This is a genomic window from Paenibacillus sabinae T27, from assembly GCF_000612505.1.
In the GTDB taxonomy this organism is placed as follows: Bacteria; Bacillota; Bacilli; order Paenibacillales; family Paenibacillaceae; genus Paenibacillus_AQ; species Paenibacillus_AQ sabinae.
The window spans coordinates 15001-72671 of sequence record NZ_CP004078.1 but is presented as its reverse complement, the minus strand read 5'-3'; the positions used below and the strand labels follow the sequence as shown (position 1 = coordinate 72671).

At 54.2% G+C, this 57671-nt stretch carries 55 protein-coding genes, 2 rRNA genes, 1 pseudogene and 1 riboswitch (2 of these 59 only partly in view); of the genes and pseudogenes, 3 read left to right on the top strand and 55 right to left on the bottom strand.

The features are described from left to right. From PSAB_RS00340 to pth, 29 genes and pseudogenes are all read right to left on the bottom strand, one after another. Positions 1-572 carry the 5' portion of an aminotransferase class IV gene (locus PSAB_RS00340; protein WP_025332617.1) on the bottom strand. It extends 310 nt beyond the left edge of the window, so the window shows 572 of its 882 coding nt (coding positions 1-572); its start codon is at positions 570-572; its stop codon lies off the left edge, out of view. After that, positions 569-1150 carry an aminodeoxychorismate/anthranilate synthase component II gene (gene pabA / locus PSAB_RS00335; protein WP_025332616.1) on the bottom strand — a complete coding sequence of 194 codons (582 nt, stop codon included), beginning with the start codon at positions 1148-1150 and terminating at the stop codon, positions 569-571. The genes PSAB_RS00340 and pabA overlap by 4 nt, the downstream gene beginning before the upstream one ends. Continuing rightward, on the bottom strand, positions 1147-2841 hold the full coding sequence (locus PSAB_RS00330; RefSeq protein WP_025332615.1) for an anthranilate synthase component I family protein: 1695 nt from the start codon (positions 2839-2841) through the stop codon (positions 1147-1149). Before PSAB_RS00330 ends, pabA begins: the two co-directional genes overlap by 4 nt. Before the next feature lie 294 nt (positions 2842-3135). Beyond that, positions 3136-4074, bottom strand: a complete 939-nt coding sequence (cysK, locus tag PSAB_RS00325; protein ID WP_025332614.1) for a cysteine synthase A — start codon at positions 4072-4074, stop codon at positions 3136-3138. A 241-nt stretch (positions 4075-4315) separates the two neighbouring features. After that, the gene (locus PSAB_RS00320; RefSeq protein ID WP_025332613.1) at positions 4316-5251 is read right to left on the bottom strand and encodes a peptidylprolyl isomerase; all 936 of its coding nucleotides are present in this window, start codon (positions 5249-5251) and stop codon (positions 4316-4318) included. Between the two features lie 12 nt (positions 5252-5263). Next, complete coding sequence (hslO, locus tag PSAB_RS00315; RefSeq protein ID WP_025332612.1) at positions 5264-6145, bottom strand: Hsp33 family molecular chaperone HslO; 882 nt, start codon at positions 6143-6145, stop codon at positions 5264-5266. 39 nt (positions 6146-6184) lie between these two features. Next, on the bottom strand, positions 6185-6952 hold the full coding sequence (locus PSAB_RS00310; RefSeq protein ID WP_025332611.1) for a type III pantothenate kinase: 768 nt from the start codon (positions 6950-6952) through the stop codon (positions 6185-6187). Beyond that, a complete protein-coding gene (gene nadC / locus PSAB_RS00305) occupies positions 6949-7824 on the bottom strand; it encodes a carboxylating nicotinate-nucleotide diphosphorylase (protein ID WP_025332610.1) in 876 nt (291 codons plus the stop codon). Before nadC ends, PSAB_RS00310 begins: the two co-directional genes overlap by 4 nt. Further along, positions 7814-9430 carry an L-aspartate oxidase gene (gene nadB / locus PSAB_RS00300; protein WP_025332609.1) on the bottom strand — a complete coding sequence of 539 codons (1617 nt, stop codon included), beginning with the start codon at positions 9428-9430 and terminating at the stop codon, positions 7814-7816. The genes nadC and nadB overlap by 11 nt, the downstream gene beginning before the upstream one ends. Positions 9431-9470: 40 nt before the next feature. Continuing rightward, a complete protein-coding gene (gene nadA, locus PSAB_RS00295; protein WP_025332608.1) occupies positions 9471-10409 on the bottom strand; it encodes a quinolinate synthase NadA in 939 nt (312 codons plus the stop codon). A 257-nt stretch (positions 10410-10666) separates the two neighbouring features. After that, positions 10667-12712, bottom strand: coding sequence for an ATP-dependent zinc metalloprotease FtsH (ftsH, locus tag PSAB_RS00290; protein ID WP_025332607.1), 2046 nt, complete (start codon positions 12710-12712; stop codon positions 10667-10669). A 110-nt stretch (positions 12713-12822) separates the two neighbouring features. After that, positions 12823-13362 (bottom strand): hypoxanthine phosphoribosyltransferase, encoded by a 540-nt coding sequence (gene hpt, locus PSAB_RS00285; RefSeq protein WP_025332606.1) that lies wholly within the window; start codon positions 13360-13362, stop codon positions 12823-12825. A gap of 58 nt (positions 13363-13420) precedes the next feature. Then, positions 13421-14845, bottom strand: coding sequence for a tRNA lysidine(34) synthetase TilS (tilS, locus tag PSAB_RS00280; RefSeq protein WP_025332605.1), 1425 nt, complete (start codon positions 14843-14845; stop codon positions 13421-13423). A 91-nt stretch (positions 14846-14936) separates the two neighbouring features. After that, positions 14937-15899, bottom strand: a complete 963-nt coding sequence (locus PSAB_RS00275) for a serine/threonine protein kinase (RefSeq protein ID WP_226991748.1) — start codon at positions 15897-15899, stop codon at positions 14937-14939. Further along, complete coding sequence (locus PSAB_RS00270) at positions 15862-16602, bottom strand: vWA domain-containing protein (RefSeq protein ID WP_025332603.1); 741 nt, start codon at positions 16600-16602, stop codon at positions 15862-15864. The genes PSAB_RS00275 and PSAB_RS00270 overlap by 38 nt, the downstream gene beginning before the upstream one ends. Before the next feature lie 115 nt (positions 16603-16717). Continuing rightward, entirely contained in the window at positions 16718-19225 is a 2508-nt protein-coding gene (gene spoIIE / locus PSAB_RS00265; protein WP_025332602.1) for a stage II sporulation protein E, read from the bottom strand. A 515-nt stretch (positions 19226-19740) separates the two neighbouring features. Further along, a complete protein-coding gene (locus PSAB_RS00260; protein WP_025332601.1) occupies positions 19741-20229 on the bottom strand; it encodes a S1 domain-containing RNA-binding protein in 489 nt (162 codons plus the stop codon). 131 nt (positions 20230-20360) lie between these two features. After that, positions 20361-20690 (bottom strand): FtsB family cell division protein, encoded by a 330-nt coding sequence (locus tag PSAB_RS00255; RefSeq protein ID WP_025332600.1) that lies wholly within the window; start codon positions 20688-20690, stop codon positions 20361-20363. Between the two features lie 21 nt (positions 20691-20711). Beyond that, positions 20712-21275, bottom strand: coding sequence for a spore cortex biosynthesis protein YabQ (gene yabQ, locus PSAB_RS00250; RefSeq protein ID WP_025332599.1), 564 nt, complete (start codon positions 21273-21275; stop codon positions 20712-20714). After that, on the bottom strand, positions 21272-21556 hold the full coding sequence (gene yabP / locus PSAB_RS00245) for a sporulation protein YabP (RefSeq protein WP_025332598.1): 285 nt from the start codon (positions 21554-21556) through the stop codon (positions 21272-21274). Before yabP ends, yabQ begins: the two co-directional genes overlap by 4 nt. Positions 21557-21748: 192 nt before the next feature. Next, complete coding sequence (locus tag PSAB_RS00240) at positions 21749-22027, bottom strand: RNA-binding S4 domain-containing protein (RefSeq protein WP_025332597.1); 279 nt, start codon at positions 22025-22027, stop codon at positions 21749-21751. Continuing rightward, positions 22027-22299, bottom strand: a complete 273-nt coding sequence (locus tag PSAB_RS00235; protein ID WP_025332596.1) for an HU family DNA-binding protein — start codon at positions 22297-22299, stop codon at positions 22027-22029. The genes PSAB_RS00240 and PSAB_RS00235 overlap by 1 nt, the downstream gene beginning before the upstream one ends. A 171-nt stretch (positions 22300-22470) precedes the next feature. Beyond that, positions 22471-23967: a bifunctional methyltransferase/pyrophosphohydrolase YabN gene (yabN, locus tag PSAB_RS00230; protein ID WP_025332595.1), complete on the bottom strand. Its 1497-nt coding sequence runs from the start codon at positions 23965-23967 to the stop codon at positions 22471-22473. A 123-nt stretch (positions 23968-24090) separates the two neighbouring features. After that, a pseudogene (locus PSAB_RS00225) lies at positions 24091-25771 on the bottom strand (oligosaccharide flippase family protein). A 134-nt stretch (positions 25772-25905) separates the two neighbouring features. Further along, a complete protein-coding gene (spoVT, locus tag PSAB_RS00220) occupies positions 25906-26448 on the bottom strand; it encodes a stage V sporulation protein T (protein WP_025332594.1) in 543 nt (180 codons plus the stop codon). Between the two features lie 260 nt (positions 26449-26708). Beyond that, positions 26709-27740: a peptidylprolyl isomerase gene (locus PSAB_RS00215; RefSeq protein WP_025332593.1), complete on the bottom strand. Its 1032-nt coding sequence runs from the start codon at positions 27738-27740 to the stop codon at positions 26709-26711. Next, positions 27727-31251, bottom strand: coding sequence for a transcription-repair coupling factor (gene mfd / locus PSAB_RS00210; RefSeq protein WP_025332592.1), 3525 nt, complete (start codon positions 31249-31251; stop codon positions 27727-27729). The genes PSAB_RS00215 and mfd overlap by 14 nt, the downstream gene beginning before the upstream one ends. Positions 31252-31406: 155 nt before the next feature. Then, entirely contained in the window at positions 31407-31637 is a 231-nt protein-coding gene (locus PSAB_RS00205) for an anti-sigma-F factor Fin (protein WP_025332591.1), read from the bottom strand. Between the two features lie 108 nt (positions 31638-31745). After that, complete coding sequence (gene pth, locus PSAB_RS00200) at positions 31746-32306, bottom strand: aminoacyl-tRNA hydrolase (RefSeq protein ID WP_025332590.1); 561 nt, start codon at positions 32304-32306, stop codon at positions 31746-31748. A gap of 85 nt (positions 32307-32391) precedes the next feature. On the opposite strand from pth, the gene PSAB_RS00195 reads away from it, so the two are divergent. Beyond that, positions 32392-32592: a hypothetical protein gene (locus PSAB_RS00195; RefSeq protein ID WP_025332589.1), complete on the top strand. Its 201-nt coding sequence runs from the start codon at positions 32392-32394 to the stop codon at positions 32590-32592. A 99-nt stretch (positions 32593-32691) separates the two neighbouring features. Here the strand turns inward: PSAB_RS00195 and PSAB_RS00190 are convergent, their stop codons facing one another. From PSAB_RS00190 to PSAB_RS00130, 13 genes are all read right to left on the bottom strand, one after another. Further along, positions 32692-33645, bottom strand: a complete 954-nt coding sequence (locus PSAB_RS00190) for a ribose-phosphate diphosphokinase (protein WP_025332588.1) — start codon at positions 33643-33645, stop codon at positions 32692-32694. A 90-nt stretch (positions 33646-33735) separates the two neighbouring features. Beyond that, positions 33736-35136 carry a bifunctional UDP-N-acetylglucosamine diphosphorylase/glucosamine-1-phosphate N-acetyltransferase GlmU gene (gene glmU, locus PSAB_RS00185; RefSeq protein WP_025332587.1) on the bottom strand — a complete coding sequence of 467 codons (1401 nt, stop codon included), beginning with the start codon at positions 35134-35136 and terminating at the stop codon, positions 33736-33738. A gap of 168 nt (positions 35137-35304) precedes the next feature. Beyond that, positions 35305-35589, bottom strand: a complete 285-nt coding sequence (gene spoVG / locus PSAB_RS00180; RefSeq protein ID WP_025332586.1) for a septation regulator SpoVG — start codon at positions 35587-35589, stop codon at positions 35305-35307. A gap of 187 nt (positions 35590-35776) precedes the next feature. Beyond that, entirely contained in the window at positions 35777-36604 is an 828-nt protein-coding gene (purR, locus tag PSAB_RS00175) for a pur operon repressor (RefSeq protein ID WP_025332585.1), read from the bottom strand. A 94-nt stretch (positions 36605-36698) separates the two neighbouring features. Beyond that, complete coding sequence (ispE, locus tag PSAB_RS00170; protein WP_025332584.1) at positions 36699-37553, bottom strand: 4-(cytidine 5'-diphospho)-2-C-methyl-D-erythritol kinase; 855 nt, start codon at positions 37551-37553, stop codon at positions 36699-36701. Positions 37554-37735: 182 nt separating this feature from the next. Then, positions 37736-37912, bottom strand: a complete 177-nt coding sequence (locus PSAB_RS00165) for a small, acid-soluble spore protein, alpha/beta type (RefSeq protein WP_025332583.1) — start codon at positions 37910-37912, stop codon at positions 37736-37738. Positions 37913-38085: 173 nt separating this feature from the next. Continuing rightward, positions 38086-38361 carry a biofilm formation stimulator Veg gene (veg, locus tag PSAB_RS00160; protein WP_025332582.1) on the bottom strand — a complete coding sequence of 92 codons (276 nt, stop codon included), beginning with the start codon at positions 38359-38361 and terminating at the stop codon, positions 38086-38088. Between the two features lie 156 nt (positions 38362-38517). Continuing rightward, on the bottom strand, positions 38518-39417 hold the full coding sequence (gene yabG / locus PSAB_RS00155) for a sporulation peptidase YabG (RefSeq protein ID WP_025332581.1): 900 nt from the start codon (positions 39415-39417) through the stop codon (positions 38518-38520). A gap of 93 nt (positions 39418-39510) precedes the next feature. Then, positions 39511-40395 (bottom strand): 16S rRNA (adenine(1518)-N(6)/adenine(1519)-N(6))-dimethyltransferase RsmA, encoded by an 885-nt coding sequence (gene rsmA / locus PSAB_RS00150; RefSeq protein ID WP_025332580.1) that lies wholly within the window; start codon positions 40393-40395, stop codon positions 39511-39513. Then, positions 40395-40943, bottom strand: a complete 549-nt coding sequence (rnmV, locus tag PSAB_RS00145) for a ribonuclease M5 (protein WP_025332579.1) — start codon at positions 40941-40943, stop codon at positions 40395-40397. Before rnmV ends, rsmA begins: the two co-directional genes overlap by 1 nt. Before the next feature lie 161 nt (positions 40944-41104). Next, on the bottom strand, positions 41105-42262 hold the full coding sequence (locus tag PSAB_RS00140) for a 3D domain-containing protein (protein ID WP_025332578.1): 1158 nt from the start codon (positions 42260-42262) through the stop codon (positions 41105-41107). Between the two features lie 279 nt (positions 42263-42541). After that, positions 42542-42777, bottom strand: a riboswitch (cyclic di-AMP (ydaO/yuaA leader). Positions 42778-42974: 197 nt separating this feature from the next. Beyond that, entirely contained in the window at positions 42975-43745 is a 771-nt protein-coding gene (locus PSAB_RS00135; protein WP_025332577.1) for a TatD family hydrolase, read from the bottom strand. A 27-nt stretch (positions 43746-43772) separates the two neighbouring features. Further along, positions 43773-45059 carry an HD domain-containing protein gene (locus PSAB_RS00130; protein WP_025332576.1) on the bottom strand — a complete coding sequence of 429 codons (1287 nt, stop codon included), beginning with the start codon at positions 45057-45059 and terminating at the stop codon, positions 43773-43775. A 302-nt stretch (positions 45060-45361) separates the two neighbouring features. On the opposite strand from PSAB_RS00130, the gene PSAB_RS00125 reads away from it, so the two are divergent. Then, a complete protein-coding gene (locus PSAB_RS00125; protein WP_025332575.1) occupies positions 45362-45616 on the top strand; it encodes an AbrB/MazE/SpoVT family DNA-binding domain-containing protein in 255 nt (84 codons plus the stop codon). A gap of 507 nt (positions 45617-46123) precedes the next feature. Here the strand turns inward: PSAB_RS00125 and rsmI are convergent. From rsmI to PSAB_RS00075, 10 genes are all read right to left on the bottom strand, one after another. Then, positions 46124-47023 (bottom strand): 16S rRNA (cytidine(1402)-2'-O)-methyltransferase, encoded by a 900-nt coding sequence (gene rsmI / locus PSAB_RS00120; protein WP_025332574.1) that lies wholly within the window; start codon positions 47021-47023, stop codon positions 46124-46126. Beyond that, a complete protein-coding gene (locus PSAB_RS00115) occupies positions 47020-47787 on the bottom strand; it encodes a tRNA1(Val) (adenine(37)-N6)-methyltransferase (RefSeq protein WP_038595425.1) in 768 nt (255 codons plus the stop codon). Before PSAB_RS00115 ends, rsmI begins: the two co-directional genes overlap by 4 nt. A 101-nt stretch (positions 47788-47888) precedes the next feature. Beyond that, a complete protein-coding gene (yabA, locus tag PSAB_RS00110; RefSeq protein ID WP_025332572.1) occupies positions 47889-48257 on the bottom strand; it encodes a DNA replication initiation control protein YabA in 369 nt (122 codons plus the stop codon). Between the two features lie 29 nt (positions 48258-48286). Further along, positions 48287-49087: a PSP1 domain-containing protein gene (locus PSAB_RS00105; RefSeq protein ID WP_025332571.1), complete on the bottom strand. Its 801-nt coding sequence runs from the start codon at positions 49085-49087 to the stop codon at positions 48287-48289. Between the two features lie 233 nt (positions 49088-49320). Continuing rightward, positions 49321-50295 (bottom strand): DNA polymerase III subunit delta', encoded by a 975-nt coding sequence (gene holB / locus PSAB_RS00100; RefSeq protein WP_025332570.1) that lies wholly within the window; start codon positions 50293-50295, stop codon positions 49321-49323. A gap of 18 nt (positions 50296-50313) precedes the next feature. After that, positions 50314-50757, bottom strand: coding sequence for a YaaR family protein (locus tag PSAB_RS00095; RefSeq protein ID WP_025332569.1), 444 nt, complete (start codon positions 50755-50757; stop codon positions 50314-50316). 103 nt (positions 50758-50860) lie between these two features. Continuing rightward, a complete protein-coding gene (locus PSAB_RS00090; protein ID WP_025332568.1) occupies positions 50861-51190 on the bottom strand; it encodes a cyclic-di-AMP receptor in 330 nt (109 codons plus the stop codon). Between the two features lie 153 nt (positions 51191-51343). Next, positions 51344-51985: a dTMP kinase gene (tmk, locus tag PSAB_RS00085; protein ID WP_025332567.1), complete on the bottom strand. Its 642-nt coding sequence runs from the start codon at positions 51983-51985 to the stop codon at positions 51344-51346. A gap of 113 nt (positions 51986-52098) precedes the next feature. Next, positions 52099-53652: an aminotransferase class I/II-fold pyridoxal phosphate-dependent enzyme gene (locus PSAB_RS00080; RefSeq protein ID WP_025332566.1), complete on the bottom strand. Its 1554-nt coding sequence runs from the start codon at positions 53650-53652 to the stop codon at positions 52099-52101. A gap of 207 nt (positions 53653-53859) precedes the next feature. After that, on the bottom strand, positions 53860-54051 hold the full coding sequence (locus tag PSAB_RS00075; protein WP_025332565.1) for a sigma factor G inhibitor Gin: 192 nt from the start codon (positions 54049-54051) through the stop codon (positions 53860-53862). A gap of 199 nt (positions 54052-54250) precedes the next feature. On the opposite strand from PSAB_RS00075, the gene PSAB_RS00070 reads away from it, so the two are divergent. Then, positions 54251-54772 carry a hypothetical protein gene (locus PSAB_RS00070; protein ID WP_025332564.1) on the top strand — a complete coding sequence of 174 codons (522 nt, stop codon included), beginning with the start codon at positions 54251-54253 and terminating at the stop codon, positions 54770-54772. 97 nt (positions 54773-54869) lie between these two features. On the opposite strand, the gene PSAB_RS00065 is transcribed toward PSAB_RS00070, so the two are convergent. From PSAB_RS00065 to PSAB_RS00055, 3 genes are all read right to left on the bottom strand, one after another. Further along, positions 54870-55283, bottom strand: coding sequence for a hypothetical protein (locus PSAB_RS00065; RefSeq protein WP_025332563.1), 414 nt, complete (start codon positions 55281-55283; stop codon positions 54870-54872). Between the two features lie 494 nt (positions 55284-55777). Then, positions 55778-55894: ribosomal RNA gene (gene rrf, locus PSAB_RS00060) — 5S ribosomal RNA — on the bottom strand. A 51-nt stretch (positions 55895-55945) separates the two neighbouring features. Continuing rightward, positions 55946-57671, bottom strand: a 23S ribosomal RNA gene (locus tag PSAB_RS00055); it runs 1204 nt beyond the window's last position.

Below are 57671 nucleotides of genomic sequence, written 5' to 3'. Positions count from 1 at the left end.
TTGCTGACGATGCCCTCCGCTACTTCTCCGCGCGCGGTTAACATCAGTCCTTCCGCGCCGCGGGCTGCGGACGGGTAGAGCGTCAGCTCTCTTTTGGCCAAAATATTGTTCATATAATGCAGCGACTTGAAGCGCACTTTGCCTTCAGGGGTGTTGCGGCGCAGCTTGAGCAGCTGCAGCTCTTTGCCGTTCGTATCCAGCTCGGCGGGACGGGGCGGCAGGGCCTTGGCGAACAGCACCTGATTCGGGTGCGTATAGTCTCCGGCCGGAAGACCCAGCACATCCTCGCCCGCTGTTATCGTATAGCGAATATAGGCTTCCTGCAGCCCGTTCCGCTCCATGAGCTTCAGGGTCCATTCCGTAAGACCGTCAATGTCCGGCTCAAAAGGAATGCCGAGCTGGCGGCATCCTTCCGCCATCCGTTCCAGGTGCCGCTCCAGCAAAAAAGGCTTTCCGCCGTATGTCCGGAACGTCTCGAACAGGCCGATGCCGTACAAAAAGCCGTGATCCCTGACGGAAACCACGGCATCTGCGGCGTCGACAACGCCGCCATTGACTCCTATATAATTCATACCGTCTTGCCGGCTTTTCGTTTCAGGAAATTGCGGAGCATCGTATGGCCGTGATCGGTAATGATCGACTCCGGATGGAACTGCACGCCCTCAATCGGATACTCCTTGTGGCGAAGCCCCATAATCTCGCCTTCCGCCGTTTCAGCGGTAATTTCCAGACAGTCCGGCAGGCTCTCGCGCTCCACAAGCAGGGAATGATACCGGGTCGCGGTAAACGGCGATTCCAATCCCTCGAAGACCGAGCCCCCTTTGTGATGGATGGGCGAGGTTTTGCCATGCATGAGACGCTCCGCGCGAATGACATTGCCGCCAAATGCCTGTCCAATCGCCTGATGGCCGAGGCAGACGCCGAAGATCGGGATAACTCCTTTAAAATGGTCGATCAGCTCAAGACTGATGCCCGCTTCATTCGGTGTACACGGTCCCGGAGAGATCAGAATATGGTCCGGCCCCATTTTTTCAATCTCTTCGATTGTGATTTCATCATTGCGACGCACCTCGACCTTCTCGCCCAGCTCTCCCAAATACTGCACGAGATTATACGTAAAAGAATCATAGTTGTCGATAACCAGTATCATGCTTCTGTCGCTCCCTCCGCGCCGCCGCCCCTCCGCTTATCCCATACAGCCTCGCTGCACAGGACCGCTTTGACGATGGCCTTGGCTTTATTATGGCATTCCCGGTATTCGCGGTACGGATCGGAGTCGATCACAATGCCCGCGCCCGTCTGAATATAACCTGTTCCGTCCTTTACGACAAGCGTTCGTATAATAATATTTAATTCCATATTGCCGCCGTAGTCAATCCAGCCGATTGAACCCGTATACGGGCCGCGCCGGACCGGCTCCAGCTCCTCGATGATTTCCATCGTCCTTACCTTCGGCGCACCGGTAATCGTTCCGCCCGGAAACATCGCCGCAATGGTATCGTAAGCATCCTTCCCCTCGGCGATCCGCCCGTTGACCTGGGAGACCAGATGCATGACATGCGAGTATCGCTCCACGGTCATCAGCTCAGGTACGTGAACCGTACCATACGCCGAGACGCGGCCGATATCGTTGCGTTCCAGATCGACGAGCATAATATGCTCGGCCGTCTCTTTGACGCTCCCGCGCAGCTCCGCCTCCATGGCGGCGTCCTCCGCGGGAGTCAGGCCCCTGCGCCGGGTGCCGGCGATCGGCCGCGCGCTCACCTCGTCCCCGTGCAGCTTGACGAGCAGCTCAGGCGAAGCGCTGGACAGCGCGAAGCCGGGCGAGCGCAGCAGCCCCATGTACGGGGACGGGTTGAGCCTGCGCAGCCACTCGTACACCTCCTCCGGCGAGGAGTTCAGCTTCGCTTCCTGGCGAAGCGACAGGTTCACCTGAAATACATCGCCCTGGCGGATGTATTCCTGGATATCCAGCACAGCCTGCTGGAACTTCTCCCGGGTGAAGGCCGAGGTCATCCCCGGCCACTCGCCGGATTCGGCCGACGCCGGAATATCCGGAACAGGCGGGTTGTCCGCACCGGCCTTTTCTTCCTCTGCCGCTTCCCATATATCCCGCCACTGCTTTAGCATTCCCTCCGCTTTCCCCAGCGACTCTTCATAGAGCGCCCTGAGCTCCCCGGCAGAATAGGCACCCGAGGAAGGGTGTACGGGAGAAGCATCCTCTGCAGCATTTAGCCCGTTCCCCGAGACTTGAATGTCACGCCGGTCTTTGGCAGGAAGTAACGTGTGGACCGCGCAGTACAGCTGCTCCTCCAGATGGTCGTATATCCATATCTCATCCAGCCGCATCCAGAGATAGTCCGCAAATCCCGGGTCATCCGCCGAAACGGCAGGCAGACGTTCCAGCGAGCGGACCACGTCATAGGATAAAAAGCCAACGCAGCCCCCCGTAAACGGCGGAAGGGCGGAATTGTCTGGACGGGGAGCGGCATACGGAGCCATCCACCGGCGCAGCACCTCAAGCGGCGCACCTTCAAGCTCCCCGGTTTCTTCTTCAGCCGGGCCGCCGGCTTCGGCGTCATCCCCGCTGGTGATCCGCAGCACCTCGGCGCGCTCCCCTTTGCCGGTCAACACGGATGAAGGGCGCAAGCCGAGGTACGTATAGCGGCCTCCCTTGCCGCTTTCCAGCACGACGGAATAAGGCGACGCGATTTCCCATGCTTTTTTCCAAGAGCGGGGCAGTCCGCCCGGGTTATGCTGCGATCGTATGACCAGAGGCAGGGTGTTCCAGCCTTCGGCGGCCCACTGCTCCCATTCCTTCCATCCCGCAACGATCTCCAAGTTCATCCTCCTAAACGCCTCAATAGCTATTTGCCTGTCAGTATACTGTATTTTCGCCAATTTTGAAAAGCCTAACCGAGAGGGGCGGCCTTTTTACCGGGAAAAGATGGTCGCAAACTTCATCATATCGAATAAGCCAGGACCGTTAGGTTCAATTCAGGCAGCTGTATCCGTTGAACCGAAAGGCCGGGAACTCTTATACTTTCCCAAATAAAAAAGCCTTCAACCACCGCCCAAAGGCGGAAGTCGAAGGCTCTTTACCGTACATTTTTACATGTTCTCAGAAAAAATCAATTAAGCTTCGTAGTTGTACAGCGGCGTGCTGAGGTAACGTTCGCCATTACTTGGAACGATGGCAACAACGCGTTTGCCGGCGCCCAGTTCTTTAGCGACTTTGATCGCTGCGAAGATGGCGGCTCCCGAAGAAATACCGGACAGAATGCCTTCTTCCTTCGCTACGCGGCGCGCTGTATCAAAAGCTTCGTCATTTTCAACATGAATGATTTCATCATAAACATTTTGGTTCAGAATGTCCGGAATGAAGTTGGCTCCGATACCTTGGATTTTGTGAGGTCCCGGTTTACCGCCCGCCAGAATTGGCGAAGCCGCAGGCTCTACAGCGTAAACCTTGATATCCGGATATTTCGCTTTCAGTACTTCGCCGGCGCCGGTGATCGTTCCGCCTGTACCGATACCCGCAATAAAAGCGTCCAGCGATCCGCCGATCGAATCGATTGCTTCTACGATTTCCGGTCCAGTCGTTTCGCGGTGAATCTTCACGTTGGCCGGATTCTTGAACTGCTCGGCAACAAAATAGTTAGGATTCTCGGCCAGGATGGCTTCGGCTTTCTTAACCGCGCCGTTCATGCCTTCCGATCCCGGTGTCAGCACGAGTTCCGCGCCGTAAGCGCGCAGCAGGTTGCGACGCTCCAAGCTCATCGTTTCAGGCATAACGATAATGGCTTTGTAACCTTTGGCTGCCGCTACCATGGCCAGACCGATACCGGTGTTGCCGCTGGTCGCTTCGAGAATCGTATCGCCCGGTTTGAGGCGGCCTTCCTTCTCGGCTTCCTCTACAATGCTGACGGCGATCCGGTCCTTAACGCTGGAACCCGGATTCTGGTATTCAAGCTTCACGTAAATTTCCGCCGCGCCCTCCGGTACGATACGGTTCAAGCGTACAAGCGGGGTTCCTCCGATAAGCTCCGTTACATTGTTGACCACTTTAGACATGAGCAAAGACCTCCTAAGAATGATAAATGAGATAAAAATAATGTGTTACTTGTGACCTAAGTCTTCAGCATTTGCCCCTTGGGTCATCAGCGGCCGCCCTCAGTTCAACATTGGTCATGCCGGGTCTGCCCCCGAAAGTATAGAAAACGCCGCGCGCCAAGCCCCGCGCTGTACGACGGTTGATGTAGGGCCGTCGTCCTAATCCGACTAAATCAGTAGGTTTTACGTTACTCTCATATTATCAATCTTGTAGTCCCTTGTCAACATCTATTGCTGCTCCATATTTGGTACGCAGATTATCCTCGACCTGCTGCAGCGGCGGAGCCTGCTCCAAGGCAAGCTCCTGACGGACCTGATCCCTGATTTCCTGGTCGTCCGGCATCGGCGGCGCGGTTACTCTGTCAGTTTGAATGACGGCATATCCGCCCTCAACCTGAAAAGGGCCGGCAACATCCCCGGGGCTAAGTCCCGCTGCAGCCTTCAGCAGTTCCTGCGGCCAAAACGGATCGTTGTCCTCCACCGTCCCGACCCGGCCGCCATGAATTCTGCTGTCCTCGTCAATGGAAATCTCTTGTGCAAGAGCGGCAAAGTCCTCTCCCGACTCGATCCGGTCTAGAGCCTGTTCCGCCTCCATATAGGTATGAACCTTGATAATCGACAGTCCGATCTCCTTGACGGGGCGGAAGCGGTCCGGATTTTGCCGGATATACTCATCGATTTCCTTGTCAGTAATAATAATTCCGGCCGTGGCCACCGCCTGAAGCGTAAGCCTGTATGCGGTTTCTTCCCGGACTTCCTCCTTGGTCAGGCCAAGCTCCGATTCCATCTGTGCATAATACTGCTCCTTCGAACCATATCCGGAAGCCGCCGTCTCCAGTTCCCGGTCGACTTCCTGATCCGAGATGGAGATCCCGAGCCTTTTGGCCTCGGCCCCCACCGCAATCCGGTTCAGCATCGCGAGCAGCACCTCGTCGCCATGCTTCTTTTGAAGCTCATCTTGCCACTGCCGCAGCGAAATGGATTGGCCGGCCACCTTCGCTATTGTTTTTTCACCTTCATCGTCCCGTTCCGTTCCCTGTTCTTTCCGCCATTCCCGCAACAGAACGACAGCAAGCAGCAGGATGAACCCGGCCAGAACGAGGACGGCCTTGCGCAGAGCGCGCTCCTGTCTCGTCATCCCCACACGATCCTATTTCGCTTGATTGAGAATTTCCAACAGCTCGTTCTTGTCAAAAGAATAAGCTTCATTACAGAAGTGGCATACCACTTCGGCCTTGCCGTCTTCCTCGATGATCTGTTCAAGCTCATGTCTCCCAAGGCTTACCAGCGTCTGCTCGACCCGTTCGCGGGAGCAATGGCACTTAAACGTGATCGCCATTTCGTCCAGCACTTCCGTGTCCGGCAAAATTTGGCGGAGCATTTCCTCCGGCTCCATCCCCTGATCCAGCAGGGCCGTAACGGAAGGGGTCGAGTTCAGGTTTTTTTCTATTTCCGTAATTTCTTCATCGCTCAGGCCCGGCAGCAGCTGAATGATAAAACCGCCCGCTACCTTGACGCTGTTATCCGTGTCAACCAGCACACCGAGTCCGACGGCGGAATTGGTCTGCTCCGACACAGCAAAGTAATATGTGAAATCTTCGCCAAGCTCTCCGGAAACAATCGGCACACTTCCGCGGTAAGGCTCCTTGAGGCCAAGATCCTTGATCACATGGATAAAGCCCTCGGTTCCGACCGCCCCCGCCACGTCCAGCTTGCCCAGACTGTTGCTCGGCAGATGGACATGCGGATTTTGGACGTAGCCCCGGACTTCTCCTTGCGCATTCGCCTCTGCGACAATTTGCCCGATGGGGCCGTTTCCCTTGACCTGGATATTGATCATTTCCCTGCCCTTGAGCATGGCGCCCATCATGGCTGCTGCAGTAACCGTTCGTCCAAGAGCAGCCGTAGCCGTCGGATACGTATCATGCCTGCGCTGCAGCTCGGTTGTAAGTTCTGTCGTACGAACCGCAAAGGCCCGTACTCTGCCGTCCAGTGCCGTCCCCCGAACCAACCGGTCTTTTTTATTTTGCATGGGTGCCTAGCCCTCCTGTCCTCGATTGAAAAATCAAGATTATTTATTTCGCGAGTAAATAATGCGCAGTCCTTCCAGCGTAAGCATCGGGTTAACCTCGTCAATGCAATCCGTCTCGCCGGCAATTAGCGGCGCCAGTCCGCCTGTGGCAATGACCTTCAGCTCCGGGGCGTTCATCTCGTCCTTGATCCGCCTTACAATCCCTTCAACCTGCCCGGCATAGCCGAAAATAATACCCGCCTGCATCGCATGCACGGTATTTCGGCCGATGACTTTCTTGGGCTTCTCGAGCTCGATTCTCGGCAGCTTGGACGCCCGCTGATATAGGGCCTCGGTAGAAATGCCGATGCCCGGAACAATGGCGCCTCCCAGATAATTGGCGCTGCCGTCGATACAGTCGAATGTCGTGGCGGTCCCGAAATCGACGACGACCAGCGGGCACTGATAGCGCTCAATAGCCGCTACCGCGTTAACAATCCGGTCCGCGCCGACTTCGCGCGGGTTCTCATAACGCAGATTGAGCCCGGTCTTGATACCGGGCCCCACGACCAGCGGCTCTTTGCCGATATATTTCAAGCACATCTCCACGATCACATGCACCAGCGGAGGGACGACGGAAGAAATGATGACTCCCTCCACATTTTTGACGGACAGACCCGACATGTTGAACAAATTGTAAATCATAATTCCGTATTCATCAGCAGTCGCTTGACGCGCTGTACTGAGACGAAAATGGTGCAAAAGCTCCCGCTGGCGGTAAACCCCAAGCACAATATTTGTATTGCCGATATCCACGGCCAGCATCATGACAAGCCGCCCTCCTTCTTCGCATTCAGATCCAGACTGATATCCAAGCTCGAAAAAGAATAGGTAAGCCTGCCGACAGAAATCACATCCACACCGGTGTTGGCGATGCCGCGCACCGTTTCGAGCGATACATTGCCCGAGGCCTCCGTCTTGACATGCGGCGCCTTCGTCTTAATTCTGCGCACCGCCTCCATCATTAATTCAAGGGACATGTTATCGAGCATAATAATATCCGCGCCTGCGGCCAACGCTTCCTCCACCTGTTCCAGGCTTTCCGCCTCAACCTCAATCGTCATCGTATGGGGAATGTTGGCCCGGGCTCTGCTGACTGCCTGCTTGATGCCGCCGGCCCCTTTGATATGATTATCTTTGATCATCACCGCATCGTATAAGCCGAACCGGTGATTGGCACCGCCGCCAATGCGCACGGCATATTTCTCCAGTATCCGGTGCCCCGGCGTGGTCTTGCGCGTGTCGACCAGCTTCGCCGGCAGCCCTTCAAGCGCCTGCACGAACGTTGCCGTCCGCGTGGCCACGCCCGAGAGCCGCTGCATTAAGTTCAGAGCGAGCCGCTCCCCGGTCAAAATGGCGTGAGTACTGCCCTCCACCTCCGCGAGCACGGTCCCTTTGGCCACCCGTTCTCCTTCCTTCACGAGTGCGGTGAAGGACAGGCTCGGGTCGACCACCTCGAACACCAGCTCCGCGACGGGAATGCCGCACACCACGCCTTCTTCTTTTGCATGAATGATCCCTTTGGACTGATGTCCGGGCGCAATCGTTGTCAGCGTCGTTACATCTCCGGAGCCGACATCTTCCTTTAGCCAATTCTTAATCGATTGCACCAGTTGTTCATTGTAACCGTTAAACATCATCGCTTGTCTCCTCTACTATCCCCAGTTCGCGAATCTGGAGCAAATGCTTGCGCCAATGCTCATCATCCCGCTGCGGAAAATCCTCGCGGTAATGAGCTCCCCTGCTTTCCTCGCGCGCCAGCGCCGATTCCGTCACAAGCAGGCTGCAGATCAGCATGTTGGCGAATTCATAATCTTCACGTTTGGTCAGCGCTCCCCCAAAAATCGGCAGCTGACGGTTCAGCTCTTCAAGTCCTTTGACCAGCATTTCTTCATTCCGCCGCAGTCCCACATAGCGGACCATGATCTTCTGCAGCTTCAGGCGCCGTTCCACCATGGCCTGCGTCGGATGCTCCTGGCGGCCTTGATCGCACCCCGCGGATATATCGGTCTTCTTCAGCTTCGGCAGGCTGCGGACCCGCTCAACAATGCGCCCGCCGAAGACGATGGCCTCCGACAGGGAGTTGCTGGCCAGCCGGTTAGCGCCGTGCACACCGGTGGATGATACCTCGCCGCAGGCAAAAAGCCTTGGAATGCTGCTCTCCCCGTTCAGATCGGTCTTGATGCCCCCCATCATATAATGCGCTGCCGGTGCGACCGGAATCCAGTCGCTTGTTATGTCCAGACCGTAGCCGATGCAGGTCTTGTATATTGTCGGAAACCGGTGCTTCACCATATCCGCGGATTCATGGGTAATATCCAGATAGACAAAGGTCGATTTCGTTTCTTCCATCTCACTGACAATTGCCCGGGCAACGACATCGCGGGGCGCAAGCTCAAGCAGCTCATGGTATTTCTCCATGAAGCGCTCACCTTTGATATTACGCAGCACCGCCCCTTCGCCGCGCACCGCCTCCGATATCAGAAACCGGGGCGCGCCGGGATAGCTGAGGGCCGTCGGGTGGAACTGAATAAATTCCATATCGCGGATATGGGCACCTGCCCGGTAAGCGATTGCCACTCCGTCGCCAGTCGCCACCTCGGGGTTCGTCGTATAGCGGTACAACTGCCCCGCTCCGCCGGAGCAGAGAATCGTCGCATCCCCTTTCAGGAACAGGCGCTCTCCGTGCGGTTTTTGCACAAGCGCTCCCACGCATTCACCGTCATCCGTAATCAGATCGATCACAAAATGGTCGTCCCACACCTCAATATTATGGTGTTCCAATACCTGCTTCGCCAGCGCGCGTACGATTTCATAGCCGGTTGCGTCTCCATTGGCATGCAGAATCCGGCGATGACTATGCGCCCCTTCCTGCGTCAGCGCAAGTACGCCGTCCTCCTGGTCAAACAACGTTCCCAGCCGTATCAATTCGCGCACGCCTTCCGGCCCTTCATTAACCAGCACATCAACGGAAGACGAGGAGCAGAGCCCGGCGCCGGCCATCAAAGTGTCCTGCCGATGGTATAGCGGCGAATCGTCCTCCGCGATTACAGCGGCGATCCCGCCTTGAGCGTAACGCGTGTTGCTATCCATCAAGGACTTCTTCGTAATCAAAATGACCCGCCGATCCTCACTGGCCTTGATCGCTGTGAACAGCCCGGCAATGCCGGAGCCGATGACGATGCAATCCGTTTCTACGGTTGGAAGCTCCCGCAGGTCGAAATCAACCAAATATTGTGGAATCATGACCGCTTATTCACCTGTTTCAATGAAAGAGTAGCGCATGCTACCGGACTTGTAGCATGCGCTCTAGGGATTTTCTGGCTTTGTCTGCGACTGTTGGCGGCACATAGATCTGCGGCTTCATCGTCTCCAGGCATTTTACCAATTTTTTGAGATTGTTGACTTTCATGTTGGGACAGACCAGGAATTTGGAAGCAAAATGGAAGCTTTTGTCGGGACTGTCCTTGCGCAGCTGATAGCCTGTGCCGTCCTCGGTTCCCACGATAAATTCCTGAACATCCGATTTCTTGCAGTAATCGATAATAGCCGTAGTGCTGCCGACAAAGTCGCCCATCGCGACAACTTCCGGCCGGCACTCGGGGTGAACAACGAACTCCGCATTCGGATACTTGGCCTTCATTTCCACGACATCCTTGACTGTAAGCATGTCATGGGTGTTGCAGTAGCCTTCCCAAATGATCAGCTTCTTGCCCGTTTTCTCCTGAACGTAGTGGCCCAGATTTTTATCCGGAACCCAGATGATTTCTTCCGCATCCAGCGACTCGATCACCCGAACGGCATTGGCGGAAGTACAGCATATATCCGTCTCCGCTTTGATTTCAGCAGAAGAGTTGATATAGGTGACCACTTTGGCGTTCGGATGCTTCGCCTTCAGCTTGCGAAGACCGTCCACATTGACCATATCGGCCATAGGACAGCCTGCACGTTCGTCGGGAATAAGGACCGTCTTGTCAGGTGCCAAAATTTTGGCGCTTTCGCCCATAAAGTGAACGCCGCAGAACACAATGACCTCCGCATCCGTTGCCGCGGCCTTTTGGGCCAGCAAAAAAGAGTCGCCCCGAAAATCAGCAACCTCCTGGATTTCATCGCGCTGATAATAGTGAGCCAAGATGATAGCATTCCGTTCTTTCTTAAGCTGTTCAAGACGTTCACGCAGTTCACGGTTTTGTTCTTGCTTGCGCTCCAGCGCCAGAGCTTCCACGGTACAATTTCCCCCTTATGTTGACGGCTCTTTCGCCGGCATATTCAATCTGCATACAACCTGAATGTTAAAAATAAATCGGCATTTTGTAAACGATACAAAGTTCGTAATATTTATCACTAATGTACACAACGTTCTACGCCCTGTCAATCCGGTGGATACACTCTACAATAGCGGCGAATTTAGGGAAAAAAAATCCGGAGAACGGCTTCGTTCTCCGGATCCGGTTGTGTCTTTGCCAGCAAACCTAATTTCGATTAGCTCAGGCTTGCTCCGCCGCCCTTGCCATCATCATTTCCGTCTTCTCCGTCTTGCTGCGGATTGTTCGGAATGTCCTTAGGCGAATCGCCCAGTGTAGCATGAGGCTCTTCGGATTTGCCCTGAATGCGCACTTTTACGTCGCCGATGGAATCGATAACGGGTTCTGCGCCTTCATTCGCCACGCTGTCCACCGGCTTGCCGTCTTCAGTCAGATAGCCCTGCTCGATCAGCTCTTTGATCTCTTCAAGCTCAAGCGTCTCCTTCTCCAGCAGCGTGGTGGCGATCAGATGCATTTCCTTCGCATGCTCTTTCAGCAGCGCTCTGCATCGTTCATAGCATTCGTTGATGAACCGCTGCATTTCCTGATCGATCTCGTAAGCGATCGAATCACTGTAATTCTGCTCGTGCCCGATATCCCGGCCCAGGAACACCTGTCCTTGGGAAGTGCCGAACTGCATCGGTCCGAGCTTCTCGCTCATGCCGTATTCCATAATCATGCTGCGCACGATGCGGGTCGCTTGCTGGAAGTCGCTGTAAGCGCCTGTGCCGATCTCGCCGATGAACATTTCCTCGGCTACCCGGCCGCCGAGCAATCCGGTTACCTTATCCAACAGCTCCTGCTTCGTAACGAGCATACGGTCTTCCTTCGGAAGCATGATGACATATCCGCCTGCGCGTCCGCGCGGGATGATCGTCACCTTGTGGACCATATCGGCGTGTTCCAGGAAGTATCCGGCGATCGTATGGCCGGCTTCGTGATAAGCGACGATCCGCTTCTCGCGGTCGCTGATTACGCGGCTGCGCTTCTCAGTGCCGACGATGACGCGGTCGATAGCCTCATCCACTTCCCGCATGGAGATATCCTTGCGGTTGCGGCGGGCGGCGAGCAGCGCCGCTTCGTTCAGCAGATTCTCCAGATCCGCGCCGGTGAAGCCGGTTGTGCGCTTGGCGATCACGTCAAGCTTCACGTCCTTGGTCAGCGGCTTGTTGCGGGAATGGACCTTCAGTACAGCCTCGCGGCCTTTCACGTCAGGGCGGTCGACCGTAATCTGACGGTCAAAGCGTCCCGGACGAAGCAGCGCAGGGTCGAGAATGTCGGCGCGGTTGGTAGCCGCGACGATGATAATGCCTTCATTTCCGCCGAATCCATCCATCTCAACGAGCAATTGGTTGAGCGTCTGTTCGCGCTCGTCATGCCCGCCGCCAAGTCCGGCGCCGCGCTGGCGGCCTACGGCGTCGATTTCATCGATGAATATGATACATGGCGCATTCTTCTTCGCGTTCTCGAACAGGTCGCGTACCCGCGAAGCGCCGACGCCGACGAACATTTCAACGAAGTCGGAACCGGAGATGCTGAAGAACGGAACGCCTGCTTCCCCGGCCACAGCGCGGGCAAGCAAGGTTTTACCGGTACCCGGAGGACCTACAAGCAGTACCCCTTTAGGAATACGCGCACCAACGGCGGCGAATTTGCGGGGGTCTTTCAGGAACTCCACGACTTCGACAAGCTCTTGCTTCTCTTCGTCAGCTCCGGCAACATCTTCAAATGTGACCCTCTTCTTCTCTTCATTGTAAAGACGGGCTTTGCTCTTGCCGAAATTCATCACCTTGCCGCCGCCGCCCTGTGCCTGATTGAACAGGAAGAAGAACAGGATGAACATAATGACGAGCGGTATAATCGAGGAAAGGAAGGTCAGCCAGATGCTGTCACCCTCCATTTTCTTCTGGGTGAATGGAATGTCGTTATTCTGACTGGCCTCAGCCAATTCATTAATGGCCGCATCCGTAGGAGGAATATATGTGGAGAAGCTTTCCGATTTAGCCCAGCCCGGCTTCTGTTTATAAGCGCCGGTTACCAAAAAGGCGTTGCCTTCGAACTGAACCGTCAAATCCTTCACATTGTTACTCTTAAGCTCCTGCCGTAGCTGGTCATATCTAGGGAAATCGGCGGCTTCATTTCCATTGCTGACGAATTGAACGATGCCCACCACGACTAGAAATAAAATCAAATAAAAACCAGAATTCCGGATGAACCGATTCATCCCCTACCTCCTCTCGCAACACTTAAGTTATTGTACCATAGCCTATCGGAGCGCCTCAAATAGAGACGGCTTTAGGTAAATGATCCGGGAGACCAAGGCGATCAATGGTTTTATTTAGAGTAAATCTCCGGCTTCAATACCCCGATATAAGGGAGATTCCGATACTTTTCGGCATAGTCCAGTCCGTATCCCACAATGAACTCGTCAGGGATGACGAAACCGGTGTAATCGGCCTCAAGGCTTACGGTACGTCCCGCCGGCTTATCAAACAGGGTCACGACGGAAACCGAAGCGGCATTGCGATTGCGGAGCAGCTCAATCAGATAGCTCAGCGTAAGCCCGCTGTCGATAATATCCTCGACAATCAGCACATCGCGGCCATCGACCGGAACGTCCAAATCCTTGATGATCTTCACCACACCTGAAGATTTGGTTGTCGCTCCGTAGCTGGATACGGCCATAAAGTCCATCTCGACCGGCACTGAAATGGCTTTGACCAAATCGGCCATAAAAATAAACGCGCCTTTCAGCACGCAAATGACCAAAGGAGTGCGTCCCTCATATACATCGCTCAGCTGGGCACCAAGCTCTTTGATTCTGTCTTGAATTTCATCTTCGCTGATCAAAATTTCCTGAATATCGTTCTGCAACCTGCGAACCTCCTAAGTTATACTATGAAAAACTGTCTGCGGCCATTACGGTTATCCTCTACAGGTCTTCAATCGACAGCAGCAGAACCGAATCCGTGTCATCCCCGACGGCGGCATGGACAGAGCGGCGAACACCCGGAATCCAGACGATATTGCCAAGTCCGTCACACACAAGGGGAATGCGTGATCGCTCGGTAGAAGGTATTTTGTCATCAATGTAAATATCTTTTACCTTTTTGCTTCCGTTTAATCCCATGACCTTCATGGTATCTCCAGGCAATCTGGAACGAATCATCAGCGGGAAGACCAGCTCTTTATAGTCGAACCGGGCGGACAGATTTCCGCCCTCTCCCCTCGGGACCGCCTCATTCTCTCTCTGTGCCAGCGTCATCGTAATTGCCTTGCCGATCTCCCCCAGTTCAATCCGGGGCTGCGGCGAAGACACGCGATACACGTAGCTTGCCTGATGATCCAAAGGAGCGGATAAGAAATAAATGGTGTTATACTGCCGTATACAGGTTAAGCCGCGGCCCAAATCGAGACTCCAGGCGGTGGGCAGATCCTGCAGTATTCCCCGCCTCACGGATTCAACCTTAGGAAAATCGATTTCCGGCGTATCCGCCGACAGATAATTTAATATTAGTTTAATCAAACGCCGTTGTAAAGCGGAGGGTAGAGCGGTAAAATCAGCTCTGTCCAGGGTGCATTTGCCCTGTTCCTGACGAACGTTCCCGGCAAAGCATTCGGCGGCCGCCGCTTCCATAAAATCGTCCTCCGCGCCGGCGATTTCCGCCAGCTGCGTAAGCGATCGGCCCAGCTGCGGACTGTAGCCGGTTAGAAAGGGAAGTACCTCCAGCCTGACCGCGTTGCGCGTGTACTTCGTCTGTTCATTGCTGGGATCTTCCGCATAGCGGTAGCCCCGCTGCCGACACACCTCCAGAATCGCCGCTTTGTTAATACGAAGAAAAGGACGGATAAGTTCCACGTTTTTTTCGGTTCTCTTGAACCGCATTCCCGCAAGCCCCGACAGCCCGCTGCCGCGCAGCAGCCGCATCAGCACCGTCTCGGCCTGGTCGCCTTCATGATGGGCGAGAGCAATGGAACGCGCTCCCCGGCGCCTTGCCGTATCGAGCAGGAACTCATAACGCTTCTCCCTTGCCGCTTCCTGCGGCCCGAGGCCGCTTTCCTTCATAAAAGAAGGAATATCGAGTTCGGCGAGTTCAAAGGGGATTCCAAGCCCTTCGGCAATACTTCGCACCAACTCAGCCTCCTCTGCCGACTCCGCGCGGAACCCGTGGTTCACATGCGCACAAATCAGAGTGAGCGGCATCCGGCTTACGGATATTTCATGCAATACATGCAAAAGAGCCACAGAATCCGGCCCTCCGGACACTGCGACTACAATGACGTCTCCAGGCTCCCACAGCCCGTGCTCGGCTGCAGCGTCCATCACCGACTCCAACAGTTCATTCCATATGGCCATAGCCGGCTTCCTTCCCTGCCCGGCCGCAGAGTAGCCCGCGGCTTGATAACGGCATGAATCGGCATGCCTACCGTATGTATAATATAGAATATTAAAAACGATAAATCCAGTAAACGGTAAAAGCCAGCAGACACAGCGACAGTGCAAAGGCGCCCGTCAGCCAGCGCGGGGTCGCCATCGGCTCATGCTTGACCGTCCGGGATTCGTACACATGGCTTCTCCACAAGTCTCTGGCCTGCTTCGACGAGGAAAATCCGCCTTTCAGCGCCGTCCTGAGCCAAGAGGCCAGCTTTTTGTCGGAGAGCTTATTCGCAAGCTTAACCAGATCTTCGGCGCTTCGGGTCTGCGGGAGCTGTCGTACCGCCTGTTTCATCCCAGTCTCGTCGAGAAGGCGCAGGCAGAGCACCGCGAAGGCGAACAAATCATAGCCTTCGTCCCCGATCCGGCTGCCAGCGTTCCAGAAGCCGCGGTCATGCCACTCCGTGAACTGCTTCACGCTGCGGCCGATGGGACCCGCTCCTCCGAAATCGATCAGCTCGGCTTCGCCGTACTCTGACACCACAATATTTTCCGGCTTCAGATCACCGAAGATGAACCCGCACTCATGCAGTCCCCGCAGTCGCTCGAGCAGCTTCAGTCCGATCAGGCCAAGCCAGGAGGAACCTTTCCTGGACAGAAAATAATGCAGCGGCATACCTTGCACATAGCGCATAACGTAAAAAGGAAATCCCCCCTCGGCGGCATCGTCCGATTCCAAAAAATAGGAAGCGAGCGGAGATGCCTTTCTGTCCCGCCAATCCTGCCGCGCGCGGCAGGATTGAAGCGAGGTCAGCACGTTGATCTCCGACTGGAGATCGAGCGCATCGTATCCGATTTTGAGCGCGTACTTCTCCCGTCTACCCTCCCGGCTCACCAGATATACCGTACCGTTTGCGCCTTGTCCGAGCAGCCGTTCCACGACATAGCGGTTCCCCCTCCACTTGCCGACAATGACATCCCCGGGAGAACGGGGCGGATTAGACGACATATCCACCAGGCATCCCTTCTTCTTCATCCAAGTGTGCCGCCATGCGGCCTTGATGTTCATTTAGTGTACCATACCGGAAATGTTCAAGCACCTTGAAAATCGCCGGTCCCGTCGGCGTCGCCCCCTTCATTCGGATTCGGCCAAACAGCGTACGGATATCCGATACATTCATACTCCAGTCCATATCGAGCACGGCTGGTTCACCTGTAGAGCCCGGAAAATGGAACACGGAAATTTCGCTGATGCCCTCCCTGGCTTCGAGGCTGAGCGCCAGATCGCGGATCGCGTCCTCCACCGCCGCGAGCTTCGGCTTCATGCTGGCGCTGGCATCGATCAGGAGCGCAATCCGCAGCGCCGCCTTCTCACTGAGATCGTCGACTACCGTTACCACCTGGGAACGTTTGGCCGGAGGCAGATCCTCCAAGGAGCCGTCGCCCAGAATTTTTTTCACCTCCTTATTAACCGCCTGCTGAATCGTCTGAACCACCGTCTTGCGGGTCATCATCTGCATCGTCTGCGCCAGCTGGGGGGTCCCCACAATCCGGCTGAGGCCGCCGCCCGCTTTGGCGATCTCTTCAATCTCCCGGCCGCCCAGCTCGCCAATCGTTCCATAGTCGATAACCCCAATCACATTGACCGTTATCCCGTCCTGAAGAGCGTGCGCCGCCGCCATCACCGGGCTTTCCCCTACATTCGAGCATCCGTCGGTTATAAGCAATATTTGCTTCATGTCCGTATTCCTCCCGCTTTTTAAATGAAATCTCTCTTCTCTAGTATGCCCTGGGTTGAGAGATTCCAAACGCGGCAGAATGCGGGAGGAACAAGCGGTTAAAGCAAAATGCCAGTCAGCTCACTGTGCGCGGCCGCTCCATCCGGGAGAGTCCCGGTATATGCAGAGTTGACCATTCCGGCTGGTAGTGCTCGATGCGGCTGACCACAATCGTCATATCGTCATGAATTGTATTGCCCTGATAACGGATGACCTTCTCCAGCAGAGTATCGGCGATTTCCTGAGGATCGCTGCTCTCCAGCTCCTGAATCATCCGCTTCATCCATGCCTCCTTATTAACAGCGTAGCCGGGCGCATCGTAAATGCCGTCGGTCATCATAATCAGAATATCGCCTGCCCGCAGCTGCATCGTCACGAAATCGACCTCAATATCCTGAATGATGCCGATCGGAAGATTGCTTGCCGTAATCGGAATGACTTCGCTTCCCCGCTTAATGAAGCTGGGCGCCGAGGCAATCTTCATAAAGGTCGTCTGCGCGGAATACTGATCGATCAGCGCCATGTCCACGGTGGCGTAAAAATCCTCCGGCGAACGCAGCAGCAGAATTGAATTCACGGACTTCACCGCCAGCTTCTCATCCATGCCGGACTGCAGCAGCTTCTCCAGCATGCCGAGCGCCGCGCTGCTCTCCATCCGGGCCCGCTCCCCGTTGCCCATACCGTCGCTGACAGACACCGCGAATGTCCCGTTGCCGAGTTCGGCCGTGCTGAAGCTGTCTCCGGACAGCATGTCCCCGCCCTTGGCGGCCCCGGCTACGCCGGTACTAACCTCAAACGCTTTGGCCGAGCCAAAGGTAACGGTCGACAGGCCGTCGCGGCTGTTCATCGCCGTTTCGCTCTTCACCGAGATATTTTCCTCCAATATATCGGACAGCAGCGGGGCAATCATTTTGCGGGATTCGTCGAAGCCCCGGTTGTAGGCGTGAATGACCTCAATTTCCACGCGCCCGGGATCGAGGCTGACAATATCAATGCTGTGGATGGACAGGCCCAGCTTCTCCAGCGCTTGACGGATTTGCGCTTCCTGCCGGTAGAGCGCCTGCCCCTCGCGTTTGATTTCCCTTGCCAGATCGTCCATCACCTGCGATACGCCGGAGAGCTGCTCGGCTACAAATTTGCGGCTGTCGTATATTTGTCTCTTCCAGCGCATATCATGCTCGTACAGATAATATTGGCTCCGCATCACCTCCAGAACTTCGTCCGTCTTGCCGCAGATCCGCGCCCATTCCGCGGGCAGCCGCGCCGCTGAAATCTCCGGATTCTCTTCGACCGTGGTCATCATATCGGTCATATACTTATACGTCTGATAGAACTTCGAATCCCAGCAGTGCGAGCGGCGGATGCAGCTGGAGCAGGTCTCTTCCGTGACCGCATTCATGAAATGCTCCAACTCCCGGGTCGTTTTGCCAGCTTCGCCGGCAGACGGAATCTGGCCGAAGCTGGTGGAGAGCTGCCGGAACACCTGGGAGAACTGGGTCACCCGCTCCGCGGTAATATCGCGAACCCGCCGCGCATATTCATGTTGAGAGCGGCTGTGATCGCTCGTGCCGGGCACATATTTGGCAATGGCCTTAATGATGGCCCGGGGGGTCGCGAGGAAGAGCAGTATCGCCGCGCACGTCTCCCAGGTGGAGTTCATCATATCACCCGGTCCGCTGAAATAGACGGACAGAATGCTGGAACCAAGCAGCATCCCCAAAGCGACCGCGCCTTTTCGGCCGCCCTGAAGCATACCCGCCAGCATACCCGAGAACGCAAGCAGGCTCATCTGGTAGATCGCCCCGATATCAGCCAAGCTGAGGATCAGGCCCGTCACGACGCCGACCGCCGCGCCGAGCGGGGCCCCTCCGGCCATGGCGAACATCAGAATCAGGTAGCGAGACAGGATATGCTCCAGCGATAATCCGCCTATTTTCCAGCCCACGAGGCCGGTCATAATGGAGGCCAGCATAATAATCAGGCATAGGATTTCCTCATTTCGCAGCACGCGGCTTTTTTGTCTATAGGTCAGCACCGGTAGCGCTTGCACGAAGACAAGCGTCAGCACAAAAGCAAGCAGAGCGTTGAGCGTGGTCATCATCAGCGGATACCAGGAGAGCGTAGGACCGATAATCGTCTGGAACAGCCCGACCATAAAGGACGAGACAAAGACCATCACCGGCGCGTAGGCCAGATCAATTCGCTGGAAAGCCTCCATCCCTTTATAGAGAAGAATAAATACGATAAGCTCGGCCGCTATCGTGAATATGCCGGGAAACGGAGTATACAAGCTACCTGCAAGAATCGCGGCTCCGACCGGAATCGTGCAATCTTTGCGCATAAAAACGATGATGGCGAAAAAGGCTGCAGCAAACGGGGACAACTCGTTCAGGATCATGGCTCGTCCAAGCAGAAATCCCATGAAGCCGAGCAGCAGCATCCATTTTTTCGTGTCCAGCATACGAAGAATACGCTGGTGCTTGCCCCATGCTTTGAACCGCTCTCCCCATGCTGCTTTCTCTTCCTCCATGCCGTCTTCCACTCTTGTCCACTCCTGAAAACTCACCACATTGCTTTTGCCCATATTGATGAACACCACCCGTTTAAATTTAAAGAACAAGGCCCGCGGTGCCGTTGCCTCGAAAGCAAGTGCCCCAAGGAAGCGAAGCCGTCCCTTCTTGTGGTACTCATTATAAGCGTGGCCAACTTGGAAAGTTTGTCAGAACAAGACGGTCGTCCAGAAGAAATTTCCGACAAAATTAGGCGGTGTTCCGGCCGTCCCGAAAACCGCTTTTTTCCTTGCGGGACAGTCTTTACAGCTGGTTTACGACCAATTTTTTACATAATTAGGAGACTTCTATTCGTCAGCAAACGCTCCAAGCTTTAGCTGAATTCCCATGGATGCTGTCGCAAATTTCCAAGCGGGCGACAAAATAATAGGCATATCGGGGTAAATAGAGAACGCTTTCAAAAAAATCGGGAAAAACCTCATTCCCGGGAATAACCGGAAGCGGAAAAGCCGGCTGCAGGCCGGGCCGACACAGAAAAAAACCGCATACGGCCAGAGGCCCTGCGGTTTATTTGAATTGTAGTATGAGGTTAGACGCGTTTGGCTCCACGGCCGCCGCGTTTGCCTTCCGTGTTCTTCTTAAGAGAAGACATACGTTCTTCACTGTCTTTAAGGAAGCGTGACATTTTATCCTCAAATGAAGGTTTACCGGCTGCAGGCTTGAATGGACGCCCTCCCCGTTCACGATTGTAGCCTCCGCCACCACCACCGCCGCCGAAACGGTCTCCACCGCTTGGACGATCCGGTCTTGGGGCTCTTGGCGGACGAACTTCCGATGCCGGCTTGTCAACAGCCTGCTTGATGGAAAGTCCGATCTTGCCGTCCTTGTCGACATTGATCACCTTAACCGTTACCACATCATTAATCTTCAGATGATCGTTGACATCCTTGACGTAATTATCGGCGATTTCCGAGATGTGAACGAGACCTGTGACACCTCCTGACAGATCTACAAACGCTCCGAAATGCGTAATGCCTGTCACCTTGCCCTCTAACTTGGTGCCCACTTCAATTGCCATAGAATAAAATGATCCTCCCTTAAGAATGTACAGACTTCCCGATTAAAATCCAGTCTGCGGTGATTTGATTATACAGGAAAGAGCAAAGCAAGGCAACAGAGCGAAATGCCCCTTTTTTGCCGGCTTATTGCTCAGGGTTGCTCGGTCCGGATAGGAACTTCGCCTTTGGGGTACATGTTAAACCACTTGCGCGCCAATTGGCCGATATACTCGTTGTCGTTCAGACGGGATACCTCGTATTTCAGCTGGCTCAGCGAGTCGGTGACCTGCTTGCTGCTCTCCTGCTTCTGTGCGAGTTCCTGCTTCTTGTCCGAAATCAGGGCGCTCTGAGCGAAGAAAATATATCCCGCCCAGCCAAAAAATACCGCCATCAGAACGATCCAGATCAGCCTGCGTCTCTTGGCTCCCACAGCGGATGCGCTCCCGCCAGGCTGTTTCGGTTCCGGAGTATATCTGTTCATGCAAGTCCTCCCGTTTCAAGGTCAGCGTTTTCTTTTTGCGGCAATAAATTCCGTTAATTTGGCGACCGGAGCGCTGCTCAGCAGCCTTCGATAAGCCGGAGACAACCATCTGACGGGAAAAATCCATAAAGGCTTGGTCAGCCGGAGCAGCAGCTTTAGCATAAAGAGCAGAATACGGCCAATCAGCCGCACCAGTCCCCATGTAAGCTTCCACAGCCACAGCAGCGGCAGGCCGACCAGAATTCCCAGCAGCTTTGTCAGCAGCTTCCATATCCAAGCCACCGTTTGAATTAACATTACCACAAATTTCTGCACCGTGACACTGAAGATTAAAAAATAAGCCCACACGCCCAGAAATAATCCGACAAAAGCGTAGAAGCGCAGCTGCCCCTGATTTCCAGCGTACAGGAGCCTGAACACAAGAAGAGCCGATGCCAGCCAGTAGAGAAGATCGAGCACCGCGTTCAGCCATCCGGGAAACCGCAGCCTCAGCGACACTACCCGGTAGCCGTCGAAGGCCACACCCATCGATGCCCCGGCGGCGATCATGTACAGCAGCGTCATCCACTGGACGGCCGGATTCATTTGAACAGTTTGCCGAGCAGCCCTTTATTTTTACCCTTCGCTCCCGGTTCAAGGTAAATCAAAGAATGGACATTTCCTTCCAGTGACAGCAGCCCGTTCTCCAGACTGAGGTTCTTGATATGTAAATGGCTGCCGCGAATGCTGAGCGTTCCAAGCTCCGTCTGAAGCAGAAACTCCCCGCTGTCAAAGCTCTCCACATTTTGCACGCCCGTTAAATCCACTGCCTTGCGGCTTCGCATATGCACATCATGCTGCTTGACGGTTCTTCCAGGTTCGATCATGGCATGTACCCCCTCTCCTTCTAGTCCTAATTTATGGCGGAGAGAGCCGCTTTAGAACAACCCGGGGCAAAGGCGGATTCCGGATCATGGCCAGTCAGGGAACTTCGGAAACATTAATTCTTTGATCAAAAAAAGCGCTCCCCTGCACGCCGCAGGGAAACGCTTGGATTAAATAAAGAACATTTTCGCCGCTTACCAGTCAAGACCATTGCTCTTTGCAATCGGCTCTTCGCGCAGCAGCGTGTACATGCCGGCCGCCTCGTCTTTGCGGGTCGTTTCGACCAGCTTCTCCACGCGGACCGTTACCAGCTTTTGACCGAATTGAACCGTAATCTCGTCGCCGATCTTCACCGTACTGCTAGGCTTCGACTCTTTCCCGTTAATCAGCACCCGGCCTTGTTCGGACACATCCTTGGCCACCGTGCGGCGCTTGATCAGGCGGGACACTTTCAGATACTTGTCCAGACGCATTAGTTGACAGCTTCTTTAAGCTTGTTGCCGGCCTTGAACGCCGGAACGGTCGATTCAGGAATTTCGATCGTTGTGCCCGTTTGGGGATTGCGGCCGGTGCGGCCGGAGCGCTTGCGCGTTTCAAAGGTGCCGAACCCGATCAGCTGAACTTTGTCGCCATTTGCCAGCGCCTCGGTGATTTCACCAAGGAGTCCGCTCAGCACAAGCTCTACGTCTTTTTTGGCCAATCCGTTTTTCTCGGAGATGTTGTTGATCAAATCTGTTTTGTTCATGGTTTAGTGTTCCTCCCGGAAATAAGAAAAATAATGAAACGCGTTCTTGTCGGACGGCATTTTCCGCAAAAACCGCCGTTTCATCTTAATGCTATTCTGGATGGGTTGTCAAATCCCTGCCGCGCTGCCGCTATTTATACAAAAACATCTGGCGTTTCCACCGTCTGCCGCTTAAGCGCGCTCTTCGGCCTTGGCTTCCTGCCATAGGGCTTCCATTTCCTCCAGGCTGCTGTCCTTGGGAGTGATTCCTTTGTCCTTCAGACGCCGCTCAATGTAGTGGAACCGTTCGACAAATTTGCGGTTGGTGCGGGTCAGCGCCTCCTCCGGGTCGGTTCCGATAAATCGGGCGGCGTTGGTCGCCGCGAACAGAAGGTCGCCAAGCTCCGACATCTGCTCTTCCGAAGGGGCACCGGTATCGATCGCTTCCCTCAGCTCGTCCAGCTCTTCGCCGATTTTGGCGAGCACGTCCCCGATATTGTCCCAGTCGAAGCCGACCTTGGACGCTTTCTTCTGCAGCTTGTACGCCTTCATGAGCGCCGGCAGATCCCGGGGAACGCCGCTCAGCGCGGAATCGGCCTCCGGTTTGATTCCTTTGCGCCGCTTTTCCTCAGCTTTCATGCCTTCCCAGTTCTGCAGGGCAGCTTCCGCATCTTGGGCGTCCTTGTCGCCGAAGACATGGGGATGGCGGAAGACGAGCTTATCGTTCAGCCCTTCAATCACATCGAACACATTGAATGTGCCAAGCTCTTCCTCCATCTGGGAATGCAGCATAATCTGCAGCAGCAGATCGCCCAGCTCTTCCTTCATATGCTCGGGATCATCCTCGTCAATCGTCTCGAGCACCTCGTAGGTTTCCTCGATCAGATTTTTGCGAAGGGAATCATGGGTCTGCTCACGGTCCCAGGGACAGCCCTCCGGACTGCGCAAAATGCCAACAATTTCATGGAGCCGGGCAAAGGTGCGGTTCCGTAAGCCTTCACTGCGGTCCGCCGGAATATAGATCAGCGACAGATTGCCGTATCCCTCCAGGCGGTCCAATTCATACAGCGGTGCCCGAACGATCCGCTCCTCCCCTTCCACGCCAAGCGCATGGCCGACCACGACCTCATATTCCGGCGGATACAGCTCCATCAGGCACAGCTTCGCCTCAGAGGCGGTAAAGGTATCGTACACCTGTCCGATCAGCGTATGCAGCTCCGGCCGGAGCTGCGAGCGGGAGATGCCGGAAGCATCCAGCAGCTGAAAGCCTTCGATCGGGTCAAAGCCCAGGCGCACGAACGCTTCATCGAGGAAGCTCTCGCCTCCAAGAATGGTCAGATCGATCCCCTCGTCCGCGCAGCGAAGGCGAAGCTTCGACACGGCGGATTCCGCCACCATCGGATGTCCGGGAACGGCATAGACGATTTCCGCAGCGGCGTCACCTAAGCGCGCTTCTTCGATCAGCTTCACGGTAATCGCTTCGTAGACTTCGGGAAAAGACGAATAGGCTTCGTACAGCCCGTCGAAAGACTGAAATTCGACGCCCAGCTCCACAAGCGCCTTTAGCGCGGGATGCTCCTTGGTGCGGACGTAGACTTTGGAAGCCGCCCGCAGCTTGTTCACTATGCCCAGCGTCAGCCGGTCCGGATTGCCGGACCCTAGTCCGACGACCGTTAATTTTGCGCTCATGCCATTCCTCTCCTTAAGCCGCGGCCTTCTTGCTTGCGCTTTCTCGCAGCACTCTAGCGGCGGATGTATAATCTTAAACCTGCAGGAGCAGGTTTTCATTCAGTGATTCAGGCCCGGGTAGCCTTACGGGAACAGGCCCAGCTTCCGGATCGCCCGGGCGAGCTTCGGACCGAGCCCGGGGAGCTGGCGCAGCTCGTCCTCGTCCAGCAGCCGCAGCCGCACGGCCAGCGCGGCAAAGACGAGGCAGCCTGCGGCCACGCCGAGCAGGCTCTGCGCCAGCGCCGCCCCGCGGCCGCCGATTCCGGCCGCGTCCAGCAGGGCCCCGCAGCCGAAGCTTGCGGCTGCGGCGGCCGCCGCCAGGCCCGCGAGCAGCGCCGCGGGCCGCGCCAGCCAGTCTGCGGGGCGAAGCCGCAGACCGGCGGCCCTGCACAGCAGCCGCACGTTCAGCGCGGCTGCGAGCCCCTGCGCGGCGACGGCGGCGATGGCCGCGCCGGCAATGCCCTGCTGCGGGACGAGCAGCAGGTTGAGGGCCGCCTTCAGCGCAGCGGCGGCCAGGAAGTGCAGCGCCGGGGCACGGACGTAGCCCCAGGCCCTGGAGCAGCGCGGCGGAGATGATGCTCACCGTGCCGCCGGCGGCAGTGAAGGCGAGCCAGCGGATCGTGCCGCTGCCTGAAGCGTCGCCGTACAGGGCGATGTTGACCGGCACGGCGAGCACGGCAAGACCCGCCGCGGCGGCGAGGCCGAGCAGCCAGAACCAGCGCAGCGACAGGCGGCAGCGGCTCTCCACCTCGCTTAAATTCCCGCGAAACTTGGACTCGGCCAAGGCGGGAATGAACAGGGCGGAGAGCGAACCCGCCAGCATGGTCACGAGCTGCACCAGCGGAACGCCGCGGTTATAAATGCCGAACTGCACCATCGCCTGCGCCTCGCCGCCAGCCGAAGCCAGCAGACGGGGCATGGTGAATACGTCCACCAGGCTGATCAGCGGCGCGGCCAGCGTCCCCAGCATGACCGGCAAGCCGTAAGCCAGCAGCTTCCGTATGCTGCTCCCGTTTGTCCTGCGAATGGCAGGCGAAGGCGCATGAAGCGGCGCTTCGGGGCTTAGCGGCGCGGCTTCGGCCCCTGCAGAGATTTCCGCAGCCGCGTCCTCCCTGAGCCTGCGGTGGTTCCGCCAGTACAGCAGCATGACGGCAAGCCCTGCGATACCGCCCCCGGCGGACCCGAGCAGCGCACCCGCCGCAATCAGCTCCGCACCGGCCCCTCGGCTGCTTAGAAAAAGCAGCAGCGCGATCATCACGGCAACCCGGGCCGATTGCTCGAATATTTGCGACACCGCGGTCGGCATCATGTTATGCAGCCCTTGAAAATACCCCCGGAACGCGGCCATTACCGGCACAATGGCAAGGCCCCAGGCGGCCGCACGCAGCGCAGCGGCAACATGGCCACTGCCGATGAAGCCGGCGATCAGCGGCGCACCCGCGTAGGTCCCGGCCGCCAGAAGCAGCCCCGCCACGCCGCTGACAAGCCCCGCCCGCAGCAGCACCGTCCGGCCTTCACCCGGGCTTCCCCCGGCCACCGTTTCCGCCACGGCCTTGGATACCGCGGCGGGCAGCCCCAGCATCGCTACGGTAACAAGCAGTGTATAGATCGGATAGACCGTATTATAAATGCCGAATACTGCATCCCCGCCTAAGTTTTGCAGCGGAATTTTTTGTAGCGTTCCAATCAGCTTCGACAGCAGGGCGGCGGCGCTTAAAATAAATGCCCCCCGCAGCAGCTTCGAACCCGTCGCTTGTGATTTCATGGGATACCTGCTTCATCAGTTGGATTAGAATGAATTTCTATATTATACCTCAACATGACGCCGCACAACAAAATCCCGCTCTCGTCTTTCGCCCTGCGGCGAAAGGAAAAGCGGGAAGGAAAGGGGAAAGAATATTACTGCTCCATCTGCTTGCCCAAAAAACCGGCGGCCGTTTCGGCCATTTTGATTTCGAGCTGCGACATTTTTACCGCTTCGTCCTTGTTCATCAGCACTACGGCTCCAATGGGATCTCCCCCGGAAATAATGGGTGATGCTACATAGGATGAAAGCGCATCCTGATGGTCCTTCGTGATTTCGTAATTGCCGCTGTTCGTTTCGAGCACCGTCTTGCGGCTATCCATGCATTTTTCCAGCAAAGCGCCGACCTGCTTGTCCAAATAATCCTTTTTGGAGCCCCCGGCCAATGCGATGAAGGTATCGCGGTCGGAAATGAGGGTAATATGACCCGTGCTTTCATACAGTGATTCCGCATACTCTTTTGCAAAGTCACCCAGCTCGCCGATCGGCGAATACTTTTTCAGAATGACCTCGCCATCCCGATCGACGAAAATCTCCAGCGGATCTCCCTCGCGAATACGCAGCGTCCGTCTGATTTCTTTCGGAATGACGACCCGTCCCAGGTCATCGATACGTCTTACAATGCCAGTAGCTTTCATCTCACATGTTGCCCCGCTTTCTTAAGAAGTATTTTGCCAACTACTGCTTGTGAAGGGATCGGATAATCCCAGTGATTTATCGTGATTGTCTGACCATAGTATTCATCTGTTCCCATTTCCTTATACATGGTGCGTTCTTCGCATCCGATTGATTTGCTGTACTTACTGTCCCCATCCGGCAAAAAAAAGATACTGCCCTGTCAGGACAGTATCTTGAATCCGGCATCCCGTCACCCGACTAGGATACCTGATCTGTTGGTTTACTTCGCGCTTTGCGTTGCCGCCGGCGCAGATGCGCTTGGCGAAGCCCCGGCGCCCGGAGCCGGAGAGGCGCTGCTCTTCGGCAGATTGATATTCTCAATAATGCCGTTCAGATCCTTCTCCATGAACTGCTGCAGCTTGTCCGAGGCGACCGCGCTCTTGAGCGACTCTTTCTGCTCATCGGTCAATTGGTCGAACATCTTCTCCGTCCGCGACTCCACCTTCATGATGTGGTAGCCGTAGGTCGTTTCGATCGGATCGCTGATGGTGTTCAGCGGCAGCGTCTGGGCGGCCTTCTTGAACTCCTCCACATACGTTCCGAGCGCAGTGTCCGCATACAGCCCGCCTTTTTCCTTGGAGCCGGTGTCGTCGGAATACTCCTTCGCCACCGCCGCAAAGTCCGCTCCGCCGTCCAGCTTCGCTTTCACTTCCTTGGCCCGCTTCAGCGCGTCTTCTTTGCTGCGCTCCTTCTTATTCGCATCGGTGAAGCCGACCAGCACATGACGCAGCGTTGCGACCGTGAAATCGCCCTTAGTCGCCTCGAACTGCTTCTTCACTTCGTCATCCGTCACTTTTAGCAGCATATCCTGGTACACCGTCAGCACACGTACCATATAGCTGCGGATTTCATCCTCCGTTATGCCCTGCTCCTTCAGCGAGCTGGCATATGTATCGCCTAGTCCCTGCTTGTAGGTGGCCAGCTGCGTGTCCGCCTGCTTCTCCGCTTCTTTCTTCGCTTTGTCCGAAGCCTGTCCGGCCAAATACTCAAAAGCAGCCTCCTGTTTCACAATCGTTTCTTTGAAAGCGTCCAGCTCTAGATACTGCGCCTGCTCCGGCGACAGGAACTTCATCACCTTCACATCGGTGTCGAATTCCTTCTGCGTTACCGTGCCGCCCTTGTACGTCACAATAACGGTGCTGTTGTCTTCCTTATCTTTCTTATTATTGCCGCTGCATGCCGAGAGCATGGAGAACGAAAGGGCGGCCGCCAGCGAGACGAGCAGCACCTTCCATGATTTACTTGACCGCATTGTGTAGTTCTCCCTTCAATTTAAAAGACGGTTTGATTTCTTCCAGGAACCGCTCAAGCAGGTCAAGCAGTCCCTTATCGTCCAGGCCTTTCGTTTTTATGCGAATAGCCGCTTTGGCGTCTTTTTCGAATTGCACACGTCTTTCAAAGCCATTACCAAGCTTGGCAAGCTTGCCTGTATCAATCAAGGCGATACGATTCTCGTAAAAATTCAGCAGCACTTCATCGCCGCGGCGATTCATGGAGTCGATGCCGTACCATTTACCGTAAATTTTCAGCCTCGCCACGGATAAAAGATTGACGACCGCCTCCGGAAGCTCGCCGAACCGGTCCAGCAGCTCGTCTTCCAGCTCCGCCGCGTCCTCGAACGTCGAGACCGCCGCCACCTTTTTATAGATTTCAATCTTTTGCACACTATCGTAAATATATTCGGAAGGCAGATAGGCGTCTATTGCCAGATCGATAACCGTATTCCCTTCCTTGAGGGATTGATCTTCTTCCCCGAGGACGCTGACCTTGCGTTTGCGGATTTCCTCCGCCAGCATTTGCGAATACAAGTCAAAGCCCACGGAGGCGATAAAGCCGTGCTGCTCCGCGCCCAGCAGATTGCCTGCGCCGCGAATCGACAGGTCGCGCATGGCGATTTTGAATCCCGAACCGAGCTCGGTGAATTCCTTGATCGACTGCAGCCGCTTCTCGGCTACCTCGGTCAGCACCTTGTCGCGCTGATAGGTAAAATAGGCATAGGCGATCCGGTTGGAACGTCCAACCCGGCCGCGCAGCTGATACAGCTGGGACAGGCCCATTTTGTCCGCGTCATGCACAATAAGCGTATTGACATTCGGTATATCGACGCCGGTCTCGATAATGCTCGTGCTTACGAGCACGTCGTATTCGCCGTCAAGGAAGTCGAGAATCGTCTTCTCGAGTTCGGACTCCGACATCTGGCCGTGTCCGATGCCGACCCGGGCTTCCGGAACGAGCATTTGAATCTGCGAAGCCATTTCCTGAATACCCTGTACGCGGTTGTACAGGTAATAGACCTGCCCGCCCCGTCCGAGCTCGCGCTCCACCGCTTCGCGGACAAGCGTCTGGCTGTATTCCACGACATATGTCTGCACGGGGAAACGGTTCTCCGGCGGCGTCTCGATAACGGACAGATCGCGGACGCCCAGCATCGACATATGCAGTGTGCGGGGAATCGGCGTTGCCGTCAAGGTAAGCACGTCCACATTCGTCTTCAGCTTCTTCAGCTTCTCCTTGTGGGTGACGCCGAAACGCTGCTCCTCATCGACAATCAGCAGACCCAAATCCTTGAACACAAGGTCCTGCGACAGCAGCCGGTGTGTGCCAATGACAATGTCTACCGTTCCCTGCCGGACTCCCTTGATCGTCTCGTTCTGCTCTTTGCGGCTGCGGAACCGGCTGAGCACCTGAATGTTGATCGGATACGAGGAGAACCGCTCTCGGAACGTCTCGTAATGCTGCTGGGCGAGAATCGTAGTCGGTACAAGGACCGCCACCTGCTTGCCCTCGATCGCCGACTTGAAGGCAGCCCGGATTGCCACTTCGGTCTTCCCGTAGCCCACATCGCCGCACAGCAGCCGGTCCATGGGACGATTCTGCTCCATGTCCTTCTTGATCTCCACGATGGCCCGGATCTGATCCCGTGTCTCCTCGTAAGGGAACATCTCCTCGAACTCCCGCTGCTCCTGCGTGTCCTTCTCGAAGCCGTAGCCCGGCGCACTCTGGCGCTCCGCATACAGCTTGATCAGATCGTCCGCGATATCCTGCACCGAGGAACGGACTTTATTCGTGACGCGGGTCCATTCATTGCCCCCAAGCTTGTAAATCTTCGGTTCCTTGTCCTCAGAGCCGACATACTTCTGAATAAGGTCAATCTGCTCGATCGGCACCGACAGCTTGTCTCCGCCGGCGTACATGATGTGCATGTAATCCCGGTGAATCCCGCTGACCTCCAGTGTGCCGATACCCATATATTTGCCAATCCCGTGATTCTGGTGAACGACATAATCGCCGATCTTCAGTTCGGTATAGCTCTTGATGCGCTCCGCGTTATCCATGTTTTTGGATGCTTTACGCGCTTTGCGCTGCTTCTGGGAGAACATCTCCCCTTCAGTGATTACGGCCAGATGGATCGAGGGGAGCTCGAAGCCCGACCCCAAGTTCCCCCGGATAATGGTCGGCTCTTCAATTCCGTAATCTAGCAGCACCCGGCGAATGCGTTCGATGCGCTCGTCGCTGCCGGCAAGCATGACGACTTTAACGCCAGACTTGTGCCAGCGTTCCATTTCGGACTTCAGCACGTTCATCTGCCCGTGGAAATCCTGCATCCCCCGGCTGATAAAGCCGAGAATATTCTGCGGCTGGACATGCGGAACCTGACGCAGAAAGATTGATATGAACAGGCTTTGAAACGGTCTGCGATACATCACCGTATCAGTGTCCACGGATAAATGCAGGTCAGGCAGCGTTTTTCCGTTCTGCAGCAGATGCAGGTTCCATTCCGATTCGTCGCGCTCCAACTGCTTGGACGTTTCCAGCAAGCGGGCAGGCTCGTCGAGAATGAGCAGAGTGTCCTGTTCCATATAGTCGTACAAATGCGAGCGTTCCGGATACAGCAGGGAAATATATTTATAAATTTCTGAAAAATAGGTTCCTTCGCGCAAATGCTCAAGCTCTCGACCAATTTCCTCGCGCAGGCGTATTTTGGCTTGCCGATCGGCCGTCTTCTCCAGCTGGCGCTCCAGCATGACGGATGCCTTGTCGGCAGCCGCTATAAGCTGCTCCCGGCTTGCAATTATTTCTTTGGCGGGTGTAATGGTTACGCTCCGGACCTTGTCGATCGAGCGCTGGTCCGCCGGATCAAAGGTGCGGATGGAATCGACTTCATCGTCGAACAGCTCCACACGATAGGCCAGCTCGGTATTCATCGGGTAAAAATCAAGGATGCCGCCGCGAACGCTCATTTCGCCGCGGTTCTCCACCCGTTCCACCCGCTCGTAGCCCATTTCGACCATCGCGGTAAGAAAGCTCTCAAGCTGGATGCTCCCGTCCTGCGAGATCGTGATCTGCGCGGACGCCATCGCCTGCGGGGCAGGCAGAAGCCGGCGAACGCCTGAATAAGGCGCGACCACAATGCCGCGGAAGCCCTGCGAGCACTTGTTCAGCACCTCGATTCGCTGAGCGACTGCCTCCGGACTGGACACCGCCGTTTCTGCGGCAACGAGCTCATTGGCCGGGTACAGCAGCACCTGGTCAGGAGAAAGCGCTTCCTGTAAATCATCGGCAATTTTTTGCGCCGAAAACATGTTATGCGTCACAACCAATAACGGGCGGGATGTCTCCTGATGAAGCGCGGCCAGCATAATCTGTCTGGCTGAACCGGATAATCCCGAGATCAGCTGCTCTTTCATTCCGGCGGCGACGCCTCGGGTTACCGACTGAAAATCGGAATCTTTGGAAAAAGCCTCAATAAGACCTTCTAACAAAAGGCGCACCTCACTTACTGAATCGCTCTTAAGCGGAATTTCCTATAAGACTGACGGTAATCGTACAGCTTATTAAGTGTTATTTATATTTTAAAATAAGCCTCAGCTTATAAGGCCAAGGCTTGCGGAAGACGATAGAAGCGGCAGCCGCTTTCTTACTGAAGCGGACTGGCCAGAAGGCTGAGCTCCGGATTGTTGTCCAAGGCCTGCTTGCAGTAATCGCAGGTCACCCTGACGGTAATCTCGCCGTCTGAATCATACGCTATTATATCTCTGCGCTCCGCAGGGGTCAAGGAATGAAGGCCGAGCTGCATTTCTGTAGCTTCGCTCCTCCGAATCGTTCCAAGATAAGTCCGGCAGTGCCTGCAAACATAGTGTATTGCCATTGTTATGCCTCCTGAAGGTAGAATATACCTTCAGTATGCCCCGCTTGCCCCGGCATTAGCCCCAGGGAATCGTCATTAATCTTGCCCCGGCAAGCATAGGCGCGTTATCTATCCGTTGAATTTGGCCATCGTCTGCTCAAACGTGTGATCCAGACTGAACTCAAGCGCATCGCAGGTACTGTCCACCATCGATGACAGCCTGTCCCCTTCCTTCTTCGGGAACGCGCCCAGCACATAATCGACAATCGCGTAACCGGGCTCGGGACGCGAAATTCCCATCCTTACCCTGTTGAACGTTTGGGTTCCCGTATGCTGGATAATCGACTTGATGCCGTTATGCCCGCCGGCGCTTCCCTGATACCGCAGCCGTATTTTGCCGACTTCAGTATCCAGATCATCGTATACGACAATCATGTCGTCCAGGGAAACTTTATAGTAATCCATATAGGCGCGAACCGCTTCCCCCGACAAGTTCATGTACGTCATCGGCTTAATCAGCACGGTCTTTACTCCGCCAATAACGCCTTCGCCGATCACGGATTTGCACTTATTCTGGTTAAAGACAATTCCATGTCTGCGTGCCAGCTCGTCCAAAGCCATAAAACCGACATTATGCCTTGTCTTGGCGTACTGCGGCCCGGGGTTGCCCAAACCGACAATCCATTTCATTTGTAAACCTTCCCTTTCTTGGTACAATAGAAGCATAAGCGTTCCTAAAAACGTCAATCCCATATCAAAGACAGGTGATGTTATTATGCTGCAGCAGGGTGAGCCTCTAACGCTCCACCGCCATTTCCAGTATCATCTGCAATATGCCATACCTGTCGAGGTGTACCGTGGCGATGTGCATGTTGACATCGGCGTGATTACCGCCGTGGACGCAAGCTTTGCGGAGCTTCAAGGTACGCTCTACAACCGCAATTTGTTCACCTTTATCTCCCGGCCGGGCTATTGAATGCCGCTGAAAGGCACAGAACCCGGGCCGCCGGCTGTCCAAGCCGACAAGGGTTACATTTCCCGGAAGCGGGAAGTGTAACCCTTTCGTTTGTATGGATTATTCGATCTCGAACAATTTGCTGATGGACAGTTCCTCATGAACCCGGATAATGGCTTCGCCAAGCAGAGGAGCCACGGAGAGCACCTTCAGCTTGGAAGTCGGATTCTCGCTGCGAATCGGAATCGAATCGGTAACGACAACCTCTTTAATCGGGGAGTTCTCCAGCCGATCATGCGCCGGACCGGAAAGCACTGGATGCGTACAGCAGGCGTAGACCTCTTTGGCGCCGCCTTCCATCAGAGCATTCGCGCCCAATACGATCGTGCCGGCCGTATCGATGATGTCGTCGATCACGATCGCCGTCTTCCCTTCGATATTACCGATGATATTCATTACCTCGCTGACATTCGGCTCCGGACGCCGCTTGTCGATGATCGCCAGCGGGGCGTTCAGAAAATCGGCAAGCTTTCTCGCGCGGACCACACCGCCGTGGTCGGGAGATACGACTACCGGGTTCTGAATCTGCTTGGAGCGGAAATAATGGGCCAGAATCGGCACGCCGAGCATGTGATCGACCGGGATGTTGAAGAAGCCCTGAATCTGCATCGCGTGCAGGTCCATCGTAATGACGCGGTGGGCGCCGGCGCGCTCGATCAGGTCGGCTACCAGCTTCGCCGTGATCGGATCACGCGAGCGGGCCTTCCGGTCCTGACGGGCATAGCCGTAATACGGAATCACCACGTTAATGCTCTTGGCCGAGGCGCGCTTGAGCGCATCGATCATAACAAGCATTTCCATTAGATTATCGTTGACCGGTCCGCAGGTGGACTGAACGATATAGACGTGGCAGCCGCGCACGCTCTCCGACAGCTTGACCTGAATCTCTCCATCGCTGAAGCTTGTCGTATGCGATTCGCCCATTGGGATTCCAATGTAATCGGCAATTTGGTGAGCAAGCTTGGGATTGGAGTTACAGGTGAAAATTTTTAACTTGGAATCAAGATAAGCCATAAAAGTTAAACCCTCCGTGATGGTTCAATTGAATTTAGCTGTCCAAACGCGCCGCGCCAAAAAACAGTCCGGACGGCGCGCTATACGCACTTACGATGGATGGGACTGGCCTTTTTTCGCCTTTGCGCGGGACCGGATTTTATCCGCATAGCCCGGCTTGTTCTCCTGGCGCTGTCTGGCAATAGCCAGATCTCCCTCGGAGACGGACCGGGTAATGGTTGAGCCGGCCACCACATAAGCGCCTCTGCCGACCTGAACGGGAGCGATCAAGTTGACGTTGCTGCCGATAAAGGCATCATCACCGATTTCGGTGATGGATTTATTGAATCCGTCATAGTTAACAGTGATCGCTCCGCAGCCTACATTTACATTCTTACCGACAGAAGCGTCGCCGATATAGCTCAAATGCGATACTTTCGAGCCGTCGCCGATGGTGGCTTTCTTGATTTCCACAAAATCGCCGACCTTGACGTCTTCTCCAAGGACACTGCCGGGGCGCAAATAGGCAAAAGGCCCAACGGAAGTCCGTGCGCCGACCTCAGCACCGGTAAGCACGGATTGCTTCACCTTCGCTCCGTCCATAATCCGGCTGTCTTCAATTTCACTGGAGGGGCCGATAACGCAATTTTCTCCGATTACGGTATTGCCTTTGAGGTGCGTTCCCGGATAGATAACCGTATCCGCTCCGATGGTGACTTCGGCTCCAATATAAGTTGTTGCTGGATCTATAATCGTCACACCGTCCAGCATATGACGCCGGGCGATGCGTTCACGCATAACGTTCTCGGCTTCGGACAGCGCAAGGCGGTCATTAACGCCGATCGATTCCGCGGCATCTTCCGTCTGGTAGGCGAGTACAAGCTCTCCCTGCTGACGCAGAATCTCAATCACATCAGTCAAATAATACTCCTGCTGGGCATTATGATTCGTCACCTTGTCCAAGGCAGCGAACATCTTGGCATTATCGAAGCAATAAATCCCGGTATTGATTTCGCGTATGGCATCCTCGGACGGCGTACAGTCCTTCTGCTCCACAATCTTAAGCAGTTCCCCTTCTTCGGTACGGATAATCCGTCCGAGTCCCGCCGGGTTATCCATAACAGCCGTCAATACGGTAGCCGCCGCCTTCCGTTCCTCATGCAGCGTCATAAGCTTAACCAGTGTTTCCGGCGTAATGAGTGGCGTGTCGCCGTAAGCGACAATCAATGTGCCTTCTTCCCCGCTAAGCAAATCCTTGGCCTGCTTAACGGCGTGGCCCGTACCAAGCTGCGTTTCCTGAAGGACATATTCCGCAGAATCCCCCAAATAAGCTTTAACCGCTTCCGCGCCATGTCCGACAACGACAATGAAGCGCTGGCAGCCGGTCGCTTTTACTGTATTTAGCACGTGCCCAACCATCGGCTTTCCGCACACGGGATGCAGCACTTTGTATAGCTTGGATTTCATGCGCTTGCCCTGGCCTGCAGCTAGAACAACAGCCATTCTCTTCAAGAATGCCAACCTCCTACTCCTAAACTCATTACTGAATATATCTCATTCCGGGCAAAAAGAAAAGAGAACCATACAAAGGATGGTTCCCTTTTCTTCGAACCCCAATTCGAATTTACTACCCGAAACCTCTGCCAAAAAGCCAGAGCTGTCAAATCAAGGAGCTGGATCTTATGCTCCTTCTTCGATCACTTCTTCTTCCGTAGCTGCGCGGTCGTATTCAGCAAGAACCGCGGTTTGGATCTTCTCACGCGTTCCGGAAGAAATCGGATGCGCGATGTCACGGAATTCCCCATCCGGCGTACGCTTGCTGGGCATTGCAACAAACATTCCATTGTTGCCATCAATGACGCGAATGTCATGAACAACAAACTCGTTATCGATGGTAATGGATGCGATTGCTTTCATTCTCCCCTCAGAATTGACGCGGCGGAGTCTGACATCCGTAATTTGCATGTGTGTGTTCACCACCTTTTTCCATCAGAGACTTGGGTGTATAATTCCACACAGCTAGGCAAATTCCTTCTTTTCCGCCCCATAAAATCCCTTACATAGTAGAATAAATTTGACAAAACGGTGTTTTCGACACTTTTCGGCCGTTTTCCCCTGAATTCCTCACGAAATCGACATATTTGCGGCTTTGTTAAACGGAGAAAAAATTGCCCGGATACGCCGAGATGCGCCGCTCTTTCGAATCGACTTCGCCCAGCCGGATCAGGGAGACATAATCATGCAGCAGACGTTCTTCCGATTCCACCGCATCCGATTCCACCAGTACCCCGACGCCGGCCACTTCCGCGTTAAATTCGCCGAGCAGATCAACCATCCCCCCGACCGTTCCGCCCGCCTTCATAAAATCGTCGACAATCAGGACCCGCGACTTCTCCTTAAGCGCGCGCCTGGACAGGGACATCGTATGGATGCTCTTATGGGAGCCCGACACATAGTTGATGCTGACCGCCGACCCTTCCGTCACTTTATGGTCCCGGCGCACCAGCACAACCGGCAGTCCAAGCTGCGCGGCCGTCGCGTAAGCGAGTGGGATTCCTTTCGTTTCCACCGTCATCACGGTGTCGATCGGAACGTCATGAAATGCAGTGGCGATAATCTTCCCCGCCTGCTCCATTAGAGAAGGCTGGCCGAGCAGGTCCGACATATATAAATAGCCTCCGGGCAAAATCCGGTCGCTATGCTCCAGTTCGCTGCATAGTCCTTGAATAAATGACAGCGCCATTTCCATTGGCATCCGGGGGATGAATTTCACTCCTCCCGCCGCTCCCGCGTGCGTTTGAAGCTCTCCCATCCCTTCGCCCTCGAACACTTCTTTGATAATGGCCAGATCCTCGCTGATCGAGGACTTGGCCGCTCCGTACCGCTCCGCAAAGGTGGACAGCGGCAGAAGATCATGCGGCTTTTCAAGTAAAAATTGGGTCATATCCACTAAACGCTGACTTCTTTTAAGTTTCTTCACGGAAGGCTCCTCGTCAAAACCGAATATTATAGAGAAAATATATCACTTTTGTACGGGTTTTTACAAGAGAAGCGTAATGTCTGTTCTATCGCTGTCAGGTCAGCGAGCGTACGGCGTAGACTTCCTTGCAAAATCCGCGTAGACCGTTATAAATTCTGGGCACCTTGGACTGTTTGGAGACAAGGCCGAACACAGTTGGTCCGCTGCCGGACATCAGCACGCCGTCGGCGCCGAGCCGAATCATCGCTTCCTTGAGCTGCTGAACCTCGGGATGAAGCTTCAGTGTCACGTCTTCCAGCACGTTCCCGAGCCGGGCGCACACGGCCTGGAAATCGCCGGCCTCTACCGCCTCACGCATAAGCTGCGCAGACGGATGGGCGGTTATGGCGTTTGCCCGCAGCTTGCCGTACACCTCGGCTGTCGATACATTAATCGGCGGCTTCACGAGAATAACCCAGCACTGAGGCATGCTGGCGATCGGTGTAAGCTTCTCGCCCCTGCCCGTGGCCAGCGCGGTTCCGCCGGTGACGCAGAAGGGAACGTCCGAACCGAGCTCGGCCCCAAGCTCCTGCAGCTCTTCGCCCGAGAGCCCCAGGCGCCAGAGCCGGTTCAGACCGCGCAGCGTAGCCGCCGCGTCGCTGCTTCCGCCGGCGAGTCCGGCGGCGACCGGTATTTTTTTGTCCAGATGGATATGTACGCCCCGTTCTACGCCGCAGCGCTCTTTCAGCAGTTTCGCCGCCTGAAAAGCCAGATTCTTCTCATCCAGCGGTATATAACCCGCCTGGCTAGATATAATAATGGTGTCCCGCGGCAGCTCGGACAGCTCCAGCCGGTCCGCAAGATCGACCATGGTCATAATCATTTCCACCTCGTGAAATCCATCCGGCCGCTTGTGCAGAACATCCAGCATCAGATTGATTTTGGCCGGCGCTTTCTCATATACTTTCAAGGCGTTCACCCTACCCTCATTTTTCCCCTAAAAACAACTTAACATATTATATTGGAATCTTGAAATGAAGTCCATTCCCACTTCCTCCTGTGAAGAAAGCGCTACACCTAAATCGAAAACGGGAACGCCCGATAAGGGACGCTCCCGTCGTTTTCTGCCGCTTCCGGGCTGCCTTCGCGATATTAGGATTTGCGCGCGGCCTGCTCGGCAAGCTGAATCGCCCGCTTCACCATATTCCCGGCATCCTTCGCCCGGATTCCTCCCCAGCCTTCGCGCTCCACGGTGTCATAGAAGCCTAGCTCCTTGGCCAGCTCCGTCTTCAGCTCATCGGACATCATGCTGCGTCTTCTTCGGCTCATGCGGCATCCTCCTTCAGGGTTAGACTATAATGAGTTCGTGCCTTCTTAGTATGGATTCCCGCACCCGTTAACATACACCCCGGTCTTTTACAGGCCGCCCCAACCTAAGCAGATCCCTCCAAACGCAAAACAGCCCTTCCCCGCTTGAGGAAAGGCTGTTTAAATAAAGAGAGTTACGCTTTGGCATGCAAGAGCGGCAGTTGAACATCGTCCTCACACACTGTAATCTCCACGGACTCGGTTAGAATATCCGCATAGCTGTAGGAGACGCGCCCAGGTGATTGCTGCTCCTGATCCAGTTTGACAATAAATACAGAAGGGTACGTTTCTTCCAGGACACCGGTGCGCTCGACCGTTTTACGCCGGCCACCGTTTGCTCGCAACGTAATCTTAGAACCGACATGAGCTTCGAGACTGCGTTTAATTTCCAATAGCGCGTTATTAGCCATTGCCTGACGACCACCTCTTTCCTTGTCCATTATAACCCGTTTAGTATCATATGTCAAATCAAACAGATAATTATATTAGATGGCAATTATGTTTGTCAACGATATTTTTTTGAACAAAATCGGGTGGACAAGAACAGAGCTTTAAGGCCGGACTCTTTATATGGCGGAAGGCGTCACTTTCAGCGTGGAAAGATCTTGCAGACGCGGCATGCCGATCCGAAGGCTTCCGCGTGTTTCAATACCGCCAAGCCCCTGGCTGCCGCTGATTGTATTATGCAGCACGTCGCCGAGGTTGATGGTTTCCCTGACGGAGGTCAGAGCAGCCTTGGCCGCGATGTACACCGGGTCCAGAGCATGGATCAGGATACGTCCCGGCGAGCTTGCAAAGTTCGCCCCGGCCCCAAGAAGCGCTTCAAAGTGCGACTGGCAGGCCCCGGCGACAATTGTCAGCGCGTCGTAGTGGCGTTCGTAGTCCCGGGCCACACGAATTGCGGCAACGAAATTTTGCGAATTTTTGTAGCTGCTTAAGCTGTGCAGATCATAGGTTTGCAGCGACTTCAGCACACCGTCATGACCTGTGACCACTACGACGTTGGGACGGACCCTGGGCAGCAGGCGGTATAAAACCGACGCCATCTCAGCTTCGCGAACATGATATCCCTCGGCCGGAATTCGCAGCTGCTCATACAGGCTGAGGCTTTTATTCAAATAACCCGGATCGCCGTCAAGATGCAGCACCTTGCCGGGAAGCTCAAAGTAAGAGACTTCCTTCGGCGGCTGCTCCAACATACCCATCCCATGGCCGACGCCGAACCGGCTGGGCTCCTGCCGGTCCTTTCTCAGCTCCGTCAGCGACTCGGCGGCTTTAATCCGCGCTCGTTCCCCCAGCTCCGTCTTGGCCGTGGCCGGCACCTGAACCAGATCGTTCAGCGGAGAATCCGCCAGCAGCCGAAATTCGGTACCTTTGATGATGGCCTGATTTCGCGTCATATACTCTACTCGAAAAGTCACATCACCGCCATAAGATCTTCGAACGACCAAATCTCCTACATTCACCAGAACATCACCTCTACCCCATCGTATGGGCAAAGATAACGGATGGTTCATCATTTGGCCGCATTACTTAACAGGAAATTCGATCAGGAGGCTCTACACGCGGCCTGCATCAAACAGGACGTCGCTAAGGCGCGCATACTCCGCAAGGCTTAGCGTCTCACCTCGGCGCGAAGGTTCAATTCCCGCCTCGGCCAGCAGCGCTTCCAGCGCCTCTCTTCCCTCACCCGGAAAGAAGCGGGCTTTCAAATTATTGGATATGGTCTTGCGCCGCTGCGTAAAGGAGGCTCGAACGACATCAAAAAAGTGCTTCTCGTCCTTAACCTCAACAGGCGGACGCTCCCTGATCTTCAGCCGGATCACCGCCGACTCCACATTCGGCTGGGGAATAAACACCGTGTGCGGCACCGTGCAGATCAGCTCCGGCTCGCTGTAATACTGCACGGCAATGCTCAGGCTGCCATAATCCTTGCCTCCCGGCCTAGCTGCCATCCGCTCGGCGACCTCTTTTTGAATCATCACGACAATGTTTGAGAGCGGCAACCTTTCCTCCAGCAGCTTCATCAGAATCGGGGTCGTCACATAGTAAGGCAGATTGGCGACCACACTGACCTTGCTGACTTCCGAGAAATCTTCTCTGAACAATTCGTGCAGATCGACTTTAAGCACATCGGCATGCCGTATATTGACATGGGAATACGAGGACAGTACATCCTGCAAAATCGGAATCAGACGCTGGTCGATCTCTACAGCCGTTACGGCGCCCGCCGACATCGCCAGACGCTCGGTCAACGCGCCGATGCCGGGGCCGATCTCAAGAGCGCCCGTGCCTTCATTCAGGTCCGCCGCCTCTACAATTTTATTTAAAATATTCTGGTCGATGAGAAAATTCTGGCCGAGGCTCTTCTTGAACGAAAATCCATGGGCCGCGATAATTTCCTTCGTCCTTTTTGGGGATGAAATTTCTTCCCTGCCGCTCATTAGGATTGACCTCCCTGCTCGATTTGCCTCACCGCAGCTCCGAACTCTTCGGGCGTAATGCCGAACATCGCCAGCCGCTTGTACAATTGCTTGCCGTTGCAGTAACCGATGCCCAGCGCATTCCCAAGCGCCATTCTCCGCTGCGCGGCATGGGGATGCACAATCATCCCGGCAGCCAGAAGATCATCCATTCCTATCAGCACCGGTGCCCCTTCAAAGGACGTATGCACATGCTTAAGCGCATGGCGGATCGCCTCCGGCGATGCGTTCTCGACGCCGATATCGCCTTTTAGAGTGGCCTCCTCCTCCGGAATAAAAGCATGCTTGCAGCCCGGCACCTTCGACGAGACAATCTTGCGTATCCGTTCCCCCGCATGATCCGGATCGGTCAAAATAATGACGCCCCGGCGCTCCGCCGCCAGTGCGATCTTGGCGATGACCCGTCGGTCCACCGCCGAACCTCCGGTCTCGATCGTGTCGGCATCGACCGCCCTTTTGACGGCGGCGGTATCGCTTTTGCCCTCGACGACAATCAATTCTTTAATCATGATTTATCTTTTCCTCCCGCAGCGGCCTTATCCCCGGCCTGCTGCACCAAAACATAAAAGCAAAAAAAGAAGAGGATTCGCTCCTCTTCTTTCCGGCTTAGAATTATATAAGTGACGAGCTTACATCACTATAGCGTATTGCCGCCATTTTTGCAAAATGATTAATCCAGCTCCGGTCTAACCGGACCGATTACGTACACGGCACGCGATTTGCGGCCGAAACTACGGGCATGGCTCAGTGAATCATAGTAAACGTCGATCTTATGTCCTTTGATGGCGCCGCCGGTATCCTCAGCGCGGCGGAACCCAAGTCCCTCGATGTACACCCACCAGCCGATCGGAATCACACTAGGATCCACAGCTATAGTCCGTCCTTCCGTTACGCGTGTTCCGGAAGCAGTACGCGTGCCGATTCCCGGTTCCTCCGAAGAATATGCCGTCATCGAAACGTTCTTGATCAGTCTTTTGTACTCAAACTGCACGCCGGATTTGCTGGCAACATTGCTGCTTCTGACATTGGTCTTATTGGAAGTGGTGCTGCTAACGGAAGATACTTTCGCTACTTCGGCTTTGGGCAGGGCTTTCGTACCTACGGCGATTACTTTATCCTTGGTCACCGTCTGCACTTCTTTGCCAACCATGCGCATCGAGACAAGCTTGCCGTCCTGGTATGTCTTCTCAATATGCTGGATGATGGCGCCAGGCTTGCCGGCCTGTGCTACTCGTACGGTCCCTACGGTCAGGGAGGGGTCCGCCGTCTTGATAACCCGGAAAGGCAAGCTCTGGGTCCGCTTCACAACCTGCTTGTTGATGCGGATGATCTTGACTTCCGTTTTGGCGGAGATTGCGGTGTCTAGCGAAGGAAAAACCTTGTCGTGAGCATTCAGCGTAATGCCCAGACTATTCATGGCCTGACCGATCGTATCCTCGGTCGTGTACAGCTTTTTGGTCTGTCCATTTTCAGTCAGAGTGAGCTCCTGCGCCCGGTCAATTACAATCCGGTCACCGTCTTTGATCTCGTCGTCAAGACCCGCAGATAGTTTGTCATACGGTTTCAACGAGATGGATTCTTGGGCCAGAGCTTCGCTCAGAAGCGCTTCGCGCGTATCCAGCGTGCGAGTCTGCCCGTCTATCTCTAAAACAATTTGTTTGCTGCTTTGAGAGTGTACGTAGAGAAAAATAAGCAGCGCGATAGCTACCCCGATTACGCCTGCAAGTGCCCAGGTGCGCAAATTAACCTGTTCAAGACGTAGCCGTAATGCATAAGACCTGCTGGATGATTGCGAATCATGGGATACTTCGGGTTGGAATACGCCCATCATCTACATCCTCCTTACATAGTCCGCCCGAACCGTAAACCGAACTGCAGGTTCAAGGCAAAACTACAAGAGATTGTCACAGGACACGATACTAATCGCGGCTTCTCGCATCCTGCTCATAAATCGCCTGCCCGGCATGGCATTCTCAGCCTGTTATATAACAGTTCACAGGCCGACCGCGTTTAAGTCAAACAAAAAGAAGCCTAAATAAAGAGTCTGAATCAGAGGACTCTTTCGTGGCTTCTTGGAATGTCCGAATAAACGGCCAAAGCACGAGGTTTCCTCTCTTACTTGCGCTTACGGGGTTAGCTGTCGGGTTCGGACGAAAGAGAGACGCCCTATCTCGGGTCAACCGCTCATGGCGATTGCCTTCAAATTCACCCCAAAGACCACGTGAAGAAATCAAATACAGCTTGCAACGCCAACCTGATGTACAGTTATGTAAGGCTATCGGCATACGGCAAAGCGATATTGGTTCCCCCGTTCTCCATACGGAGACTCAGCGAGACGATTTATGATCAGCGGCTGTCTCAGTAACAACAGCTCACTGCACTGACAAGATGATATCCTGTTTCGATGCATGTTGTAAAGCACAGTTCAACCAGATAAGCGCAAAAAAAAGGTTAAATTATTGTAATAAACATCCGTTTTTATGTTAAAAAACTTTAATCCTTCGTTCATCCTCACTTTTTTAACCGTTTTTCTCCCGTTTTCACAATATACCAAATAATTCCAGTGAGTTTTTATACGTAATTTGAGCTATTTTTTCCACTTCAATTCCTTTTATTTCCGCTGCAGCTTCTGCCACCAACCTGACATGAGCACTCTCATTTCGCTTGCCCCGGTAGGGGTGCGGAGTCAGATAAGGGGAGTCTGTTTCAATCAGCAGACGGTCCAGCGGAACCTGTGCCAACACCTCTTTCGGCACCCGCGCGTTCTTGAACGTGATCGGTCCTCCGAAGGAAAGATAAAAGCCCAGATCCAGGCACATTTTGGCCGTCTCCCAGCTGCCCGAGAAGGAATGCATGATCCCCCCGATTTCCGAAGCCTTCTCTTCGCGGAGAATACGGACCACATCTTCATGGGCATCCCGGTTATGAATAATAATTGGCATCTTCAGCTCCCGAGCCAGCCCGATTTGTTGCCGGAACACGGTATGCTGAACGTCTTTGGGCGAAGTATCCCAGTAGTAATCGAGTCCAATTTCTCCGATAGCCACAACTTTGTCATGGCTGCAGAGCGAGGCGATCCAATCGAGATCCCCGTCCTTCATATCAATCGCGTCCTGCGGGTGCCAGCCCACCGCCGCGTAGATAAATTCATACGATTCGGCCAGCTTCATCGTGGATGGAATCGTTTCCCTGTTGAAGCCTACATTGACCATTTTGCTTACTCCCGCTTCTACCGCCCGCGCAATCGTTTCCTCGCGGTCCCCGTCGAATTGCGGAGCATCCAGATGGGTGTGAGTGTCGAAAAGCTGCATGTCCACTTCCCCTTTCCTTGCTGTTTTTTAGCGAATTTCAAACAATTCTTTAATGGAGTCAGGCAGCATTGGAAGCGCTCTTTCCAGCTTGTCCTGCGGATAGTATAAATGATAGCGCCCCCGGTGAATTCCGCTGATGGAACGCACGATATCCGACACCTCGGAGATTTCGCGAAGCCGTTCCTGACGATCCAGCAGAAGAATCTGCTTGCCGTGAAAGCCCTCTCCCGGACGGAACACATCATAGGGTAAATCTGTCGGAAAATCAATTTCCAGGTCGTATTCCGGGTGCAGTCCGGCTGCGGCGAAGCTACGGCGAATTTCGTCAATCGTTTCCATATCAAGGCTTTCCATCTCTACATATTTATACAGTTTACGATGAATAAAGCGGCTGCACAAGTCGCTCAGCAGTTCGTCGGATTCGGAGGCCCACTGCATAAAAGTCGCCTGCACAAGCGCTTCATCTAGCTGCAAATACTGCTGCACATTGATTCCGCCACGGAAAAAATCGGTCAGCGGCTCAACCATAAAACGGAAGGAATAGCCTTTCTGAAACAACTGCTTGGCCCGGCGGAACACCTGCCGCAAAATAATTTCCGAGCTCCGCGTAACCGGGTGAAAATAAACCTGCCAATACATCTGGTAACGGGACATCAGGTAGTCCTCAATGGCGTGCATCCCCGATTCCTTCACAACTACCCGCCCATGATAAGGACGGAGAACCCGCAAAATGCGATCGATATCGATCGTGCCGTAGTTAACCCCGGTGTAATAAGCGTCGCGGAGCAGATAATCCATGCGGTCGGCATCAAGGGGACTCGACACCAAATTTACGACAATGTCATGCTCATATTTTTTACAAATAACCGAGGCAACCTTCTGTGGAAAATCTTCCTCTACTTCCTGCAAAATCTCGGTAATCCCGGTGTCTTCCAAAATAATTCGGCATGTCCAGTCTTCATGGTTCATTTGAAAAGCTTCTTCTATTGAATGGGAGAACGGCCCGTGACCCAAATCATGCAGAAGCGCCGCGCACAGCGTAAGCAGCCTTTCCTCGGGAATCCAGTCTTTATACCCGCTGCGCTCAAATTGGGAAATAATACGCCGTGTAATCTCATAGACCCCAAGCGAATGGGAGAACCGGCTGTGTTCGGCCCCGTGAAAGGTCAGATAAGTGGTTCCGAGCTGGCGGATGCGCCGCAGACGCTGAAATTCCTTCGTATTAATGAGTCGCCAAATCACCGTATCCTGCACATGGATGTAGTTATGAACCGGATCTTTAAATACCTTTTCTTCCGTAAGCGGCTGCTGCATGTAATCAGCTCCTTAACATCGGTTTTTCTGATTTATTTTTTTAAAAAAGATGATTTCGTCAGTTTTTGTCGAAAAAAGTGGATCGTTTAGTTTCCATTTCGACATTGTACTTTCTTCTCTTGGATAGTTATTATATAGATTGAACTGCGGCCATTCCAGAAACCTTATCATATCAGAAAATAATTCATCCTCTAAAAAGAGGTTGACTGTTTTGGGAATGGTTGGTATTATATGTACCATAAAACAGAGAAGTTTGTCGAATGGTGACATTTTTTGATTAATTGAGAGGAGCAACGATTGTTATGATGAAATCAACGGGCATTGTAAGAAAAGTAGACGAACTGGGACGGGTTGTCATTCCGATCGAACTTCGCCGTACGCTTGGCATTGGAGAAAAAGATGCGCTTGAGATTTATGTGGACGGAGAGCGGATCATGCTGAAAAAATACGAGCCTGCCTGCATTTTTTGTGGAAATGCCGAGAACGTGACTTATTTTAAAGGAAAAATTGTTTGCCACGAATGCATTTCTGCCATCCCTGCCCCTGTGACAAATTAAACGAAATCGGTTATAATGGAATTAATCAAATTGTTAATTCTAACCTTTTTTATATCTCCTTAGCCTCCCGTGAATACGGGGGGCCATTTTTTTGGGGGCGGCCCCTCCCAAACCCTCCCCAAAGCTTATGCTTCCGAAGCGAGTTTTCCTTTGGAAAACTTTTAGGAGGGCCCCAAGGGCTGCGCCCTCTGGACACCCGCAATTGTTGGATAGGCGCGTAAGGGTTGACGGGATCTAGCGGGTTGGGGCGGGGGAGCGGCCCCTTCTCGGACGGTTCCTGACGGAATCGGCCTCGGGGCCTTTCATGCGTGCTGACGGCGCTGCAAGTTACGAGGGGGGAACTCAACCGCTCTCCCTTCGGGAATCGCTTCACTTCGGCGCTTGGTGTGACCGTCACGGACTGCTACTTCGGCGTTCTCCCCCGACTCTCCCTTCGGGATTCGCTTCACTTCGACGTTTTCCCCGGCTCTCCCTCCGGGATTCGCTTTACTTTGACATTTAGTGTGGCTACTCCTCCAACAGCGCATTATAAATATCGCGCTTGGCGACGCCGCGGTCGGACGCGGCTTTTTTCATGGCATCCTTGCGGGTTGAGCCCTCCGATTCGTAATGGGCGACATGCTCCGCAATACTGAGCGCGCGCCACCAGGCGGAATCGGCTTCCTGCGCTTCCTCCAGGCTTTCTCCTTCAACGACGATGACATATTCGCCAAGCGGCGGGTGCTCTTCCAGCCACTGTGCGCATTCGTCAATGGTGCCGCGCAGGAATTCTTCGTACCGTTTCGTAAGCTCGCGGGCGAGAACGATTCGCCGGTTTCCGAAGGCCTCTTGCAAATGGGAGAGCGTCTTCACTATCCGGTGCGGTGACTCGTAGAAGAGCAGCGTTCCCTGGGCGGCGCGCAGCGGGGCAAGCACCGCCTGGATGCTTTTTCGCTCGCGCGGCAGAAAACCGACAAAAGTAAAACTATTGGTCGGCAGACCGGAAGCGATCAGCGCGGACAACGCGGCATTCGCTCCGGGGACCGGAACAACCGGGATGCCTTCGCGCACAGCGAGCGCAACCAGGTCGGCGCCCGGGTCGGAAATGGCCGGCAGACCGGCATCGCTGACCAGAGCCAAATTTTTACCTTCTATTATATAGCGTATCAGTTCTGGGCCGCTGGCCGTTTTGTTATGCTCATGATAGCTAAACAGCATACCGGGAGAAATGTCGAAATGGCTGAGCAGCTTGCGCGTCTGCCTTGTATCCTCGGCGGCGATAATATCGCACTCTTTTAGAGTCCGAACCGCCCGGAACGTCATATCCTCCAGGTTGCCGATCGGCGTCGCCACCAGAAATAAGGTGCCTGTCTTCGGATCGTTATCCGTCTCTTTGGACTGAAAGCTGCTTTGGCGTTGAATAGTCATGACTGTACCTCTTTTGTACCGTAGTAGATATCCAGAATTTCCGGACAATATTCATTATCATCAGTATATACAATCAGCGGCGGCTGCAGCCGCACCTCCGGCTTGCCGTCTCGGGCCGCTTCGATCAACACCATATTGGCCTCCAGATTTGCCCGCGGATGCACAAAACGGATCGTCTTCGGCTCCAGTCGATATTTCCGCATTAAGCTGATGATATCGACCAGCCGCTGCGGCTTGTGCACCATGCTCACCTTCCCGCCGGTCCGGACAAGCCGGACACATGCCTGAATGACCTCTTCCAGCGTGCAGCCGATTTCATGCCGGGCCATCGCCTGATGGGTGTTCAGCTTCAGATCGCTGCCGTTCAGCGGCATATAGGGCGGATTTACCGTGATTGCATCATAGACGCCATAGCCCGCCGTAAGATGCAGTGTCCGCAAATCCCCTTCATGAATTGTAATTCTCTCCTGGAGCCCATTCATCGCCACACTTCGGCGGGCCATATCCGCCAGACGGGGCTGGATTTCAATTCCCTCGATAGCCGCCGCCGTGCGGGTGGTCAATAGCAGCGGGATGACCCCATTGCCTGTACATAAATCCAGAACCCGGCCCCGCGGCGGCACCGAAGCGAATCGGGCCAGCAGAACGGCATCCATGGAGAAGCTGAATACCTCATCGCTCTGAATAATATGCAAATGATGCGTTAACAGATCGTCCACACGCTCCGTAGGAAGCAGCGGAACTTCATTCAAACGGTTACTCATTCCTAATCTCCTCTTCCAGCATTGACAGGTTCAATAAGACGGTTAATCATTTCTTATATTTAAAAAAACCGTAGGCGGCATCCTCCTACGGCTGGATATTCTCATTTATTAAGGAATGACAGGCAGAAGAGACAGTCGCCTTCGGTACGCAAATGTCCAAAATTCACATTGCAGATATGAAAGCCCTCATGATACAGCCGTGCCAGATTATCGTAGCCCTCGCCGACAACTTCATCCGAAGTGATTTCACTCGGTGCGGGAGGCTTTCCGGCAGCCTTTTTTTCAGAAGAAGGACCTGAAGGGGCCTCTCTCTTCAAAATTTTGCGCAGCTGCTCATTCTCCAGCGTCAGGCGCTGGTTCGCTTCCATCAATTCTTTAACCGCCTGCTTCCAATCTCCAAGATTTAGACGCATCGTTTCCATTTGCGTTTCTAACTCCTGGATGTGTGCAAAAATATTTTTCTTTTCCAAGTTTCCACCCCGAAAGTAACCTTAATGGTCTACTTGACGACAACATCATCCATTGGAAGTTCCTTTACTTTGCCCACTTCAAACAACTGTACATGAACCGAGCGGTTTCCGCTATTGATGCCGACCACCTTGCCCTCACCAAACGAAGTGATAACCATTTTGCCCACGGAAGGCAGCTCTTCCTTCACGCTTTCGTAGTTATCATGCTCAAATTTCAGGCAGCACATTAATCTTCCGCAAAGTCCGGATATTTTGGTCGGATTGAGCGAAAGACTCTGGTCTTTGGCCATCTTGATCGAGACCGGCTCGAAATCGCCCAGCCATGAAGAACAGCACAGTACCCGTCCGCATGGGCCGAGACCGCCGAGCATCTTGGCTTCATCCCGAACGCCAATTTGCCGAAGCTCTATGCGGGTACGGAAGATGCTGGCCAAATCCTTGACCAATTCCCGGAAATCCACCCGGCCTTCCGCCGTGAAATAAAAAATGATCTTGTTGCGGTCAAACGTAAATTCCACGTCCACCAGCTTCATTTTGAGGCCATGATCGCGGATTTTATTTAAACAGGTTGCAAAAGCGTCCTTAGCCGCCTGCCTGTTCTCCTCCACTACACTCGCGTCACCATCACCGGCGATGCGCATCACTTTCTTGAGCGGAAGGACGACATCGTCTTCCGGAACTTCTTTTTTGCCTACAACGACCTTGCCATATTCAACCCCCCGCGCCGTTTCGACGATCACGCATTGATCCTGCTCAATCGGCAAATCCAAAGGATCGAAATAATATATTTTACCCGCCTTTTTGAAGCGGACACCGACTACGCTGTACAACAAAATTACCCTCCTTGTCTGCCGGTGAAGGAACCCCAGCAAGTCCGCTCCATGATGTTTCATGCTTGTTCTTCCTTAACCGTTAACACAAGAAGAACGGATGTACCACTTCTGTCGTCCAAGCAAAGGCTTAATAAGCAGCGACACAAGTATCGCTTTCAGGCGCATACCGTATATCAGACCAAGTGTTGCTTCTTGAAGCTGCCACGCAGGAAGCGTAAACAAAATGTTCTTTAGCTTTCCAGACGTATCAAAAACTGCTCCAGACAAAGCTGGGCATTAACATTGAAGCGCAGCTTCTTCTTGCTCTCGGCAGCAAACTCCATATAAGCCACCCACTCCGAAGAAGTACGCGTTCTGGCGTAATTGGATATGAGGTCCAATTGATCTATGAAAACGATGCTATCGTGTTTTCGATACAGGAAGTACAGCATGTCTTTAAACCACAGGTGGAACATACTGAACAAGGTATCCAAATGCTCACCGAGCCCGGTCTTGAACAGCCTCTGACCCGCGGTCGTCACCGCCGAGCCGTTCTTGCCCAAAGACTCCTTCGCTAATTGTAACACTAGATTTCTCATTTCTGCAAACCAATTCTGCTCCAAAAGCTCTTTGCATCCTTCCAGTCCGGAGGCCAAAGATACCGCACAGCGCGCAAGAGGAGCGGGGACTCCTTCATCCGACAAAGCCTGAAGCATCATCTCCGGAGGCAGCGGCGCAAACGGCACGCGCTGGGTTCTTGACTGGATGGTCGGAAGCAGCGATTGGCTGTTATCTGCAATCAGCACGGCAACCGCAGGAACCGGGGGCTCTTCCAAAAATTTGAGCAGGCTGTTGGCGGCCTGAACCGTCATTTTGTCCGCTTGATCTATAATGTAGACCTTCGGATTGCCTCCCTCGGCACGATATGAAAAGACCCGCTGTAATTCGCGGATCTGATCGATTTTGATGCTGCTGCCTTCCGGCGAAATTATCTTTAAATCCGGATGATTGCCATGCTGGACCTTCCGGCACTCCAGACATTCACCGCAGGCGTCATCCTTGAGAGTCTTGCAAAAAATCGCTTGGGCGAGCGTAAGCGCCGTCTTCATTTGACCACTGCCCGCCGGACCGCTGAACAAATAAGCATGACCCAGCGTATCCGTACGCAGTGAATTTTGCAAAATCTGCTTGGCGGTTGTCTGTCCCAATATATCGTCAAAAGGCATACTATCCTCCTATAGCCGTTAAAAAGAAAGGTTAATCAGCATACCGCGAATTTCGCCTACCTTGCCCAGCAGTTCGATTCGCCCCTGCTCGCTCTCAAGCAGCTCATCAGCAAGCGTCAGCAAAGCGGCGTCGATTTCCTCCAGCAGCTTATATCGTTTGCCGCGTCCCCTCCGGTCCCAGCCTTTGGTATCTTTAATCCTTACACCGCGGCGTGCCGTCTCTTCGAGAAATTTTTTGACCATGACCCGGTAAATCGCGAGTTCGCGTATCGTCATTGATTTGGAAAGACGCTCGCCTTGGGTCTGGATCTCCTGAATTTGACGGGTTAATTCATCCCGTGTCGCCTGTTCGCCATGCTGCTGGAATACATCGGAGAACGTTTTTTGCTGAACCGGCTTGTTCGCATTTTCAGTTAGGGGCAGTTCATTCTTTAAAGGCCTGAAGCCCGGATTAATCTTCATGGGTCGCCCATCGCCCTTCTATGCCAATTGATATCATGCATGAAATCGAACGGGAAACGGCTGCCGATTACGTATTCGCCCAGCCGTTTCTTCCCGCTGATGCTTAGTAGTGCTCGAACCGGTCGACAGGAAGTACAAATACAGTCGCTCCGCCAACTTGAACCTCGACGGGAAGCGGCAGATAGGAATCCGTCGTTCCGCTCATCGGGGTTACCGGAGTAACCAGTTGTTCACGGACCTTGCAGTTATTGCGGATAACGCTGAGTACGGATTCAACCTGACTGTCTTCCACCCCAATCATGAAGGTGGTATTTCCCGCCCGCAAAAACCCGCCCGTACTTGCCAGCTTGGTTGCACGGAAATTAGCCTTCACCAGTTCGCTGGACAGACGGTTGCTGTCCTTGTCTTGGATAATCGCAACAATCAGTTTCATCTTAGCATCTCCTCTTTGGCGTTATTTTGTGATAGTCCCACAAAGTGAAGAATGAACTTCAATCATACCAGATACTATGCGGGGAACCTGAATCCTGATATCTTTTTCTTGAGAAGAAATGGCCGCTTTATATAATATATTAGACAACAAAGTTTAAAAATCCTTTAACAGCCTGTCCTCAAGGGTATGAATAAGCTCCCGTTCGACCACATGCAGCGGCCGGCCGGCATCCAAAGTAACAATCCGCCGGGGATTGGCCTCGGCAATCATGCGATAGCCTTCTCTAACCTTTTGATGAAAGGCAAGGCTCTCCAGATCCAGCCGGTTGATCTCACGGTCTCCGCTGGCCGTAATTCTTGCCAGTCCCACTTCCGGTTCGATATCCAGATAAAAGGTGAGGTCGGGCATCCGTCCGCCGGTGGCGAACTGGTTGATCGCCCGTACCTCCTCCATGCCCAAACCTCTGGCATAGCCCTGATAGACAAGGCTGCTGTCCACAAATCGGTCGCACAGCACAATAAGTCCGGCCTTCAGCGCCGGCTCCACTCTTTCGGCCAAATGCTGGCTTCTTGATGCGGCATACAGCAGCGCTTCAGTTCGCGCATCCATTGCCGTATGGGCTGGGTCAAGTATAATGGAACGGATCTTCTCGGCAATCTCAATGCCGCCCGGCTCCCGGGTAATTAAATAAGGAAGGGAGCGGTTCTGCAAATAAGCGGCCAGCCTGCCTATGATCGTTGTTTTGCCCGATCCTTCTCCGCCCTCAAGTGTAATAAAAAATCCTTCCCGGCCCAATAACGTCACTCCGCCTTTCTTTATTCCAATGCTTATAATTCTTGCCCTCCGCAAAAAAAGTATCCGTGCTGACTATGCAGCCCTATGTTACTATATGCGGCGGCTCTATATTTCTACCGTGTTATATATACCTTTATCGTCTGCAAAGCCAGATCGGACACGGAATGAAACCTTGCCCCCGCTTCTGCCAGGCTTCGCAGCCTGCGGTTTATTTCCCCGGTAATAACCTCGCCCGGATAGAGCAGCGGGATGCCCGGCGGATAAGGGATGACCATCTCTGCCGCGACCCTGCCCTCGCTCTCTTCAAGCTTGATGCATTCCGTTTCTTCCTCCCCGACGGGTCTTAGGGAAAATTGAACCGGCGCCGGTAAAGAGCGAGGTTCAAAATTGTTCCACGTGGAAACAGGAGTGGAACCGGAGGTGGCAGGGCGGCCTGGCGGGCACTCCCTGTCGATGTCCCGCAGCGCCGCAAGCAGCGAGACGGCATCTTCAGCCCGTGAACCGAGGCTGAAGAGCAGCACCACGTGCCGTTCATCGCTCATTTCCGGCACGCAGCCCCTCCTTTCGAGCTCGGCCTGCAGCTCGAATCCGCTCAGGACCCCGGTGGCGTCATAAATGACGACTTTGAAGGGGTCCTGCGTGGTGTAGGCGCCGCTTCGGCTTCGCGGCGCCTGCCCGGGGGCGGAGACTTCCGATTCGCCTCCGCCGGTGTGCCGCTGCGGCGCCTGCGGCCGCAGCGCCTTAAAGCGCGGCAGCTCCGCCAGGCCGCGCTGCACCGTTTCCACGGCGGCCAGCCCCGCCGTGAAGGCATCGGCGCGCCGCGAGTGCAGCAGCCGGCGCGCCAGATCTAGCGAAGCCATCACGGGGTATGATGGGCTGGAGCTCTGCACCATGGCGAGCCGCTGCCGCAGCAGGGCGCGGTCGAGCCGCGGCCCCTGAACATGGAGCATTGCGCCCATGGTCATCGCCGCGAGCATCTTGTGCGTGGACTGCACGACGCCGTCCGCGCCGCAGCTTAAAGCACCCGGCGGCAGCTCCGGGTGCTGCCCGTAGTGCGCCCCATGCGCCTCGTCGACCAGCAGCGGCACGCCGCTGTCGTGACAGGCCCGCGCGAGGGGCGCAAGGTCGCTTCCCATGCCGTAGTAGTTCGGCATGGTCACCAGCAGGCCGGCGGCCTCCGGCCAGGCCGCCAGCGCTTTGCGCACCGTCTCCTCGGACGGTGCGACGGCAAGGCCGCTGCTGTCATCCAGCAGCGGATCGAGAAAAACCGCACGCGCTCCCGCCAGCATAAGCCCGTTAATAACGGACTTGTGCACATTGCGCTGCACCAGCAGCACGGTCCCCGGCTCGGCGCATACCGTCAAGATCAGTGCGAGGTTTCCCGCTGTGCTTCCTCCTACGAGAAAGAAGCTTTCCTCGGCCCCAAAACAATCCGCCGCGAGTCTCTGCGCCTCCAGAATAACGCCCTCGGGGTGATGCAGATCATCGCTCCCCGAAATTTCGGTAATATCCGCCGTCATAACCTCATCCAGCAAGCCGGCGCTTTTATCCGTCCGATATGCCTGACCATTCTTATGACCCGGCACATGAAATGAAATCTTTCCTTCCGCTTTGTAGCGTTCGAGCATTTCATATAATGGCGCGCTTTGGCGCTCTTCGTCTTTCATTGATCGCAAATCCTTCCACACCGGCCTATCTTTATTTTAACCGATATCCGCTCCCCCGCCTATGCCCTGTATTTGCCGCCTTACTCACAAGCAAAAACGGCCTCTCCTGTAATCTCCGCCAGGGAAAGCCGTATTGTAAAGCCTGATATAAACGATACGCCTTGTTGCAGCGTTACGGCAAAGCAGCAGCACCCCATTGGGGGGGTCTTATGCATTCTTCTGCAGTCCGATTTTTTTCATCCGTCCGATAAAAAAGCGGTATTTGGCGTCCTCCGCCTCGGTTCTTACCATCTCAGCCTCGCAATCCTCGCAAATAAACTGCGACACGATGCGAATGCCCTCTTCCTTCTCCTGCCCGCATATAATGCAGGTTTCGGTTTTAGCATTTTCTTGTTCCATCGAAATCCCACCTTGGTCCTTTTAAGAACAGTATGCTTCACTTCCTATCATTTTAAACCCTTTCATAGTTTTTTCATATCCTTGAATCCCTTTTCTTTCAAGCGAGGCCTGCATTGACCGGCTCTGACCTATAATATTTAATAAATTCATTAAAATTGCCGATAGTAGGGATAAGAGATATGCGATTTGGAGGATGGGTATGGAACCGACGAATAAAGGAGCAACCTTTTACCATTATAAACTTCTCAAAAAAACGGTCATTCACCCTTACGCTCTAAGGATCTACGCCGCGCTTCCCATCCTTTTTGTCGTCCTGGACTCCGTTTTTGTTTCGCCGGCCGGTTTATTCTATTTTGTAATCGCTGTTCCGGTTATTCTGTGGATTCAATATGTCGTTTCCCGGTCTGTGCTGTTGATTGCGGGCTATCCGATTGCCAAACGCTGGCGTAACTCCTTTAAGCTGCCCTGGCCCGGTTTCATGCCGGATCAATACATCAGCTGCGGCCTCTTCCGCAAGGTTCAGCTTCATAATTTCTGGATCGGTCTTTCGTTTACGGCGCTGTTTATCATCTGGTCTCCGCCCGCTTTTACTCTTTCCTTGGCTTTCATGCATCTATGGCTGTTGGCTCCGAGGTTCTACGCTCTGGTGCGGACGGGTTGGAGAAGACAGGATGATATGCTGAAGTTTAATCCCGCCGATGTTTCATGTTATTCGCAGTAACGCCTTTCTTCTCAAAATATGCTGATTCCATGCTTACCCGCGCTTGTATCCGTGAGGAAATAGAATCGCCATCCCTTAGGATGGCGATTTCTGCTGCCTATGAGCCGCCCAAACTCTGGGCGGTCGTTTTTTTGTCTTTTGGAACCATCACAATAAAATAACCGTCATGGATCGTTAAATGGACAATAAGCTGCTCTTTCTTGAACACATGCGAACTTGAAGTCTTGTCTTCCGTAAGTTCATGCCAGCCCCAATCCTGGATAGCTTTAATATAAGGCTCCGGAATGCTGTCCTTCTCCTTTAATCCCGGCAGCGTATAGCGTACGTAGTCCATAGCCGCGTTTGTCGTGGTCCGATCCGGAGAATTCGCTTCCTTCGGTACAGGGAAGCTTTTTTCGTTAAGAGCCCCCTCAAATGATTCCCAGGAAAGTTTACTGGATCCGCACCCCGCCAGCATTACAACAACCATACCTAAAATAAAGAGCGTCCACAGCGTTCGTGCTCGCTTCATACCTTAAATCCTCCTTACCCTCTTACCCTGCTACTAAAGACACAGGAACAAATTCAACAAATGAATTTTATAAGTAGTTCATTCGTATTAAGGTTATGCTTTAATTTGCACTTTTCCATTATACTTTGATCAAACGCCATGTCGGTAACAAAAATGTCACCCCATTCAAGCGATTTCCTGCCCTTTAATTAACACATTATGTATGGTTGGCCGGATTCGATTGGTCCCTGCGCTCCCGTCCGCTGAACCGGGAGTCGGAGACTGTACTTTGGGGTCAAATTCCTTGCCAAGCTCATGCTAACGTCCCTCCCCGAATGGAACGACCTCCATACCAAGCAACTTTTCTTAGAGGGTTATTGTCTTTTGGATATCACGCACCATTAACACAAGATGAACGAGACGGTCTATACTAATCGCCGCTTGCTTCTTCATCCTCCTCATCCCCTCTTTGTTTATACAAAAAACCACTGCTGAAACTCAGCAGTGGTTTATGTGCTTGGCGGCGTCCTACTCTCCCAGGACCCTTCGGTCCAAGTACCATCGGCGCTGGAGGGCTTAACGGTCGTGTTCGGGATGGGTACGCGTGGAACCCCTCCGCCATCGCCACCAAACGGCAGGCTTGATCACCTGAAAACTGGATCGAAACGAAACATTGCGTTATTTTGGATAAGCCCTCGACCGATTAGTATTGGTCAGCTCCATGCATTGCTGCACTTCCACCTCCAACCTATCTACCTCGTCGTCTTCAAGGGGTCTTACATACTGGGAAATCTCATCTTGAGGGGGGCTTCACGCTTAGATGCTTTCAGCGCTTATCCCGTCCGTACGTAGCTACCCAGCCATGCTCCTGGCGGAACAACTGGTGCACCAGCGGTACGTCCATCCCGGTCCTCTCGTACTAAGGACAGCTCCTCTCAAATTTCCTACGCCCACGACAGATAGGGACCGAACTGTCTCACGACGTTCTGAACCCAGCTCGCGTACCGCTTTAATGGGCGAACAGCCCAACCCTTGGGACCTACTTCAGCCCCAGGATGCGATGAGCCGACATCGAGGTGCCAAACCTCCCCGTCGATGTGGACTCTTGGGGGAGATAAGCCTGTTATCCCCAGGGTAGCTTTTATCCGTTGAGCGATGGCCCTTCCATGCGGTACCACCGGATCACTAAGCCCGACTTTCGTCCCTGCTCGACTTGTAGGTCTCGCAGTCAAGCTCCCTTCTGCCTTTGCACTCTTCGAATGATTTCCAACCATTCTGAGGGAACCTTGGGACGCCTCCGTTACTCTTTAGGAGGCGACCGCCCCAGTCAAACTGCCCGCCTGACACGGTCCCCGTACCCGTTTAGGGTACCAGGTTAGAACCTAGATACGATCAGGGTGGTATCCCAACGTCGCCTCCACCGAAGCTGGCGCTCCGGCTTCCAAGGCTCCCACCTATCCTGTACAGATCGTACCCAAGTTCAATATCAAGCTGCAGTAAAGCTCCATGGGGTCTTTCCGTCTTGTCGCGGGTAACCTGCATCTTCACAGGTATTAAAATTTCACCGGATCTCTCGTTGAGACAGCGCCCAAGTCGTTACGCCATTCGTGCGGGTCAGAATTTACCTGACAAGGAATTTCGCTACCTTAGGACCGTTATAGTTACGGCCGCCGTTTACTGGGGCTTCGGTTCACAGCTTCGGGTTTAACCCCTAACCGCTCCCCTTAACCTTCCAGCACCGGGCAGGCGTCAGCCCGTATACTTCGCCTTGCGGCTTCGCACAGACCTGTGTTTTTGCTAAACAGTCGCTTGGGCCTTTTCACTGCGGCCCCCTCGGGCTATTCACCCTACCGAGGCACCCCTTCTCCCGAAGTTACGGGGTCATTTTGCCGAGTTCCTTAACGAGAGTTCTTCCGCGCGCCTTAGAATTCTCTTCTCGCCTACCTGTGTCGGTTTGCGGTACGGGCACCTTCTCCTGGCTAGAGGCTTTTCTTGGCAGTGTGAGATCATGACCTTCGCTACTATAATTTTCGCTCCCCATCACAGCCTGGCCTTAAAAGTGTGCGGATTTACCTACACACCAGCCTCACTGCTTGGACGGACATCCATCAGTCCGCGTCACTACCCTCCTGCGTCCCCCCATCGCTCATAACGGATTACGGTGGTACAGGAATATCAACCTGTTGTCCTTCGACTACGCCTGTCGGCCTCGCCTTAGGTCCCGACTTACCCTGAGCGGACGAGCCTTCCTCAGGAAACCTTGGGCTTTCGGCGGATCAGATTCTCACTGATCTTTTCGTTACTCATACCGGCATTCTCACTTGTATGCAGTCCAGCTGTCCTCACGATCAACCTTCAACCCACATACAACGCTCCCCTACCCCTGATGCAAAGCATCAAGCCATAGCT

What these genes read in the sequence shown, in the direction of transcription:
- tilS (WP_025332605.1), bottom strand. Translation starts at nt 14,845, where the DNA reads ATGGCCATATGGAATGAACTGTTGGAGTCGGTGATGGACGCTGCAGCC.
- PSAB_RS00080 (WP_025332566.1), bottom strand. Translation starts at nt 53,652, where the DNA reads ATGAAAGACGAAGAGCGCCAAAGCGCGCCATTATATGAAATGCTCGAA.
- PSAB_RS00195 (WP_025332589.1), top strand. Translation starts at nt 32,392, where the DNA reads ATGCTGCAGCAGGGTGAGCCTCTAACGCTCCACCGCCATTTCCAGTAT.
- yabP (WP_025332598.1), bottom strand. Translation starts at nt 21,556, where the DNA reads ATGATCGAACCTGGAAGAACCGTCAAGCAGCATGATGTGCATATGCGA.
- cysK (WP_025332614.1), bottom strand. Translation starts at nt 4,074, where the DNA reads ATGTCTAAAGTGGTCAACAATGTAACGGAGCTTATCGGAGGAACCCCG.
- PSAB_RS00255 (WP_025332600.1), bottom strand. Translation starts at nt 20,690, where the DNA reads ATGAACAGATATACTCCGGAACCGAAACAGCCTGGCGGGAGCGCATCC.
- PSAB_RS00090 (WP_025332568.1), bottom strand. Translation starts at nt 51,190, where the DNA reads ATGAAACTGATTGTTGCGATTATCCAAGACAAGGACAGCAACCGTCTG.
- PSAB_RS00135 (WP_025332577.1), bottom strand. Translation starts at nt 43,745, where the DNA reads ATGCAGCTTTTCGACACTCACACCCATCTGGATGCTCCGCAATTCGAC.
- PSAB_RS00075 (WP_025332565.1), bottom strand. Translation starts at nt 54,051, where the DNA reads ATGGAACAAGAAAATGCTAAAACCGAAACCTGCATTATATGCGGGCAG.
- spoVG (WP_025332586.1), bottom strand. Translation starts at nt 35,589, where the DNA reads ATGCAAATTACGGATGTCAGACTCCGCCGCGTCAATTCTGAGGGGAGA.
- rsmA (WP_025332580.1), bottom strand. Translation starts at nt 40,395, where the DNA reads ATGAGCGGCAGGGAAGAAATTTCATCCCCAAAAAGGACGAAGGAAATT.
- PSAB_RS00270 (WP_025332603.1), bottom strand. Translation starts at nt 16,602, where the DNA reads ATGAAGCAAATATTGCTTATAACCGACGGATGCTCGAATGTAGGGGAA.
- PSAB_RS00260 (WP_025332601.1), bottom strand. Translation starts at nt 20,229, where the DNA reads ATGGCAATTGAAGTGGGCACCAAGTTAGAGGGCAAGGTGACAGGCATT.
- PSAB_RS00275 (WP_226991748.1), bottom strand. Translation starts at nt 15,899, where the DNA reads ATGAAGAAGAAGGGATGCCTGGTGGATATGTCGTCTAATCCGCCCCGT.
- PSAB_RS00240 (WP_025332597.1), bottom strand. Translation starts at nt 22,027, where the DNA reads ATGCGTCTGGACAAGTATCTGAAAGTGTCCCGCCTGATCAAGCGCCGC.
- pabA (WP_025332616.1), bottom strand. Translation starts at nt 1,150, where the DNA reads ATGATACTGGTTATCGACAACTATGATTCTTTTACGTATAATCTCGTG.
- yabQ (WP_025332599.1), bottom strand. Translation starts at nt 21,275, where the DNA reads ATGAATCCGGCCGTCCAGTGGATGACGCTGCTGTACATGATCGCCGCC.
- PSAB_RS00235 (WP_025332596.1), bottom strand. Translation starts at nt 22,299, where the DNA reads ATGAACAAAACAGATTTGATCAACAACATCTCCGAGAAAAACGGATTG.
- holB (WP_025332570.1), bottom strand. Translation starts at nt 50,295, where the DNA reads ATGCCTTTTGACGATATATTGGGACAGACAACCGCCAAGCAGATTTTG.
- nadB (WP_025332609.1), bottom strand. Translation starts at nt 9,430, where the DNA reads ATGATTCCACAATATTTGGTTGATTTCGACCTGCGGGAGCTTCCAACC.
- PSAB_RS00205 (WP_025332591.1), bottom strand. Translation starts at nt 31,637, where the DNA reads ATGGCAATACACTATGTTTGCAGGCACTGCCGGACTTATCTTGGAACG.
- PSAB_RS00215 (WP_025332593.1), bottom strand. Translation starts at nt 27,740, where the DNA reads ATGCGGTCAAGTAAATCATGGAAGGTGCTGCTCGTCTCGCTGGCGGCC.
- PSAB_RS00165 (WP_025332583.1), bottom strand. Translation starts at nt 37,912, where the DNA reads ATGAGCCGAAGAAGACGCAGCATGATGTCCGATGAGCTGAAGACGGAG.
- ftsH (WP_025332607.1), bottom strand. Translation starts at nt 12,712, where the DNA reads ATGAATCGGTTCATCCGGAATTCTGGTTTTTATTTGATTTTATTTCTA.
- PSAB_RS00095 (WP_025332569.1), bottom strand. Translation starts at nt 50,757, where the DNA reads ATGAAGATTAATCCGGGCTTCAGGCCTTTAAAGAATGAACTGCCCCTA.
- pth (WP_025332590.1), bottom strand. Translation starts at nt 32,306, where the DNA reads ATGAAATGGATTGTCGGTTTGGGCAACCCCGGGCCGCAGTACGCCAAG.
- spoVT (WP_025332594.1), bottom strand. Translation starts at nt 26,448, where the DNA reads ATGAAAGCTACTGGCATTGTAAGACGTATCGATGACCTGGGACGGGTC.
- rsmI (WP_025332574.1), bottom strand. Translation starts at nt 47,023, where the DNA reads ATGACTATTCAACGCCAAAGCAGCTTTCAGTCCAAAGAGACGGATAAC.
- PSAB_RS00140 (WP_025332578.1), bottom strand. Translation starts at nt 42,262, where the DNA reads ATGGGCGTATTCCAACCCGAAGTATCCCATGATTCGCAATCATCCAGC.
- PSAB_RS00125 (WP_025332575.1), top strand. Translation starts at nt 45,362, where the DNA reads ATGATGAAATCAACGGGCATTGTAAGAAAAGTAGACGAACTGGGACGG.
- PSAB_RS00130 (WP_025332576.1), bottom strand. Translation starts at nt 45,059, where the DNA reads ATGCAGCAGCCGCTTACGGAAGAAAAGGTATTTAAAGATCCGGTTCAT.
- PSAB_RS00115 (WP_038595425.1), bottom strand. Translation starts at nt 47,787, where the DNA reads ATGAGTAACCGTTTGAATGAAGTTCCGCTGCTTCCTACGGAGCGTGTG.
- veg (WP_025332582.1), bottom strand. Translation starts at nt 38,361, where the DNA reads ATGGCTAATAACGCGCTATTGGAAATTAAACGCAGTCTCGAAGCTCAT.
- PSAB_RS00320 (WP_025332613.1), bottom strand. Translation starts at nt 5,251, where the DNA reads ATGACGAGACAGGAGCGCGCTCTGCGCAAGGCCGTCCTCGTTCTGGCC.
- PSAB_RS00190 (WP_025332588.1), bottom strand. Translation starts at nt 33,645, where the DNA reads ATGGCTTATCTTGATTCCAAGTTAAAAATTTTCACCTGTAACTCCAAT.
- rnmV (WP_025332579.1), bottom strand. Translation starts at nt 40,943, where the DNA reads ATGATTAAAGAATTGATTGTCGTCGAGGGCAAAAGCGATACCGCCGCC.
- PSAB_RS00065 (WP_025332563.1), bottom strand. Translation starts at nt 55,283, where the DNA reads ATGAAGCGAGCACGAACGCTGTGGACGCTCTTTATTTTAGGTATGGTT.
- spoIIE (WP_025332602.1), bottom strand. Translation starts at nt 19,225, where the DNA reads ATGGGCAAAAGCAATGTGGTGAGTTTTCAGGAGTGGACAAGAGTGGAA.
- PSAB_RS00310 (WP_025332611.1), bottom strand. Translation starts at nt 6,952, where the DNA reads ATGATGCTGGCCGTGGATATCGGCAATACAAATATTGTGCTTGGGGTT.
- hslO (WP_025332612.1), bottom strand. Translation starts at nt 6,145, where the DNA reads ATGCAAAATAAAAAAGACCGGTTGGTTCGGGGGACGGCACTGGACGGC.
- nadC (WP_025332610.1), bottom strand. Translation starts at nt 7,824, where the DNA reads ATGATGTTTAACGGTTACAATGAACAACTGGTGCAATCGATTAAGAAT.
- yabN (WP_025332595.1), bottom strand. Translation starts at nt 23,967, where the DNA reads ATGAGCGCAAAATTAACGGTCGTCGGACTAGGGTCCGGCAATCCGGAC.
- PSAB_RS00070 (WP_025332564.1), top strand. Translation starts at nt 54,251, where the DNA reads ATGGAACCGACGAATAAAGGAGCAACCTTTTACCATTATAAACTTCTC.